The sequence below is a fragment of the Paraburkholderia sp. Ac-20342 genome (assembly GCF_017104985.1).
Classification (GTDB): Bacteria; Pseudomonadota; Gammaproteobacteria; order Burkholderiales; family Burkholderiaceae; genus Paraburkholderia.
In genome coordinates, this window is the sequence record NZ_JAAGPQ010000068.1 from 1 (window position 1) to 47,690 (window position 47,690).

At 65.5% G+C, this 47,690-nt stretch carries 46 protein-coding genes and 1 pseudogene; 31 read left to right on the top strand and 16 right to left on the bottom strand.

The features are described from left to right. Positions 1-451: 451 nt before the first annotated feature. Positions 452-637 (bottom strand): hypothetical protein, encoded by a 186-nt coding sequence (locus G3N58_RS23990; protein WP_206000383.1) that lies wholly within the window; start codon positions 635-637, stop codon positions 452-454. A gap of 48 nt (positions 638-685) precedes the next feature. On the opposite strand from G3N58_RS23990, the gene nadE reads away from it, so the two are divergent. Beyond that, positions 686-1,546 (top strand): ammonia-dependent NAD(+) synthetase, encoded by an 861-nt coding sequence (gene nadE, locus G3N58_RS23995; RefSeq protein ID WP_167049601.1) that lies wholly within the window; start codon positions 686-688, stop codon positions 1,544-1,546. Positions 1,547-1,681: 135 nt separating this feature from the next. On the opposite strand, the gene G3N58_RS24000 is transcribed toward nadE, so the two are convergent. The 6 genes from G3N58_RS24000 to G3N58_RS24025 all read right to left on the bottom strand — a co-directional run bounded on the left by G3N58_RS24000 (position 1,682) and on the right by G3N58_RS24025 (position 7,350). Further along, a complete protein-coding gene (locus G3N58_RS24000; protein WP_167049603.1) occupies positions 1,682-1,948 on the bottom strand; it encodes an RNA-binding protein in 267 nt (88 codons plus the stop codon). 5 nt (positions 1,949-1,953) lie between these two features. Beyond that, positions 1,954-2,112, bottom strand: a complete 159-nt coding sequence (locus tag G3N58_RS24005) for a hypothetical protein (protein ID WP_206000384.1) — start codon at positions 2,110-2,112, stop codon at positions 1,954-1,956. Between the two features lie 334 nt (positions 2,113-2,446). Then, positions 2,447-2,797: a hypothetical protein gene (locus G3N58_RS24010; protein ID WP_167049607.1), complete on the bottom strand. Its 351-nt coding sequence runs from the start codon at positions 2,795-2,797 to the stop codon at positions 2,447-2,449. A gap of 165 nt (positions 2,798-2,962) precedes the next feature. Beyond that, entirely contained in the window at positions 2,963-3,655 is a 693-nt protein-coding gene (locus G3N58_RS24015) for a hypothetical protein (protein WP_206000385.1), read from the bottom strand. 238 nt (positions 3,656-3,893) lie between these two features. Then, positions 3,894-5,561 carry a peptidase S1 gene (locus G3N58_RS24020; protein WP_167285083.1) on the bottom strand — a complete coding sequence of 556 codons (1,668 nt, stop codon included), beginning with the start codon at positions 5,559-5,561 and terminating at the stop codon, positions 3,894-3,896. 229 nt (positions 5,562-5,790) lie between these two features. Then, positions 5,791-7,350, bottom strand: a complete 1,560-nt coding sequence (locus G3N58_RS24025; protein WP_206000386.1) for a S53 family peptidase — start codon at positions 7,348-7,350, stop codon at positions 5,791-5,793. A gap of 322 nt (positions 7,351-7,672) precedes the next feature. Between G3N58_RS24025 and G3N58_RS24030 the strand changes: the two genes are divergently transcribed. After that, positions 7,673-8,182, top strand: a complete 510-nt coding sequence (locus tag G3N58_RS24030; protein ID WP_167049615.1) for a DUF1993 domain-containing protein — start codon at positions 7,673-7,675, stop codon at positions 8,180-8,182. Positions 8,183-8,298: 116 nt separating this feature from the next. Here the strand turns inward: G3N58_RS24030 and G3N58_RS24035 are convergent, their stop codons facing one another. After that, a complete protein-coding gene (locus G3N58_RS24035; protein WP_167049679.1) occupies positions 8,299-8,625 on the bottom strand; it encodes a YnfA family protein in 327 nt (108 codons plus the stop codon). Positions 8,626-8,798: 173 nt separating this feature from the next. Between G3N58_RS24035 and G3N58_RS24040 the strand changes: the two genes are divergently transcribed. After that, complete coding sequence (locus tag G3N58_RS24040) at positions 8,799-8,972, top strand: DUF1289 domain-containing protein (protein WP_167049616.1); 174 nt, start codon at positions 8,799-8,801, stop codon at positions 8,970-8,972. 70 nt (positions 8,973-9,042) lie between these two features. On the opposite strand, the gene G3N58_RS24045 is transcribed toward G3N58_RS24040, so the two are convergent. Continuing rightward, a complete protein-coding gene (locus G3N58_RS24045) occupies positions 9,043-9,687 on the bottom strand; it encodes a LysE family translocator (protein ID WP_167049617.1) in 645 nt (214 codons plus the stop codon). Between the two features lie 155 nt (positions 9,688-9,842). On the opposite strand from G3N58_RS24045, the gene G3N58_RS24050 reads away from it, so the two are divergent. Both G3N58_RS24050 and G3N58_RS24055 read left to right on the top strand, forming a co-directional pair. After that, on the top strand, positions 9,843-10,313 hold the full coding sequence (locus tag G3N58_RS24050; RefSeq protein ID WP_167049619.1) for an Lrp/AsnC family transcriptional regulator: 471 nt from the start codon (positions 9,843-9,845) through the stop codon (positions 10,311-10,313). A gap of 101 nt (positions 10,314-10,414) precedes the next feature. Next, the gene (locus G3N58_RS24055; protein ID WP_167049621.1) at positions 10,415-10,648 is read left to right on the top strand and encodes a hypothetical protein; all 234 of its coding nucleotides are present in this window, start codon (positions 10,415-10,417) and stop codon (positions 10,646-10,648) included. Positions 10,649-10,682: 34 nt separating this feature from the next. Here G3N58_RS24055 and G3N58_RS24060 read toward each other — a convergent pair whose 3' ends face one another. Then, positions 10,683-11,039 carry a hypothetical protein gene (locus tag G3N58_RS24060; protein ID WP_167049623.1) on the bottom strand — a complete coding sequence of 119 codons (357 nt, stop codon included), beginning with the start codon at positions 11,037-11,039 and terminating at the stop codon, positions 10,683-10,685. Between the two features lie 195 nt (positions 11,040-11,234). Between G3N58_RS24060 and G3N58_RS24065 the strand changes: the two genes are divergently transcribed. The 4 genes from G3N58_RS24065 (at position 11,235) to G3N58_RS24080 (ending at position 19,401) form a co-directional block, all read left to right on the top strand. Further along, a complete protein-coding gene (locus G3N58_RS24065; RefSeq protein ID WP_206000387.1) occupies positions 11,235-13,238 on the top strand; it encodes a bifunctional DedA family/phosphatase PAP2 family protein in 2,004 nt (667 codons plus the stop codon). Between the two features lie 603 nt (positions 13,239-13,841). After that, on the top strand, positions 13,842-15,185 hold the full coding sequence (locus tag G3N58_RS24070; RefSeq protein ID WP_346778292.1) for a phospholipase A: 1,344 nt from the start codon (positions 13,842-13,844) through the stop codon (positions 15,183-15,185). Positions 15,186-15,551: 366 nt separating this feature from the next. After that, on the top strand, positions 15,552-16,787 hold the full coding sequence (locus tag G3N58_RS24075; protein WP_205990524.1) for a hypothetical protein: 1,236 nt from the start codon (positions 15,552-15,554) through the stop codon (positions 16,785-16,787). 16 nt (positions 16,788-16,803) lie between these two features. After that, positions 16,804-19,401 (top strand): hybrid sensor histidine kinase/response regulator, encoded by a 2,598-nt coding sequence (locus G3N58_RS24080; RefSeq protein WP_167049629.1) that lies wholly within the window; start codon positions 16,804-16,806, stop codon positions 19,399-19,401. A gap of 114 nt (positions 19,402-19,515) precedes the next feature. On the opposite strand, the gene G3N58_RS24085 is transcribed toward G3N58_RS24080, so the two are convergent. Beyond that, complete coding sequence (locus G3N58_RS24085; protein WP_167049631.1) at positions 19,516-20,664, bottom strand: hybrid sensor histidine kinase/response regulator; 1,149 nt, start codon at positions 20,662-20,664, stop codon at positions 19,516-19,518. A 315-nt stretch (positions 20,665-20,979) separates the two neighbouring features. Here G3N58_RS24085 and G3N58_RS24090 point away from each other — a divergent pair, with 315 nt between their 5' ends. From G3N58_RS24090 to G3N58_RS24115, 6 genes are all read left to right on the top strand, one after another. Further along, positions 20,980-21,282 carry a helix-turn-helix transcriptional regulator gene (locus G3N58_RS24090; RefSeq protein ID WP_167049682.1) on the top strand — a complete coding sequence of 101 codons (303 nt, stop codon included), beginning with the start codon at positions 20,980-20,982 and terminating at the stop codon, positions 21,280-21,282. An 84-nt stretch (positions 21,283-21,366) separates the two neighbouring features. Then, positions 21,367-22,428, top strand: a complete 1,062-nt coding sequence (locus G3N58_RS24095; RefSeq protein WP_167049633.1) for an alkene reductase — start codon at positions 21,367-21,369, stop codon at positions 22,426-22,428. A gap of 202 nt (positions 22,429-22,630) precedes the next feature. Then, a complete protein-coding gene (locus G3N58_RS24100; RefSeq protein WP_167049635.1) occupies positions 22,631-23,278 on the top strand; it encodes a VTT domain-containing protein in 648 nt (215 codons plus the stop codon). A gap of 131 nt (positions 23,279-23,409) precedes the next feature. Beyond that, on the top strand, positions 23,410-23,862 hold the full coding sequence (locus tag G3N58_RS24105) for a MarR family transcriptional regulator (protein WP_205990526.1): 453 nt from the start codon (positions 23,410-23,412) through the stop codon (positions 23,860-23,862). A gap of 51 nt (positions 23,863-23,913) precedes the next feature. Beyond that, positions 23,914-24,477, top strand: a complete 564-nt coding sequence (locus tag G3N58_RS24110; RefSeq protein WP_206000388.1) for a cysteine hydrolase — start codon at positions 23,914-23,916, stop codon at positions 24,475-24,477. 183 nt (positions 24,478-24,660) lie between these two features. Beyond that, positions 24,661-26,007: an MFS transporter gene (locus tag G3N58_RS24115; RefSeq protein ID WP_206000389.1), complete on the top strand. Its 1,347-nt coding sequence runs from the start codon at positions 24,661-24,663 to the stop codon at positions 26,005-26,007. Positions 26,008-26,052: 45 nt separating this feature from the next. Here the strand turns inward: G3N58_RS24115 and G3N58_RS24120 are convergent, their stop codons facing one another. Continuing rightward, positions 26,053-27,009: a LysR family transcriptional regulator gene (locus G3N58_RS24120; protein ID WP_167285073.1), complete on the bottom strand. Its 957-nt coding sequence runs from the start codon at positions 27,007-27,009 to the stop codon at positions 26,053-26,055. 204 nt (positions 27,010-27,213) lie between these two features. Here G3N58_RS24120 and G3N58_RS24125 point away from each other — a divergent pair, with 204 nt between their 5' ends. The 3 genes from G3N58_RS24125 (at position 27,214) to aroQ (ending at position 30,280) form a co-directional block, all read left to right on the top strand. Continuing rightward, entirely contained in the window at positions 27,214-28,617 is a 1,404-nt protein-coding gene (locus tag G3N58_RS24125) for an MFS transporter (protein WP_167049643.1), read from the top strand. Between the two features lie 99 nt (positions 28,618-28,716). After that, positions 28,717-29,784: a Gfo/Idh/MocA family oxidoreductase gene (locus G3N58_RS24130; protein ID WP_167049645.1), complete on the top strand. Its 1,068-nt coding sequence runs from the start codon at positions 28,717-28,719 to the stop codon at positions 29,782-29,784. 55 nt (positions 29,785-29,839) lie between these two features. Beyond that, entirely contained in the window at positions 29,840-30,280 is a 441-nt protein-coding gene (gene aroQ / locus G3N58_RS24135) for a type II 3-dehydroquinate dehydratase (protein WP_206000390.1), read from the top strand. 78 nt (positions 30,281-30,358) lie between these two features. Here aroQ and G3N58_RS24140 read toward each other — a convergent pair whose 3' ends face one another. Next, positions 30,359-31,432 (bottom strand): hypothetical protein, encoded by a 1,074-nt coding sequence (locus G3N58_RS24140; protein WP_206000391.1) that lies wholly within the window; start codon positions 31,430-31,432, stop codon positions 30,359-30,361. Here G3N58_RS24140 and G3N58_RS24145 point away from each other — a divergent pair. Continuing rightward, the gene (locus tag G3N58_RS24145; protein WP_206000392.1) at positions 31,416-31,601 is read left to right on the top strand and encodes a hypothetical protein; all 186 of its coding nucleotides are present in this window, start codon (positions 31,416-31,418) and stop codon (positions 31,599-31,601) included. The two genes, G3N58_RS24140 and G3N58_RS24145, sit on opposite strands and share 17 nt — an antisense overlap. A gap of 53 nt (positions 31,602-31,654) precedes the next feature. Here G3N58_RS24145 and hpaR read toward each other — a convergent pair whose 3' ends face one another. Next, complete coding sequence (gene hpaR, locus G3N58_RS24150; RefSeq protein WP_206000393.1) at positions 31,655-32,062, bottom strand: homoprotocatechuate degradation operon regulator HpaR; 408 nt, start codon at positions 32,060-32,062, stop codon at positions 31,655-31,657. 211 nt (positions 32,063-32,273) lie between these two features. Between hpaR and G3N58_RS24155 the strand changes: the two genes are divergently transcribed. The 7 genes from G3N58_RS24155 (at position 32,274) to hpaI (ending at position 38,315) form a co-directional block, all read left to right on the top strand. Continuing rightward, positions 32,274-33,050 (top strand): fumarylacetoacetate hydrolase family protein, encoded by a 777-nt coding sequence (locus tag G3N58_RS24155; RefSeq protein WP_206000394.1) that lies wholly within the window; start codon positions 32,274-32,276, stop codon positions 33,048-33,050. Further along, the gene (locus G3N58_RS24160) at positions 33,047-33,805 is read left to right on the top strand and encodes a fumarylacetoacetate hydrolase family protein (RefSeq protein ID WP_206000395.1); all 759 of its coding nucleotides are present in this window, start codon (positions 33,047-33,049) and stop codon (positions 33,803-33,805) included. Before G3N58_RS24155 ends, G3N58_RS24160 begins: the two co-directional genes overlap by 4 nt. Positions 33,806-33,834: 29 nt before the next feature. Then, the gene (hpaE, locus tag G3N58_RS24165) at positions 33,835-35,292 is read left to right on the top strand and encodes a 5-carboxymethyl-2-hydroxymuconate semialdehyde dehydrogenase (protein WP_206000396.1); all 1,458 of its coding nucleotides are present in this window, start codon (positions 33,835-33,837) and stop codon (positions 35,290-35,292) included. 60 nt (positions 35,293-35,352) lie between these two features. Beyond that, positions 35,353-36,216: a 3,4-dihydroxyphenylacetate 2,3-dioxygenase gene (gene hpaD / locus G3N58_RS24170; protein WP_205990887.1), complete on the top strand. Its 864-nt coding sequence runs from the start codon at positions 35,353-35,355 to the stop codon at positions 36,214-36,216. Positions 36,217-36,235: 19 nt separating this feature from the next. Then, positions 36,236-36,634: a 5-carboxymethyl-2-hydroxymuconate Delta-isomerase gene (locus G3N58_RS24175; RefSeq protein WP_167285064.1), complete on the top strand. Its 399-nt coding sequence runs from the start codon at positions 36,236-36,238 to the stop codon at positions 36,632-36,634. Between the two features lie 63 nt (positions 36,635-36,697). Next, on the top strand, positions 36,698-37,501 hold the full coding sequence (hpaH, locus tag G3N58_RS24180) for a 2-oxo-hept-4-ene-1,7-dioate hydratase (protein ID WP_167049661.1): 804 nt from the start codon (positions 36,698-36,700) through the stop codon (positions 37,499-37,501). A 10-nt stretch (positions 37,502-37,511) separates the two neighbouring features. Then, positions 37,512-38,315: a 4-hydroxy-2-oxoheptanedioate aldolase gene (gene hpaI, locus G3N58_RS24185; RefSeq protein ID WP_206000397.1), complete on the top strand. Its 804-nt coding sequence runs from the start codon at positions 37,512-37,514 to the stop codon at positions 38,313-38,315. Between the two features lie 79 nt (positions 38,316-38,394). On the opposite strand, the pseudogene G3N58_RS24190 reads toward hpaI, so the two are convergent. Both G3N58_RS24190 and G3N58_RS24195 read right to left on the bottom strand, forming a co-directional pair. Continuing rightward, a pseudogene (locus tag G3N58_RS24190) lies at positions 38,395-40,779 on the bottom strand (bifunctional diguanylate cyclase/phosphodiesterase). A 163-nt stretch (positions 40,780-40,942) separates the two neighbouring features. Next, positions 40,943-42,088: a GGDEF domain-containing protein gene (locus tag G3N58_RS24195; protein WP_206000398.1), complete on the bottom strand. Its 1,146-nt coding sequence runs from the start codon at positions 42,086-42,088 to the stop codon at positions 40,943-40,945. 667 nt (positions 42,089-42,755) lie between these two features. Here G3N58_RS24195 and bcsD point away from each other — a divergent pair. From bcsD to G3N58_RS24220, 5 genes are all read left to right on the top strand, one after another. Beyond that, a complete protein-coding gene (gene bcsD, locus G3N58_RS24200) occupies positions 42,756-43,211 on the top strand; it encodes a cellulose biosynthesis protein BcsD (RefSeq protein WP_167049669.1) in 456 nt (151 codons plus the stop codon). A 115-nt stretch (positions 43,212-43,326) separates the two neighbouring features. Further along, positions 43,327-44,493 carry a cellulose biosynthesis protein BcsP gene (gene bcsP, locus G3N58_RS24205; RefSeq protein ID WP_206000399.1) on the top strand — a complete coding sequence of 389 codons (1,167 nt, stop codon included), beginning with the start codon at positions 43,327-43,329 and terminating at the stop codon, positions 44,491-44,493. Then, positions 44,490-45,275: a cellulose biosynthesis protein BcsQ gene (bcsQ, locus tag G3N58_RS24210; RefSeq protein ID WP_167285057.1), complete on the top strand. Its 786-nt coding sequence runs from the start codon at positions 44,490-44,492 to the stop codon at positions 45,273-45,275. Before bcsP ends, bcsQ begins: the two co-directional genes overlap by 4 nt. Next, positions 45,272-47,479, top strand: a complete 2,208-nt coding sequence (gene bcsA, locus G3N58_RS24215; RefSeq protein ID WP_167285056.1) for a UDP-forming cellulose synthase catalytic subunit — start codon at positions 45,272-45,274, stop codon at positions 47,477-47,479. Before bcsQ ends, bcsA begins: the two co-directional genes overlap by 4 nt. Before the next feature lie 3 nt (positions 47,480-47,482). Further along, the coding region (locus G3N58_RS24220) for a hypothetical protein (RefSeq protein WP_206000400.1) at positions 47,483-47,690 on the top strand (208 nt) is incomplete at its 3' end.

Genomic DNA, 47,690 nt, shown 5'->3' on the forward strand with positions numbered 1-47,690 from the left:
CGTTGATCGGCGTCGACGGCCGATTGGCGGGATGCGCCGCCGCGACTCGCGACGCCGGGGGTTGCGCCTTCGCGGCAGGCGTTGTCGCCTTCGCTACCGCAGGCGTTGCCGGCACGGCCGACACCGCATGCCCCGGCGCCGCACTTGCGGCACCCGGCGCACTCGCCGCCTGCGCCGGCAACGCGCACGTCCCAACACACGTCCCTGCGCACGCCAACACGCCAACGGCGCGCGCCAGGCTGCGACGAGCAGCATGCGCAACACGACTCGCACCTGGCGTGCGGTATGAAAACGGCATCTCGATCATCTCGCGTCGACGCACCACCGGGACGGAAGCCGTATGTTCCAGTTCAGGCTGGCCAGGCCAATCCCGGTCGTTTATCGCGTATCAGAGCAAACATGATTATTATTGATTGCCCGCCGCTTTAGCGCAGCGCGCGGAACGACGATATTACTCAGCGCATGGCTGCATGTCGATGAAATACAGCCGATTTTCGAATTCTGCGAAGCGGCTGACAAATTTCGGCAAGCGGTGTGTGAAGCGGAAAATCGCCATGACCTGATTTAAATCGAATCCCTGAAATAAAACCGTGGAACGATCGGCCGGTTCATCCGCTAAAAAACCTTTCCGGGCCACCGTGATGCGGCTCGATACTTAACCGTTGCGCGAGGAGTCAGAACAATCATGGTCCAACACGATCCAGCCGCCCGCCAGGCAAGCATTGCAGCCGAAATGCACATTGCCGCGGAATTCGACGCACAGCATGAAATCGAGCGCCGGATCGATTTTCTCGCGAACTATCTGCGTAGCAGCGGCCTGAAAACTTATGTGCTGGGAATTAGCGGCGGAGTCGATTCGACAACGGCCGGACGTCTCGCCCAACTCGCGGTCGAACGTTTGCGCGCGAATAATTACAATGCGCAATTCGTCGCAATACGTTTGCCTTACGGCATACAGCGCGACGAAGCCGATGCCCAGCAGGCATTACGCTTCATTCGCGCCGACGAAAATCTCACCATCGATATCCAACCCGCCGCCGATGCGCTGCTCGCATCGCTCGATAAAAGCGGCGTGTTATTCAAGGACGGCGCACAGCAGGATTTCGTGCACGGCAATATCAAGGCGCGCCAGCGCATGATCGCCCAATACGCGGTGGCCGGCGCGCGAGCCGGCGTCGTGATCGGCACGGACCACGCGGCCGAATCGCTGATGGGCTTCTTCACGAAATTCGGCGACGGCGGCGCCGACGTGCTGCCGCTCGCGGGCCTCAACAAGCGCCGCGTGCGCGCGGTGGCGCAAGCGCTCGGCGCGCCCGAGGCGCTCGCGCACAAGGTGCCGACCGCCGACCTTGAAATGCTGCGTCCGTTGCGCCCCGACGAAGACGCCTACGGCATCCCCTACGATGCGATCGACGACTTCCTCGAAGGCAAACCGGTCAGCGATGCGGCGCGCGCGGTGATTCTGCGGTTCTACGAAGCGACACATCACAAGCGGGCGCTGCCGTATACGCCGTTCGACTGGCCGACGCGGCACGACGAGAAATAACGTCCGGCGGCTGAGGCGCGGGGCGCTTGATGCGCGGCAATGAAAACGGCGGGGATGCGCGATTGGCCGCGCATCCCCGCCGTCGTCGACGCTATCCAGGAAGCCCGCCGGGAATCGGGGTACCGGGTGACGCCCTTAGCGCTCGGGCGGCGGTTCGTCGCTGAACAGATCGGCGCTCGCTTCGAGCGGCTGGCCACCCAGATGCTTGCCCTGAATCTGCCGCGCGATCACGTCGCCGACATACGGCACGTTGGCGTCCAGTTCGACCATTGCGTAGGCGCCGGGTTTACCGGCGTCCACGACCTCGACGTTTTTCGCGTAATGCCCGAGTTCGCGCTTCAGAAATTCCCGCACTTCCTGCTCGCTGCACGATTCGGCGATATTGCGCACGGTCAGGTTCATGTGGCCTACCCTCGACGCGCGTGGCGACCTGTCCGACGAACCGCGCTTTCGACGCGCACCGGCCGCAGCGCCGCGCGCTGTTTCGCCCGAGCGGCGGCGAGTTCGCGGATCAGGACCGCGCCCGCGACAGCCAAAGCGAGCAAGGACAAATAGAAGGCCATCATTCAAATCTCCTCTGCGAATTTCGTCCTGTTGTCAGGATTGCCATCTTCGACACCAGCGGCGCGGCGCAACCGTGCTGCGGGAAACGGTGAAACGTCGCCGTCAATGCACTGTACCTGAATCGGCCGCGCCAACAACAGAAAAACATCGGCGGATTCAGCACGGTGCATGCCCGGCCGGCGCGACTGCTACGGTTCAGCCCAAGATCGGCCGCTATCGACGGCTACTGGCTGCCACCGGCTGCTACTCGCTGCGGCAAACACGCACCGCCACGGCGCGGCGCAAAGCAAAGCGTGTCGCGGGGGACGTGCGCAAAAGGCGGGCTGATCGAGCCGATCAGTCCGCCGCTTGCACGTTGGTCGCGTTCACCCACCACGCATTCTTGCCTTTCGGCAGGCGGACCAGCACCGCGGACGGATCGTCGACACCGTCGTCGACGATCTGGCACACCGGCAGGCCATCGGGCAGATGCTTCACCTGGCCGGCCGCCTGGAACAACGCGATGCGCTGCGCGCTCAGCGGATGCAGTTGCCGGTACACGTCGAAGCTGATCGCCGCGGGCACGTCGCCGCGAATCACGAGCGAGTCGGCACGCGCGCAATGAGCGGGCTCGGCGGCGAGAGCAGCGGCGCTGCCGCACAGGCCGGCGATGCTGAGCGCCACGGCGGCGAGACGGGAATGGGTCATGGTGTTTCTCCGAAAAATTGGGGATAGCGAACCGCGAACTGTCGCTCGCACGGGCAACTCGCATGGACGTGCGCACAGCGGATTCTCGCGAAAGCGCGCGCAACCGGACGATGCAAACCGATCCGGCCTGTCGGCCACGCGCACGCGCGGCCTCGAACCCTGCGCTCAGGGCGCGCGTTCGTGCGCCTCGCCGCGCCGGTCGGCGCTGTCGTTTTCGCCTGCGTCGTCGTTGGCGTCGCCGGCCGCGACGTCAAGCCGGCTCATGTCGCACGAGGCCCGGCCGAAGCCCGAATAAAGCGCCGACCAGTTGCCGACGATCGCCGTCTGCGCCTGCGCGAGACTCAGTTGGCCCGAGCAAACGCAGTGCTTGAGCATGACCGCCGCGCGCGCCTTGCGACGCTCGCCCTGCGGACCGGCCCACGGCCGAAGATCGAGATTGGCCGGCGCGTCCGGCGAACCGCCGAGCACGACCGGCACACGCCGGTCGAGCGCGAACGCGACGCCGTCGTCTGCATCGATGCCGCGCGCGGCCAGCATGCGATCCTTGTGCGCCATCAGTTCGTCGAAAGGCGGCGCGACCGCATCCGCGTAACCGGCGCGGCAAATCGTTTCACCGATCGATTGCTGCGTGACGCGCTCATCGAGCATCGTGCCGCCCTGCGCGGCGGCGTCGCCGATATGCAGCGCGCAGAGCGCCACGATAAAGCTCGCGCCCAGCCGCGCTGCGCGCCGAGCCTTCGGAGCGGGGTGGGCAACACCGCTCGCGCGCGCGAGTAGCGGCGCGCGAGCGTCGTCGTTGCTGCGGGTCACGTCGCGGAAAAAACGGCTGCGACGCGTGTCTGCCATACCTGCATTCATTCGTCGGCGCGCCGGCGGAGGCGCGCGGTAGTTCAATTCGCAGGGCAATTAAAACATATTCAATATGCTTAGGTACAAAAGCCCGGCACACGCCTGCGACGCGAGCCGGGATCATGAGCCCATTAACGTGCGCGGCAACAGGCGGCCAGGCCGACTGGAAGCCCCTGTTTCATGGCAGTTCCTGCGCGAGGAGAGCAACGACGAAAATCGACACGCTCCACTGCGGCAGCCCCCGCCGCTACTTCGCGACCCGCGCCTGCAACGCGCGAATCCGGCCAAGCGCCGGTTCATTCGAGAGCGTCTGCTCGTACATCTGCGCGAGGTCGGCCTTCAGCGCGGTGCGCGAGCCGCCGTCGAGATAGACCATGTGCCCCGACGGATAGAACCGCGCCGACAGGTTCTGCCGCACCTGCTGGCTGAGCAGCGGCATCTGCTGGAGATCGAGCACGGTCTGATAGAACGGCGTCACGAAGTCGAAGAAGCCGTTCGCCGACAGCACCTTCAGGTCGGGATTGAGCGCCATCACCGCCGCGAGGTCGCCCGCCGTGTACAGGATGATGTTGCCCTTCGGGTCGACGCCCTTCTGCGCGCCGGTCGGATCGATATGGCTGAAATCCCAGTACTTGAACGCCTGGTCGTTGAGGTCGGTGAACGACGAATTCGACGTGTACTTCAACTGCTCGTTCAGGTACACGTTCCACATCGTCGTGTAGACGCCGGTCACGGCGGTCATGGTCGGATCGTTGCCGCCGGAGTTCGGATCGATCTTGCCGGCAATGCCGGTCTCGATCGCGGTCACGCGGCCGTCGTATTCGCCGAGCGCGAGACCTTGCGCCTTGAGCAGCGTGGTCAGGAACAGCGAATTGCCGCGGCTGTCGTAGCCCGCGATGTCGAGGCTCCACGCGAGCAGCGTCGTCTTGTCGATGCCGGTGTATTCGCTGAGCTTTTCGACGGTCGCGGAATCGGTGGTCGGAAACTTGCGCAACGCGGCCAGATAGTCGGTGCGCGAGAACTGCGCGACCTCTTCGGCAAACGCGCCGAGATCGGTCGGGCGCGGCGCGACGCCGAGCTTCCGGTGATACCAGGCGTCCGCTGCCGCGGTGGGCAACGCGCCGACCGGATTGCCGGCCTGCGTATAGTCGAGAATCGACGATTGCAGCGTGATGCCGTTCAGATCGACGCCGTCCTCGTGCAGGCGATACGCGAGCACGCAACTACGCGCCGTGCCATACGATTCGCCGAACAGATACTTCGGCGAATTCCAGCGGTTGTTCTTCGTCAGAAAGCGCTTGATGAACTGCTTGAGCGAATCCGCGTCCTGATCGACGCCCCAGAAGTCGCGATTCTTCTTCGGCGCGATGGCCGCCGAATAGCCGGTGCCGACCGGATTGATGAAAACGAGGTCGCTTTTGTCGAGCAGGCTGTCCGGATTGTCTTCCATCGCATACGGCGCGGGCGGCGTGAAGCTCGGCATCGACGTTTTGATGCGGCGCGGCGCGAACGAGCCGAGCAGCACGAACACCGACGACGACCCCGGTCCGCCGTTATAAAAGAACGTGACCGGCCGCGTTTCTTCCTTCTGGTTGTCCTGCGTGAACGCGACGTAGAACATCCGCGCTTCGGGCTGCGAGCTGCTCGGATCGACGATCACGAGATGCCCCGCCGTCGCCGTGTAGTTGATTTTCCTGCCGCCGATCGTCACCGCGTGATGCGTAACCGCGGCGGTCTCCGCCGTCTCGGTCACCGAATCGTCCGGCCCGTTCCCGTAGGCGACCGGATCGAAGAACGGCTGGTCGCCGGCCTTGGCCTTGTGCGGCTCGCTCGTGGTGACCGCAGCCGCCGTGGCCTCGGTGGATGCGTTGTGCGACGGATGCTGACTACCGGAAGCAGACTCTGTGTTCGTCATGATCGCTCCATGGGTTCGATTTAACGTGCCGCGTCTTCGCTTTACGTCCTCGCCATACGTCTTCGTTTCGCGTCCTTGTTTCGCGTATTCGCCTTGTATCCTCGGTGTACATCCGCGCTTCTTCACTTCCGCGCTTCATTTGCCGGCTTCACTTCCTCGCCTCACGTCCTCTACCGGCGGTCCGCCACGTATCGCGAACCGTTGCCGACTGTCGCCGCCAGCCTGTTGACTATAGTGCGGCCGCCACCTTCTGGCCAATCGGACTGCCCAGTCCCGTGCAAGCGTCCCAGCCCACCGATGCCGCGAAGCTGCCGTTGTTGCCCTGCGTGATGTCGTTGCAGACGCCCGGCGCCTTGTAGAGCTTCGCGTTGACAAAACCGACCGGCTGCCCGTTCGCCGCGTTGATCCGCGCGATCAGCGCCGCCCATAGCGGCGCGACCGCGCTCGTGCCGCCGATCACCGTCTGCGTGCCGTCGATCAGCACGCTGTAGCCGGTGACGGGCGACGCATCGCCCGCGACGTCCGGCACGCCGCGCCCGCCGAGCGCCACGCTGCCGCCGCCCGGCGACGTCACCGACAAGCCCTTCTGCCACACCGGCACCGCAAACGCCTGGCTCACTCCGCCGCCGCTCGCGCCGCCCTGTTCGCCGTCGTTCCACACCACCTCGCGCGTGATCGACGAGCCCGACGCGGTGAGCTGCGTGCCGCCGCACGCGAGCACGTACGGGCTCGATGCAGGGAAGTCGACCTGATCGCCGCCACCCGAGCCATCGCTCGAACCGCTGTCGCCCGACGCCGCGCAGATCGTCACGCCGAGCGCCGCCGCCGACTGCAGCACGCTGTTGAACGCCTGCATCGACTGGCTGGTCCAGACCGACTCGGGCGCGCCCCAACTGATCGAAATCACCGAGGGCTTATTGGCCGTGTCGTGCACCGCGCGGCTCACCGCGTCGATAAAACCGGCGTCGCTGTTCTGCGTGAAGTACACGGCGATGGTCGAGCGCGGCACGATCGCGCCGACGATCTCGATGTCGAGCGTGACCTCTCCGTCGGGCCCGTTCGGGTCGCCGCTCGGCCGATTGCCGCCTTGATCGACGCCGACCGCTGTCACGTTGGGCGAGGCCACGCCGAGGCTCGAAAAATACGCCGTGAGATCGGACGTGTTATAGCCGCCGCCGAGTTCGATGATGCCGACACACTGGCCGTCGCCATCGCCTTGTGGAAACTGGTAGAGCGAGGCGAGCTGCAGCGGCGTGAACGACGCCTGATGCGCGCGCGCCGGCACGAACGGCGGCCGGATGCGGAAGTGCGGCCGCGCCTGTGGCCGGTTGTCGAGCCCGAGCACCGCCTCGACGACGCCGTGCAGATCGTCCGGCACGCTGATCGTGCCGGTGCGGCCGCGAAACTGCCCGGCCGTGTGATGCTGATAATGCGCGAGTGCGACCTCGAACGCGCTCTGGAACTGCGCGATCGTGCCGCCCAGCAGGACGAGACGCGCCGCCGGGTCCTCACGCACAACCGTCAGACCATGCGCGGCCGCGAACGCCCCGACCTTCGCGATATCGTCCGGCGCGGCGCCGTAGTCTTGCGCGAGCGCTTCACGCGAAAGCGGTTTGACGCTCGGGTCGCCGGCCTCGATCCGGCTCATCAGCGCATCGAACTGCGCCTGCTGCCGGCGGCGCAGCATCACGAAAACCTCGATCCGCTCCGTCGGATCGCATTGCCCGACGACCTTTACGCCTTGCTCGACCGTGCGCTCGCTGCCCGGCAATGGGTGCCTGTTGACCATGGTGTCGACTCTCCTGTTAGCGTGGCGGGCCCGCACGGTGCGCGCACGGCCCGGTTGCACCTCAGCACGCCACGCGCCTGCGCGCGCGCCGCCTTGCCGCCTGGCCTCGTTTCACGCCGCGGCGGCAAGTTGCTGTTCGAGGACTTCGTTCAACCGTCCGACCCGGGCATTCGAGCACAGTTCCGGCGCGCGCGGCAGTTGGCCGAATGGCTAATGTGCATCGCACGTGCGGCGCGCTATGATGCTTCAGCGGCATTCCAGCCGCTTCATTGTTGCCTCGCGCGCCGGCCCGCGCGCACGATCGAGAAAATCAGAGGAACCCATGTCAATTTCGATGTATCAAGCATCATTGCCTGTGCTGATTCGCGGTCTCACGAACCTGCAAGCCATCCTCGGCAAAGCCGAGGCGCACGCGGCCGCGAAGCAGATCGAGCCCTCGGTGTTCACGAACGCCCGGCTCGCGCCGGACATGCTGCCGCTCGTGCGTCAGGTCTATATCGTGAGCGACACCGCGAAGGGTTGCGCCGCGCGGCTGGCCGGCGTCGAGCCGCCGAAATTCGAAGACGTGGAGCAGACGTTCGACGAATTGCAGGCCCGCCTTCAAAAGACGATCGATTATCTGAAGGAGTTCAACGCCGCGCAGATCGACGGTTCCGAAACGCGCGCCATCACGCTGAAAATGCGGGTGGGCCCGCTCGAATTCACGGGCATGTCGTATCTGTTCGGCTTCGTGCTGCCGAACTTCTATTTCCACGTGACGACCGCGTACGACATCTTGCGCCACAACGGCGTCGAACTCGGCAAGCTCGATTATCTGGGTACGATGCAATAAGGAGGCGGGCCGCCGGGTCCCCGCCTGAAGCCGGTCGGCATCGGAGCAGCAGCGGACCGGCGCGAGACCACCCCAGCCAAGCCGCGCCGCGCGCCGGCGGCCTATGCAGCGAGGCGCTATGCGTGGATGCGCGGCTGGAACGCAATCACCGCCATGCCGGCGAGCGTCAGCGCGACGCCCGCCGCATCCCAGAGCGTGGGCCGCACCTTGTCCACGCCCCACAGCCACGCAATCGCCACCGTCACGTAGACACCGCCGTAAGCCGCATACACACGGCCCGCGGCGGTGCCGTGCAGCGTCAGCAGCCATGCGAACAGCGCGAGGCTCAGCGCGCCGGGCAGCAACAGCCACGCGGAGCCGTCCTCCTTGAGCCAGCGCCACGGCAGATAGCAGCCGAGAATTTCGGCGACGGCGGTCACGACATACAGCAGGAAGGTTTTCATCGATGAAGGGAAGCAAGCCATTGTGTCGCCGCGCGCGGCGCGGCGGGGTATCCGTGAAGCGCGGGCAAGTAAGACGGCCCGCGCCGCTATCGGCTTTATTAACACAATCACTTGGCGCCGCGAACATGGCGCATGCGACAGTCGCGCTACCTCAACCCTGACGGCTATCGGTTATGAGCATCGAGTCACCCTGCATCGACATCTGCAAGTTCGACGACAAAACCGGCTTTTGCATCGGCTGCATGCGCACACGCGACGAATGCAAAACCTGGAAGAAGATGAAGGACAAGCATCGCAGGAAGATTATCGAGGACCAGCCGCGGCGCGAGCGCAAGCTGAAGAAGTGAGCGACAGTGAACGGCGCCGCGGGGCATCGGCGTCTTCGCTTCGCTGCCCCGCCGCCCTCGCGACACCGCCTCAATCGAGCGAAAGCCGCAGCGCAAATCCGATCAGCGCAGCCGAGAACGTCCAGCGCTGCAAGGTCTGCGCGAGCGGATGAGCGCGCATCCAGCTGGCGATGCGCGCGGCGCCGGTCGCATATAGCGCGTCGAAGCATGCGCCGGTCACGAGCAGCACGACGCCGAGTTCGATCATCTGCAGCGCGACCGGCCCCGCCTCCGGCCGTACGAATTGCGGCAGCAGGACCGAACAGAACAGCAGCGCCTTCGGGTTCAGCAGATTCGTCAGCAAGCCTTTGATGAACGCGGTCCGCAACGGACGCGCCGCAGCGGCATTGGACGCCACGGCAGCACGCCCCTCGTCGGGCAGAGCGAAGCCCGGCGAGCGGAAAATCTGAATCCCGACCCACGCAAGATAAACCGCGCCGACGTAGCGCACCGCGTCGTACAGCCACGGCGCGTTGCGCAACAGCGCGGCCATCCCGCATGCCGAGAGCGTCACGTGCGTGGCGCGCGAAAGTCCGAGCCCGGCCGCCGCCGCGAAGCCGCTGCGCACGCCGCGCGCGATGCTGGTTTGCAGAATCAGCGCCATGTCCGGCCCGGGCACCGCATAAACGACGAACAACGCCGCGATATACACGGCCAGCAGGTGAGCGGAAATCATGGAAGCCTCCTTGTTTTTAGAGGCTCTATCTTGCTATCGGCGGCAGAGTGTTTGCTGGCGAATTGCCAATCCCAAACCTTCATTTGAAGCGGAATGCGCTAATATTTGCTCACTTTACCGAGCTTTCCCCCACCCCTCGCCGATACTCCGAAACCATGCCCGCCGCCGATCTCGACAAAACCGACCGCGCCATCCTCGCCGCGCTGCAAAACGACGGCCGCATGCCGAATGCGCGGCTCGCCGAAACGGTCGGCCTCAGCGAAACGCCGTGCGCGCGGCGTCTGAAACGCCTCGAAAACGACGGCTATATCGATCATTACCGCGCGATGCTGTCGCGCGCCGCGCTCGGCCTTGGCGTGGTCGCGTTCGTCTACGTGCGCTTCGCGGTGCACGACCGCGCGACCGCGACGCGCTTCGAGCGCGAGGTGCAGGCGATCCCGCGCATCCTGTCGTGCCACAACGTGTCGGGCAGCGCCGATTACATCCTGCAGGTCGTCGCGCGCGATCTCGACGACTACGGCGCGTTCATGCGCGACGAGTTGCGCAGTCTGCCGGGCGTGACCTCGGTGGAGTCGTCGTTATCGTTGCGCGAGGTGAAGCCGTATGGCGGCCTGCCGCTTTCCTGATGCCGCTTTCATCAACGCGAACGTGGCATAGTCACGCCTTTGAAGCCCTCTTGCGAAGCGGCGCGAGCCGCTCCGATGCAACCCGACGAACCGGAGTTTTCATGGATCACGACAAGGCGCGAGCCGAAGAAACCGCCGCGATGGAACGCGTGCTGACCGCGACAAAGCGGGTGCAGACGGCGTTTGCGTCGCTGCAGACACAATTCCCGCCGGCCGGCGCCGGCAAACCCTCGCAGTTTGCCCTGCAAACGTTCGACGCCGCCTTGCAGGAACTCGAAGACGCGCAAGCCGCCTTCGACGAAATGCTCGGCGATCTGCTCGACGGCAATCGTTGAGCCGGAGCCAGCCGGCCCGGCGCCCCGCGCGACGCTATCTGAGCGGCGCCGCCCTGCCGCTCACGTTCGGCGCGCGTGGATCGGGGTTCATATAGAGGGCCGTGCCGTTGGCGCGCATGTCGTTGAGCACGGGGCCGGCGCCGGCTGAACCCGTGCCGTACGCCGTGCCCGGCGACGTTCCCACGCCCGGCGCCGGGCCGCCGCCGACACCCGTGCCGAGGCCCATGCCGGCCGCGCCGTGCCCCGTGCCGCTGCTCCCGCCCGATTCGCCGGATTGCGCGCCGCCGCCCGGGTTGCCCAACTGCTGGGCCCACCCCACCTCCGCGGTTCCCGCCATCAGCACCACCGCAACCATCACCGCTCGCGCGATCCCACCTGTTCCGCTTCTCATGAGTCACCCCTGGCTTCGATTTCATCGACCCCACGGCACGACGCCGATAGCGCCGCGCGCTCCCCTCCTATTCTGAGCCCGCCGCCCAACGCGTGCAGCGGCGCTGCACCCGCACGGAGCGTGCCCGCGCGCGTTATGATCGGTCGTAACAGCAGACCGGCCGAGCGCGCACGCGCGGGAGCACGACGCAGCACGATGGAGCACGCCTACATCCACCTTTTGCATCTGCTTGCCGGCCACTCGGCGTGGATGCTCGCGGTCGTGTTCCTGGCGGCTTTTCTCGAAGCGATCGCCGTGATCGGCACGTTCGTCCCCGGCAGCACCGCGATGTTCCTCGCCGGCGCGCTAACGGGCACCGGCGCGCTGAGCCTCGCCTGGGTGTTCGTCTGGGCGATCCTCGGCGCGGTCGCCGGCGACGGCATGAGCTTCTGGCTCGGCAGCCGCTACAAGGAGCACATCGCCCAGATGTGGCCGCTGAGCCGGCACCCCGAGCTGCTTGTCGCGGGCCAGCGCTTCTTTCTCAAACAGGGCTCGAAAAGCGTCGTGCTCGCGCGCTTCATCGGCCCGTTGCGCGCGATCGTGCCGGTCGTCGCCGGCATGATGGACATGAGCCCGCTGCGCTTCTACGCGATCAACGTGCTCTCGGCGCTGCTGTGGGCGCCGGCGCATATCCTGCCGGGCGTCGTGTTCGGCGCGTCGGTGCTGCTCGCCGGCGCGGTGTCGTTCCGGCTCGTCGTCATCATCGCGATGCTCGTATGCATCGTCTGGCTCAGCTTTCGCGGCGCGAGCTTTCTCGTCTCGCACGCGAACGCGTGGTCGAGCGCGGCGGGCCGCCATCTCGGCAACTGGGCCTGCCGCCATCCCGGGCCGCTCGGCCGCGCCGCGCGCCGCATGCTCGATCCCGATGCGCCGGACGCGACCAGCATCGTCGTGACCTCGCTGCTCGTGCTCGTGGCCGGCGTGCTTTTCTTCGGTGTCCTTGGCGATGTCGTCAGCGGCGATCCGCTGACCACCGTCGATCTGTCGGTCTATCGCTTCCTGCAATCGGTGCGCACGCCCTGGGGCGACACGGTGCTGGCCCATCTCGCGACGCTCGGCAGCGGCATCACGCTGAGCGCGCTGATCGTCACGGTCACGCTGTGGATGCTATGGGAGCGGCGCTGGCGCACGATCGGCTACTGGCTCGCGGCGGTCGCGTTTTCGCAACTGCTGATTCTCGGCCTGCAACTGGCGATGCGCCGCGCGCCGCCCAACGAACTGATGACGAGCCACTACGTGTTTCCGAGCAATCACGTCGCGGCGACGGTGATCGTCTACGGCTTTCTCGCGTTTCTGCTCGCGCGCCGGGTCGGCAAGATCGAGGGCGTGCTGGTCGCGGGCGCGAGCACGCTCGCCGTGATCGTCGTCGCGTTCGCGGGCGTGTACTTCGGCCGCTACTGGGTGTCGGATGCGATCGGCGGCGCGGCGCTCGCCTGCGGCTGGGTCGCGATCGTCGCGCTGACGGCGATCTGGCGGCATCCGCAGCCGCCGCCGCAACGCCGCTTGATGCCGCTCGTCATGCTCGCGGTCGTGGCGTTCAGTGTGGCCGCGCAACTCGGCGTCGAGGCGCCCACGCCGCCCGACAGCACGCCGCGGCCGCCGCCCGTGCGGCTCACCGAGGCGGCATGGCGGATGTCCGAATGGAAGCGGCTACCCTGTTTTCGCTCCGACATGGGTGGCGACCGCAAGGAGCCGTTCACGCTGCAATGGGTGTCGGAGCCCGCCACGATACGCGACCGGCTGCGCGCGCAGGGCTGGATCGAGGGCACCGACATATCGGCGCGCAGCCTGCTCTCGCTTGCCTCGCCCGACGTCGCGGCGGTGGCGCTGCCGGTCTTGCCGAAGCTCGACAACGGCGTGCCGTCGTCGCTGGTGTTCATGCGGCCGGGCGAGTCGCGCGAGGAACGCTACGTGCTGCGCTTCTGGCCGAGCGGCTATGCGGTCGACAACGGCACCTCGGCCGCGCCGCTGTGGGTCGGCGCTTTGGCGCACGAACGGCTGTCGCGGCCATCGTGGCCGATCAACATTCTGCGCATCGACAAGGAAACGACCGCGCTCGCGGCAAGCGCGAAATCGGGCGCGGCACTCGGTGCGACGGTTCTCGCGGAAGTGGCATGTCACGGCGTGCCGGTGTCGCTGCTCGTTTCGCCGGGAAATTGAGTTCACGGACAAAGCGGCTGTTGCGTCATATGCGGCGCATAGACGATATGCCGTGCGTAGACGAACGGAAAAACATGTCGGCGCCCGAGCGCCATTGGAAATTCGCGTATTGCAATCGGTGACCTCAGCACGGGCTTTTCCGATCGATCACGATCGGCACGATTTGCCACAAGTCATTAACCGCAAGTCATTTGCCGCAATTGATCGCGCAATGAATGACCGCGAAAAAACCAGAAAGCGAATTACGCGGTAATTGCCATACGGGGAATGACTCGTGCCGCGATTCGCGCGTACCGATTGCAAACCGGCAACCGCATGCGACATATGTCACGCGAATCTCCGTTGCACAAATGCAACGAAAAGACGCAATGAAAAGCAGTGAGAAACCATTACCGCTGCTGTCCCGCGCTTTCTCCCATTCCATCGTTTCCACCCGGCTCTTTCCACCGCATGGCCCATTCTTATTCACTCGCGCAATTCACAATATAGTGAGAAAAAATCAAACTGATTCCACAGATACCCACCCTATTTTTTTGCCCAATTGCACACTTTGACGTTATCGTCTCGAAGCGACCTGAATTCGTAGATCAATAGGAGTCCCGTGTGCGGAATCGATTGACGTCCAGCATGAAGAAAGACCGCAAATCCGCAGTACTCGGCAGCCACCGCTCGCGTATTTCCAGACTCACTCCCAGGCTATCTCTTTGCATCAGCCTGCTGATGTTCGGCGCCGGCTACTCCGCTTATAGCGTTGCCGGCGTTTCGGTATTGCGTCCGCCGCGAGAAGCGCTCGCGAATAGTCCGCTCGAAGTCACGATCGTCTATTCCGGCGACGCACCCAACGGCACCGAGGTCGACGTTCCGGCACAACTGAATATCTCGCTCAGCAATCCGGACGTGATCCCGAGGCCGCTGGCGCTCGCGCGCGAAAGCGGCGTGCCCGATCATCTGAAGCTCGCCGCGGGAGAACTCAAGGCGGTCCGCTATGTCGGCGCGTGGCCCGAATGGGCGCGCGGCGCGATGAAGATCGACGTGCCCGATCTCGACGTGTCGCCCTCGTTCGTCCTGCTCACGCGAGCGCCACGCGGCAGGGGCACGGCGCTCGCGTCGGCTGACGGTACGCCGGACGCTGCGGCAAGCGTTTCGAAGAGCGAACCATCCCAAACCAGCCTGATCGCATCGTCGCCGGCACCGGCGCGCCCCGCCGCGCCGGTGCCCGAAATCAACAGCTTCCTCAGCCGCTTCTCCGCCTACGAGCCCATGTATTTCGCCGACGGCTCGAATGGCGAGAACCTCGCGAAATTCCAGCTGAGCTTCAAGTTCCGCCTCGTCACGCCGGACGATCCGCGCTCGCGAGGCTTCGCCGACAATCTTTATTTCGGCTATACGCAAACTTCGCTGTGGGATCTCGGCGCGTACTCCGCGCCATTCCGCGACACGAGCTATATGCCGGCGCTGTTCTATTACCTCGAAGACACGGGCTGGAAGAGCAAGTGGTGGAGCAAGATGGGGCTGATGGCCGGCTACGAACACGAGTCGAATGGACGCGACGGTCCCGAATCGCGCGGCATCGACATCTTCTTCGTCAAGCCGATCTGGGATTTCGGCGACCTCAACGGCAACCATCTGACCGTGGCGCCGAAGGTCTACTACTACGCCCATATTGCCGGCGAGAACCACGACATCACCGACTATCGCGGCTATATGGACCTGCTGCTCAAATACGGCAGCACCGACAGCTGGCAAATCGCGACGACGCTTCGCAAAGGCATGAAGGGCGGCAAAGGCAGTATCGATACGCAGTTCACCTATCCATTGGCGAAGCTCATCAATAACCGCTGGGGTGGCTTCCTGTGGGTCGGGTTCTTCACAGGATACGGAGAAGACATTCTCGACTACAATCAGCACCGCTGGATTGCGCGCATCGGCTATAGCATTACGCGCTAAGCCGACGTTGTTCAGCCATGCAGACGAAGGGCCGCACGCGGCCCTTTTCTTTCGTCGATAACGGCGCCACCTCGTGCCGGAAGCTGATCGAAAGTTCTCCCGGGTTCTTCCCCGATCCCAACTCAAGCCCGACCGGAAGCTCACCAGAAGCTCACTTGAAGCTCATTCAGCCCGACCGAAGTTCGCCCAAAGCGAATTGCAATCTTCCGGGGCACGTCAATAATTAAGTAGCTTGTGAATCCTGTGTGCACGAACAGACGGGCACACTGCCGCGGATTTCTCTAGAGTTGAAGGGTCGCCGGTCAATCCGGGCTGGCCACGCCGCGCTGATTCGCCAGCGTACATTCAAACTCCAAGGAAAAACCAATGAAAACTGCTCTCCTTAAAGACGTGTCGACCATTTCCAACGGGCAAGCCGGGTTAGTCGTGCATCGAAATAGTGCACCGCTGATCCTCAAGAACGAAATTCACCCGGAACAGATCCGGGACAATCTGCCGGGCCGCCAAGGCGGCGTCGGCTTTCTGTTTCACGCCACCGACTGGGAAACGCTTTCATTTTCTTTTCACAACGTTCGTCCCCGGAGCGAATCGTTCGAAGAGGAACTCTGGAATACCAAGCCCTTTATCGCCTCGCCGATCTATTCGGGCTCACAGGTGATCGGCGCCAATATCGCGTGCCCGGTGCCGCTCGAAATGTGGCTGGGCAGTCCGCGCGGCATCAAGCGTTTCCGCGAAACGCAATTTTTTCCGGCACTCGAACTCGCCCGGGAAGCGGGACTCGGCATGATCGCGATGGGCGCCTCGACGCCGTACGCGTGCAATTACGGCGCGCTGCCGCGCCCGATCAAGCCGCCTCACATCACGACCGGCCACGCGGCCACCGCCGCGATGCTCAAGGACTGGGCGATGCACTGCTGCGACCAGCTCGACCTCGAATTCGGCAAGACGAAGCTCGCGCTGTTCGGCGCGGCCGGCCGGCTCGGTACGACGGTCGCCAAGTACCTGCTCTACAAGGACGCGCCGCGCGAACTGATCCTGATCGACCTGCCGGACAAGATGAACCTGCTGATCGACCAGGCGAGAGAACTGCTCGCGTCGGACCTGCTCGGCAAGTCGAAGGTCTCGGTGCATACGTTCAGCCCCGATACGCAACTGCCCGCCTTCGATGGCGCGATTCTCGCGAGCAGCACGAGCGTCCCCTACCTCACCGCCGCCGATCTCAAGCGCGCGCAGTTCTGGATCGACGACTCGCATCCGCGCGCGGCGAGCGTCGAGGCCGAACTCGCTTCGCGCGGCCATACGCTCTATATCGAATGCTTCGCCCGCGGCCCGGCCGGACTCGATACCGCATTCCCGTTCCGGCTGCCGTCCACGCGCGACTGCTACACCTGCTTCGCCGAAGGCTATTCGGCCTGGCAGGAAGGTATCGCCTCCGATTTCATCATTGGCAGCCCGCCCGTGTGGTCCGTCTCTTATACTCACAGTCTCCTCAAGAAAAACGGCTTTTCGGTCGGTCCGTTCCACGGCAAGAACGGCGCGCCGGTCAGCCTCGAGGGACTGGATGCGCATCGATTCAATACGCATGAGTTGATGGGGTCGTAACGTGAACGGAGGCCTGATGGCGATATCACGCGAAACGATGCGGGATATGCTCGAAAGAAGCAGGTTTGCGATCCGGTGGGGAGGCGCACTCGGCCTCCTGTGCCACCCCATCTATTACGTCGTCTGGACCTACATCCTTCCGCAGCCCTACGACAACCTGATGCTGCGGCTCAGCGCGGCGGCCGTGTGCATTCCGCTGCTGTTCCAGTCGCGCTGGCCGAAGCGCGACAACCACTATCTGCTGATCTACTGGCATTGCTGCCTGATCTACGTGCTGCCGTTCGTCTGCACGTTTCTGACGGTCAGAAACGATTTCTCCACGATGTGGATGATGACCGAGGTCATGATGATCTTCATTCTGGCCTTGTGCATCGACAATCCGCTGCTGCTGATGGCCTGCATCGGCATCGGCGTGTTCTCCGGCGGCTTCGCCGCGGTGCTCAGCGCGCCGCACCCGGTCGTGCTCAGCGCCGAAGACAAATCGAATATCGCACTGCTGCCGGTGGTCGTGCTGTGCAGCATGGCGTTCAGCCACGCCATCAGCAAGGGGCGCATCTTCGTCGAAAAGAATCGCGCGCTGCAGGCGCTCGCGGGCTCCATCGCGCATGAAATGCGCAATCCGCTGAGCCAGCTGCGCCATGTGCTCGACCGCGTCCAGGAAGCGCTGCCCGCCGTGACCGAGCCCGGCGAAGCGACGACCCTCACGCACGGCCGGGCGTCCGTGCTGTACAACCATCTCGCCCAGGGGCAGCTGTCGATCGAGCGCGGCCTGCGCATCATCGCGATGACGCTCGACGAAGTCAGCGCGAAATCGATCCGCTCCGACAGCCTGAGCTACCTGCACGCGGCGGCCACCACGCGCAAGGCGCTCGAGGAATACGGCTTCGACAACGACAACGAGCGCGCGAAAATCAGCATCGCCGTCAGGAAGGACTTCATCTTCAAGGTCGACGAAACGGTCTATCTGTTCACGCTGTTCAACCTGATCAAGAACTCGCTCTATCACATTGCCCCGTATCCGCAGGCCACGCTCACGCTGATCGTCGAGCGCAATAAGGTGATCGTGCGCGACACTGGCGCGGGCATCGCCGCCGAGCTTATTCCGCATCTGTTCGAGCCGTTTCGCACGGCCGGCAATTCGGGCGGCACGGGGCTCGGGCTCGCCTACTGCCAGCGCGCGATGCGCGCGTTCGGCGGCAACATCGAATGCCAGTCGGAAGTCGGCAAGTTCACCGAGTTCACGCTGAGCTTTCCGGCCGTGTCGGCCGAGGAAGTCGCGGACCACGAGCGGCGGATCTTCGAGCGCGCGATGCCGGTGTTCCGCGGCAAGCGCGTGCTCGTCGTCGACGACGACAACACGCTGCGTGCCCGCACCCGCCGCGTGCTGACCAAGGCCGGTGCCTACGTGAGCGAGGCGCAAAGCGGCGAAGTCGCGCTCGCCACGCTGCGCCGCGCGTCGCCCTACGACCTCGTGCTGATGGACATCAGCATGCCGGGCCTGGACGGCTATGCGACGACCGAGCGGATTCGCGCCGAGCGCGAATGTCCGAACCGCAACGTGCTGATCGCGGCCTATACCGCCGAGCCCGGCAACGCGGTGCGCCTGCGCTCGCGCCGCGCCGGCATGGACGAGATCATCAGCAAGACGTCGAGCGTGCAGGAACTGATCACCGCGCTGCAGGCGCTGTTCGAGAACGGCACGCGGCACGATGCGGGGCTGCGGCCCGACGGCCTGATCGGCCGCTCGATCCTCGTCGCCGACGACGACACCTACAGCCGGCTCGTCGCGAAGGCCTATCTGGAGCGCTGCGGCGCGAGCGTGGTCGAGGCCGAACACGGCCAGGCCGTGCTGACGCGCCTGCAGGAAGACGGCTTTATCGACGCGATCCTGATGGACATGAACATGCCGGGCATGAGCGGCATCGACACGACGAAGGCGATCCGCGCGCGTACCGACGCCTACGCCACGGTGCCGGTCATCGCGCTCACGAGCCATTCCGACTCCGAATCGATCCAGGCCTGTCTCGCAGCCGGCATGAACGAAGTGATGATCAAACCGGTGCAGGCCGGCGCGCTCTATGCATGTCTCGCGCGCCAGTTCGGCACGCATGGTCAAGGCGCCGCGCAAGCGGCGGCGAGCCTCGCCGCAGCCACGCAGACGGAACCCGCGGACGCGCCGCTCGCGCCGACGATGCCAGATGCATCAATCACTCCCGCGAGCCCGCTTGCGGCCGTGCCCGAAGACAACCTGCTCGACGAGGAACATCTCGAAGAACTGGCCGCGCTCGATCTGCTCGACGAATCGTTCATCAACGGTATCGAGCAGATCCGCACGCTCGTGACACAGCTCGTGGCGAGCACCGCGGCCGTCGACCTCAAGGCGACGCACGTGGCCTTGCATGCGCTGCTCGGCGTCAGCGGCAACATCGGCGCAAAGGCGCTGCATGGTTATGCGCGGCAGATCTATCCGCGCGTAATCGCGGGCGAGTGGCCGCTCGAAACCGACTGGCTCGCGCAAATCCGCGTGCTGAGCACGCGTTCGGCCGATGCGCTGCAGCGCCACCATGCAGCGGCGAACGCGCGGCACGATCATCGCGATGCGATGAGCGATTGAGCGTGCCCGAGGGTGAGCGGCGCGTGATGGTGCGCGATGGTGCGTGACGGCGCGTAGCGTTGCCGGGTTCAGCCCGGCTCAACCAGACGCAACCCGGCACACCCCCCGCTCATTTCAATCGCCCGCGCCCTCGGCACGGCTCGTCAGGCTGGCAAAGCCGAGGTTCGGAAAGCCCATCGTGACCGTGGTGCCCTCTCCGACCGTCGATTCGACGCCGAGCCGCCCGCCGAACGACTGCATGATGCGATTGCAGAAGATCATCCCCATGCCATGCCCGCCGGCTCCAGCATAGGTCGTCACCGGGTCCTGCAGCAGCCGCGCCTTGACCTCGGGCGCGATCCCGGGGCCGTTGTCGCGCAGGCGGATCTCGGGCTCCGGATTCTCGACCACTTCGAGCCACAGCGACGGTGCGGCCGTGTCGCCGAGCGCGCGCAACGCATTCGACATCAGCGACGACAGCACGAGCGCGACGCAATTGGGCATCGCGCGCACGACGAAATCGCCCTGCACGTCGACCCGAATCCAGTCGCGCTGCGTACCGACGAACGGGTAGGTGTCGAGCAGCGACGCGATCAGCCGGGTCGCCTTGATCTCGCGCCCGCCCGTCTCCGAGGCCGACGGCTGGCCGCCGCTCTTGTGCACGGTCGCCCAGAACGACGAGATCAGCGTGAGGCAATACTGCGCGTTGTCGAGCATCGAGCGCGCCGCGTCGCCGATCTCCTTCTGCCGGTCGGGATCGTACTGCTCGGCGACGTCGTTCTCGACCGAGCGCGCGAACAGCGAAATCGCCGCGAGCGGCGTGTTCAGTTCATGGGCGAGGAAGGCCAGCGTTTCGTCCATCGCGAGCAGACGCTGTTGCCGCGTTTCGCGTTCCGCGTAGCGCGCGATCGCCAGTTGCAGCACCTCGCGCACCTTCTCCGTGCGCAGCGGCTTTTCGAGAATGCGGAAGACGTCGCCGGTATTGACCGTTTGCAGCAGCATGTCCTTGTCCGCATAGGCGGTCACGAGGATGCGGATGATCTGCGGATACTCCTGCGCGACCTGGCGCAGCAGGTCGTCGCCGTCGCGGCCCGGCATCCGGTAGTCGGTCACGAGTACGGCGATCTCGGCGCCGTGCGTGCCGAGCAGCTCGATCGCCTCGTCCGCGCTCTGCGCGACGTGCACGCAGTAATCGGCACGAATCGCACGGGAGAAATGGTTGCGCGACATCTCCTCGTCGTCGACGAACAGAACGGAAAACGGTGGCTGCGTCGTGTCACTCATTGCTTTCCCAACGAATAGCGGTTGTTGCCGCCGATTATTGAACAGGTGTCCCCGCGAGGATCATATACAAAGCGGCGGCGCGGCGTGAACCCATGCGTGCCGTGCGAATCGTCCCTCTATGCGAGGCGCATCGATGCCTGGTGCAATGGCACCAGGGGCCGCCGCCCGTTGGCCCTTGGGCATCCCCATTGGCAGTAGTGGCTTCATGCATATCGTCGAATTACGATATATAATTCGTCCAGTAGCGATGCAATCGCGCGGGCGCCCTTCGGCGTTCCGTGTGCCGGTTGTCGAATCAGCTTGAAAACGATCCAGATGACACCCGATTTCGACGCGATCCACAAAGCGCTGGCCAATCCGGTCCGCCGGGAGATTCTCGGCTGGCTGCGCGAGCCGGGCGTGCATTTCGCCGATCAGGAGTTCCCGCTCGAGCACGGCGTGTGCGCGGGCATGATCGACGAACGTTGCGGACTGTCGCAGTCCACCGTGTCGGCGCACCTCGCCGCGCTGCAGCGCGCGGGGCTCGTCACGTCGAAACGGGTCGGCCAATGGGTGTTTTTCAAGCGCAACGAGCCCGTCATTCAGGCGTTCCTCGAACACATGAACGCGCAGCTCTGAGCAGCGTATTCGCATCGCCGCGCTTCCTTTTTCACGCAGTCTTTCAAGGCGCCGGGCCCGGCCCGCCGCCAAAGGTGAACTCTCATGCCGACTCTTTTCGATCCGCTGCAAATTGGCGACCTTACGCTGTCGAACCGCATCATCATGGCGCCGCTCACGCGTCAGCGCGCCGAGGAAATCCGCGTGCCGAACGCGCTGATGGCGCGCCACTACGCCGAGCGCGCGAGCGCCGGCCTGATCCTCAGCGAAGCGACCTCGGTGACGCCGCAGGGCGTCGGCTACGCGGAAACGCCGGGCATCTGGTCGCAGGAACAGGTCGAAGGCTGGAAGCTCGTCACGCAGGCCGTGCACGATGCGGGCGGCAAGATCTTCCTGCAGCTGTGGCACGTCGGCCGCATTTCGGACCCGGTGTTCCTGAACGGCGAACTGCCGGTCGCGCCGAGCGCGATCGCGGCCGGCGGCCACGTGAGCCTCGTGCGCCCCGAGCGTCCGTTCGTGACGCCGCGCGCGCTCGAACTCGACGAAATCGCCGGCGTGGTCGAAGCGTTCCGCAAGGGCGCTGAAAACGCCAAGGCCGCCGGCTTCGACGGCGTCGAAATACATGGCGCGAACGGCTATCTGCTCGACCAGTTCCTGCAGGACAGCACCAACAAGCGCACCGACGCTTACGGCGGCCCGATCGAAAACCGCGCGCGTCTGCTGCTCGAAATCACCGACGCGTGCATCGGCGTGTGGGGCGCAAACCGCGTCGGCGTGCATCTGGCACCGCGCCGCGATTCGCACACGATGGGCGATTCGGACCCGGCCGCGACGTTCGGCTATGTCGCACGCGAACTCGGCAAGCGCAAGATCGCGTTCATCGCCGCGCGCGAAGCGCTCGGCGAGGACCGCCTCGGCCCGCAATTGAAGAAGGCATTCGGCGGCCCGTACATCGCGAACGAAAAGTTCACGAAAGAAACCGCGCAGCAGGTGCTCGACGCCGGTGAAGCGGATGCGGTGGCGTGGGGTCAGCTGTTTATCGCGAACCCGGACCTCGTGCGCCGCTTCGAGACCGACGCGCCGCTGAACAAGCCGAATCCGGCCACGTTCTACGCGCGCGGCGAAGTCGGCTATACCGACTATCCGACGCTGGAAGAAGTGCAGTAAGCAGCGGGTGGCATCAGCGGCAGCGCGGGCCGACCGCCGCTGCCGTCAAACCCGTATGGCGGGCGTGACCGGAGATCGCTTCGGTCACGCCCGCCGTTTTTTTGCACCGGCAACACGCGCCCCCCCAACGCGCCCGCCCCAACATGGCCGCGCGCGAGGCTACACTCGTGGCATCCCGCCACCTACCTCGCCGCTGCCGCCGATGAACCTGATGAACGCCTTGCAGATCGCGCTGCACCTCGACCAGCACCTGAGCACGCTGATCCTGCAATTCGGCTCCGCGGTCTATGCGCTGCTGTTCGTCGTCGTATTCGTCGAGTACGGTTTTCTGCCGCTGTTCTTCCTGCCCGGCGATCCGCTGATTTTCATCTGCGGCGCGCTGGCGGCCACCGGCGCGCTCAACGTCTGGATCGTCGCGCCCGTGCTGTTCGTCGCGACGGTGGGCGGCAGCATCGTCGGCTATGGATTGGGCCGCGCGGTCGGCGAGAGGGTCTATACCTCGAACTACGCATGGCTGAACCGCGCCGCGCTGCAACGCGCGCACGCGTTCAGCGAAGCGCGCGGCCGCCTGACCTTCCTGCTGTCGCCGTACATCGCCGTGGTGCGCACGTTCGCGCCGTTCGCCGCCGGCGTCTCGCACATGACCTTCGCGCGCTTCGCGACCTATGTCACCGCCGGCGCCGCGCTATGGGTCGTCTCGCTGATCGCGGCCGGCTATCTGTTCGGCAACGTGCCGGTGGTCCACGAGCATCTGAGCACGCTGGTGCTGCTCGGCATCGTGCTCGGCGCCGCCATGCTGGCCGGCGGCGCGCTCTGGCGTTTTCTCGGCCGCCGCGCGCGTGCCCGCTGATGTTGCTTGCTGAAGTCTCCCGCTCGCGTCGCCATGAGACTCGCCGGCCGGGTCATGCTCATCGCCGCTGGCTTGACCCGAACAAGATGTGAAGGTAACCTTCATAGTTAACCTTCACCTCATCTCGCCGCATGAGCACTCCCCTCTCGCCGGTAACACCGGAAGCGCTGCATGCGCTGGCCGAAGACCTGCGCGTGCTGAACAGCAAGCTGCGCCGGCGTCTGCGCGAAGAAGCCCACGTGGGCGACTTCACGCCGTCGCAGGTACAGGTGCTGACGCAGCTCGAACGCGAAGGCCCGGCGACCGTCAGCGCGCTCGCGCGTGCGCACGGCATGCGTCCGCAGTCGATGGGGGAAACGCTCGCGGCACTGAAAGCCGCCGGGCTCGTGAGCGGCACGCCCGATCCCAACGACGGGCGGCAAACGGTTCTCTCGCTCACGCCGAGTTTTCGCAGGAAGGTCAAGGCAAGCCGCGCGGCGCGCGAAGACTGGCTGTATCGCACGATACAGACGCACTTCTCGCCGGCCGAGCAGCAACAACTCGCGACGGGCGTCGATCTGCTCAAACGCCTCGTCGATTCATAACGCGCGACTCGCATTCGCGCTCACCCTATTCGCCACTCGCAGGAGCACTCCATGGCACTCACCACTCTCGACGCCAGAATCGCACTGGTCGTCGTCGATCTGCAGCGCGGCGTCGTCGCGCTGCCCACCGCGCATCCGGCTGGCGAAATCGTCGAGCGTTCGGTCACGCTGCTCGACGCGTTCCGCCGCCACGGCCTGCCCGTCGTGCTCGTGAACGTCACGGCCGGCGCCCCGGGGCGCACCGAACAGGGCCGTCCCCCCGGCGATTTCCCGGCCGGTTTCGCGGACCTGCTGCCCGAGCTGAAGCAGCAGCCGTCGGACCACGTCGTGACCAAGCGCACCTGGGGCGCGTTCACGAACACGGACCTCGCCGCGTATCTGGACGGCCAGGGCGTCACGCAGGTGGTGCTCACCGGCATCGCGACCAGCATCGGCGTCGAATCGACCGCGCGCTTCGCGAGCGAACTCGGCCTGAACGTGACGCTCGTCGTCGACGCAATGACCGACCTCAACGCCGACGCGCACGTCAACAGCATCACGCGCATCTTCCCCCGCCTCGGCGAAACCGGCACGACGCAGGAAGTGCTCGCCCTGCTCGAAAGCTCACGCGCCTGAGCGGGCTTCATCGAGCGGGTCATCGAGCGTGTCTCCGGGCAGGTCATCGAGCAGGTGCCGTAAGCAGGAGTCGTAAGCGGGCGCCATGAGCCCGTGCCATGAACAGCCGTCAGCGGCGGCCGTTCATGGCTCACATGTATGCACGCATGCGCGCCCACCATCCGGCGCCAAGGAAACCTCGCCGTGAGCTCCACGTTCCGTTCGCTGCGCAATTTCAACTACCGCGTCTGGGCGAGCGGCGCCATCGTCTCGAACATCGGCACATGGATGCAGCGCACGGCGCAGGACTGGCTCGTGCTCACCGAACTCACGCATCACAACGCGACGGCGGTCGGCATCGTCATGTCGCTGCAGTTCGGCCCGCAGATGCTGTTGCTGCCGCTCACCGGCTATGCGGCCGATCACTTCGACCGCCGCAAGCTGCTGTTCGCGACCCAGGCGGCGATGGGCACGCTGGCGCTCGTGCTCGGTCTGCTCACCGTGACCGGGCTCGCGCAGTTGTGGCAGGTCTATCTGTTCGCGGGACTGCTCGGCTGCGTGACCGCCTTCGATTCCCCCGCGCGTCAAACCTTCGTCTCCGACCTGGTCGGCGAGGCCGATCTCGCCAATGCGGTCGGGCTCAACTCGACCTCGTTCAACGCCGCGCGCATGATCGGGCCGGCCGTCGCGGGCCTGCTGATCGCCTCGGTCGGCACCGGCTGGGTGTTCCTGATCAACGCGCTGTCGTTCGTCGCCGTGCTCGGCGCGCTGCGCATGCTGCGCCTGCACGAACTGCACAGCAAGCCGCTCGCGGTGCGCACGCGCGGCAGCTTCGTCGAAGGCTTCAAATACGTCTGGAAGCGCCCCGATCTGAAGGCGGCGCTGCTGATGCTGTTCCTGATCGGCACCTTCGGCCTGAACTTCCCGATCTTCATCTCGACGATGGCGGTCACCGCGTTTCATGCGGGCGCGGGCGAGTACGGCGTGCTCAGCTCGACGATGGCGATCGGCTCGGTCACGGGCGCGCTGCTCGCGGCGCGCCGCGCGCGGCCGCGCATGGCGCTGCTGCTCGGCGCCGCCTCGGTGTTCGGCGCCGGCTGCACGGCGGCTGCGCTGATGCCGAACTACGTGCTGTTCGGCCTCGTGCTCATCATCATCGGCGTCTCGACGCAAACCTTCACGACCTCGACCAACAGCCTCGTACAACTGACCACCGAGCCCGCGATGCGCGGCCGCGTGATCGCGATCCTGCTGGCGCTTTCGCTCGGCGGCACGCCGCTCGGCGCGCCGGTGGTCGGCTGGGTCGCCGATCATTTCGGGCCGCGCTGGGCGCTCGGCGTGGGCGCGGCCTCGGGCTTCAGCGCGGCGCTGGTCGGCCTCGCCTATCTGATGCGGCATCGCGGGCTGCGCTTTTACCTGGCAGGCGGGCGCCTGCGTTACAGCATCGACGACCCGCGCCCGGTCGCCGCCGCGGTCATGACGGATGCCGTGGCGACGGTGCAGCGCGGCACGCTCGACGCAGCCGAAGAGGATGCGGCTTCGAGCGTGTAAAACGCGCCGCGCCATGCAGTGGCCGAACCTCGGCGCTTCGACGCCTCAGAACCCGCCCACGCCGCGCGTGACGAGCGCATAAGGTCCGCTCGTCAACTGCTCCCTGAGAAACTCGATGCACACCTGAATCCGCGCCGACGACGACAACCGCTCGGCCGTCACGGCCCACACGTCGGCCGGCTGCAGATACGCCGGCAGAATCCGCACGAGTTCGCCCGAGCGCAGGCTTTCGGCGACGTCCCAGATCGACACCATCACGATCCCGTAACCGTCCCGCGCCCATTGCACGACGATGTCGCTCAGATTCGACGCGACCGTGCCCGTCACCTTCACGCTCTTCTCGCCATGCGGCCCGGCGAGACGCCACACGCCGAAGCGGTCGTCGCGGCCGCGAAACAACAGGCAGTCGTGCTGCGCGAGGTCGGCGGGTTCGAGCGGCACGCCGCGCCGCTCCAGATAAGCCGGCGAGGCGCACAGAATGCGCGCGCTCTCCACCATCTTGTGCGCGATCAGATGCGGCTCCTGCACTTCGCCGACGCGCACGTCGATGTCGAAGTTCTCGCCGACCACATCGGCGCGCCGGTCCAGCAGTTCGAGCCAGATTTCGAGGTTCGGGTGGCGCTCGCGCAGCATCGTGAGAATCGGCGAGACATGCTTGCGGCCGAGCCGCAAGCTCGTGCTGATGCGCAGCACGCCGCGCAGCTCCGTGCGGCGATCGGCGAACGCGTCGGTCATGCCCTGCACGTCGTCGAGAATTTTCTGCGCCCACTGCAAAGCGGTTTCGCCATCGCTCGTCACGCTCACGCTGCGCGTGGTGCGCTGAAACAGCTTCACGCCGAGACCGGCCTCGAGCATCGCGATGCGCTTGCTCACATGCGACGGCGACAGGCCCATTTCCGTCGACGCCGCGACGAAGCTGCCGCGCCGCGCGATATGGCAAAACAGCTGCAGATCGCGCAGGAAGGATTCATTCGTGGCTGTGAGCGCATTCTGATTTGACATCTGGTCGCATTGTGTCGGGACGGAACTCTATTACCCTAGTCGTAACGGCTGAGTTGAGCAAGCGCCGGTCGGCAAGCCCAGGCGATTCATGCCGCACTGCGGCAACGCCCACCAGGAAAGTCCTGGCTTGCGAAGTCCTGCATTACAGGCGCCAATGATCCAGCCATAGAAGCTGACAAAAACACACTCTGATCAGGAGACGATATGGAAACGAACGCATCGGCAAGCGGCGGGCACGGCTCGCAGGCTCGCAAGGCAACCGCCAGCGGCTGGATCGGCTCGGCGCTCGAGTACTACGACTTCTTCATCTACGCTCAGGCCGCGGCCCTGATCTTCCCTCAGTTGTTCTTCCCTTCCGGCAATCCGAAGATCGCGATCGTCGCCTCGCTCGCCACCTACGGCGTCGGCTACGTGGCGCGGCCGATCGGCGCGCTCTTTCTCGGGCACTGGGGCGACACGCACGGCCGCAAGAACGTGCTGCTCCTCTGCATGTTCCTGATGGGGCTCTCGACGATGGCGGTCGGCCTGCTGCCGACCTATCACCAGATCGGCTTCCTCGCGCCGGTGCTGCTCGTCGTGCTGCGCCTGATCCAGGGCTTCGCGGTCGCCGGGGAAATCTCGGGCGCCAGTTCGATGATTCTCGAACACGCGCCATTCGGGCGGCGCGGCTACTACGCAAGCTTCACGCTGCAAGGCGTGCAGGCCGGGCAGATTCTCGCCGCCGCGGTGTTCCTGCCGCTCGCCTATTACATGGACGACAGCTCGTTCAACTCGTGGGGCTGGCGCATCCCGTTCCTGCTCAGCTCGGTCGTGCTGATCGCCGGCTACATCATCCGCCGCGAAGTCGAGGAAACCCCGGCGTTCGAGAAGGAAGACGCGAGCGGCGGCGTGCCGCGCTCGCCGATCGTCGAGGCATTCAAGTACAACTGGGCCGATATGCTGCGCGTGGTGCTGTGCTCGCTGATGAACGTGATCCCGGTGGTCGCGACGATTTTCGGCGCGGCCTATGCGGTGCAGGCGTCGTACGGGATCGGCTTTTCGAAGAGCGTGTACCTGTGGATTCCGGTGGTCGGCAACATCGTCGCGGTGCTCGTGATTCCGTACGTCGGCAATCTGTCCGACCGTATCGGGCGGCGTCTGCCGATCATCGTCGGCGCGCTCGGCTCCGGGCTGCTCGCCTTCGGCTATCTCTACGCGATCAGCATCCGCAACGTGCCGCTCGCGATGGTGATGTCGATCCTGATGTGGGGCGTCATCTACCAGGGCTACAACGCGATCTTCCCGAGCTTCTATCCGGAACTGTTCCCGACCCGCTCGCGCGTCTCGGCGATGGCGATCGGCCAGAACGTCGGCACGACGATCACCGCGCTGCTGCCCGCGCTGTTCGCCTACGTCGCGCCGCCGGGATCGAACAACGTGCCGCTCACGATCGGCGCGATCACGTTCGGCATCACGATCGTCTGCGCGATCACCGCGTGGAACACCCGCGAAAACTTCCGCGTGAAGCTCAGCGACCTCGGCGAGAAGGACGCGGTGCCGATCGACAAGCAGAGCTACGAGACGATGCGCGCACAAAGCATGGCCGACGCGAAAAAGGCCGTTGCCTGAGCCCCGGCTTGAATCTGAACTCGAGCCCGAGCCTGAACCTGGGCTCGAGCGGATTTTTTTAAACCCACTTCATTGCACCGACTTCAGAGGAACCGCTTCATGAACAGCACCCGGATCGCCGTGGCCGGCGCGGGCTACATCGGCCGCGCGCATATGGCCGTCGCGCAACGCAGCGCCACCGGCATGCTCTCGGCGATCGTCGACCCCTCACCCGCCGCCGCCGCGATCGCGGCCGAGGCCGGCGTGCCGCTCTACCGCACGCTCGACGAACTGCTCGAACGCGACCGTCCCGACGGCGTGATTCTGGCGACGCCGAACCAGTTGCACGTCGAGCACGCCTCGCGCTGTCTCGCGGCCCGGGTGCCGACGCTGCTCGAAAAGCCGATTGCGCCGAGCGTCGAGGAAGCCGAGGCGCTCGTGGCCGAAGCGGACGCGAGCGGCGTGCCGCTGCTGATCGGCCATCATCGCGCGCACAGCCCGATCATGGCGCGCGCGCGGCAGCTGATCGACGAAGGCCGGCTCGGCCAGCTCGTCGCGGTCATGGGCAGCGCGGTGTTCTTCAAGCCCGACGAGTATTTCGCCGACGCCGAATGGCGGCGCCAGCCGGGCGGCGGCCCGATTCTGCTGAACATGATTCACGAGGTGCACAACCTGCGCATGCTGTGCGGCGATATCGTCGCGGTGCAGGCTTTCTCGTCGCATGCGACGCGCGGCTTTCCGGTCGAAGACACGGTGGCGATCAACCTGCGCTTCGCCAACGGCGCGCTCGGCAGCTTCATGCTGTCCGACACGGCCGCGAGCGCGCGCAGCTGGGAGCAGACCTCGCAGGAAAACAAGGCGTACCCGTCGTATGCCGATGAAGACTGCTACGTGATCGCCGGCACGTTCGGCTCGCTCTCGGTGCCGACGATGCGCCTGAAAACCTACGGCAAGGCCGAGGACCGTTCGTGGTGGAAGCCGTTCGACGTCAGCGTTGCCGAAATGACGCGCGACGATCCGCTCAAGCTGCAACTCGAACACTTCGTGCGCGTGATTCGTCGCGAGGAACCGCCGCTCGTCAGCGCGCGCGACGGCTTGCAGAATCTGCGCATTACCGAGGCGATCGTCGAGGCGGCCAGAACGGGCTCGGTCGTCGAAACGGTGTCCACGGCGGCGGCCGCGCATTAAAATGCGCAGGCAGGCTGCAACCCTTCAATTCACCATTCAGATACGCTAAAGCTAAATGAAAACCTTCGTGATGTTGCACGGTATCAACCACAACATGTTCGGCAAGCGCGACCCCGCGCAATACGGCACGATCACGCTCGCCGAAATCGACGAGCGTCTGCGCGTCCTCGGCGACGAACTCGGCGTGCGCGTCGAGAGCTTTCAGACCAATAGCGAAGCCGAGATGTGCGAGCGCATCCACAAGGCGTTCCTCGACAACGCCGACGGCGTGATGATCAATGCGGGCGCGTGGACCCATTACAGCTACGGCATTCGCGACGCGCTCGCGATCCTGACGGTGCCAGTGGTCGAGATCCACATGTCGAACATTCATGCGCGCGAGCCGTTCCGCCATCTGTCGGTGTTCGCAGAGATCGCCAAGGGACAGATTTGCGGGTTCGGCGTGGACAGCTATCTGCTCGGGCTGCGCGCGGCGGTGTCGGCGGCGGCGGCCTGACGTTGCACGGTCGCGCGGTTGCCCCGAGCAAGTTGCACTGAGCGGCCGCACAAGCCTACGGACGGGTTGACTCCACGCTTAACGCCACGCTTCGGTCAGCTCGTTCGCCAGCACCATTTTTTCGCGGACCGCTTCCACGAAGCTCGCGTCGATACCACCCTGCGCCTTCAGGAATTTCAGCGCGGCCGAATGCACGACCCGCATCGCCCCACCGTCGATGCCTTTCATCCGCGCCGCGCCGCGCCGCGTTTCTTCGACCAGATCGCGCGCCCCCGTGAAATCGGGCGCCAAACCGCATTGCGCGTCGAAGCTGGCGCGTAAGCTCGCCGCGTATTCGCGCGACTGGCCGAGCCGGTCCATGTCGATCAGCAGATCGACACCGTCCCCCATGCGCAACGCGCAAAGCATCCACAACGCGACGAAGGCGCGATACGCGTTCTCGCCTTCCACCGTGCGCGCGTATTGCTCGCAGGCCATCGCATAGGCGTCGTCCGGCATCGACGCCATGAGCGGCGGCAGACTCGCGCCGCAGAGCCCGAGCACCTCTTTCACGAGCGGGTCCGACTGATTCAGTCCGAGCACGCGAAACGGCGCCGCGACGAAAAACGGATTGCTCCACTGCTGCCTGAGCAGCCAACCCGACGCGAATTGCGATGCGGGATTGCGCAGCACGCCCACGTGCATGGCGTCGGCAAACGCCTGCCTGAACCACGGCAGGCGTCCGCCCGAGCGACAAAACTTGAAGACCGGCACGCGCCGCTGTTCGGCGGTGCGCTCGCACAGATTGCGCAGATACGTGTGCAGGGCCGGAAATTGCGCATCGGGCGCACGGCCGAAACGGTCGAGACTGAAGCGCCGGTCGTAGCCGGCCACGCCGCGCGCGTTCTCACGCAGAAACGGGCGGTATTCGTCGAAGTACGGCGTCGAGAGCGGCGGATGTCCCGAGGTCAGCGTGGGGCGCGACGCCGCGACGTCGGCGAGACTCAGTTCGGCCAGCACGTTGCTGAGCGGTTCGTAGAAGCCGGTCGCGCGCTCGAGTTCGCGCAAGCGCGACCAGACCCACGTTCCCGCGCTGCGCCAGCCCGTGTGCAGAAATACCGCCTGTTTCAGCCGGTTTTGTTGCGGCGTGGCGTCGTTGATCGATGAGTTCATCGTCGAATTCGTCGATGACGTAGCGGGCAATTCAGAAGGCAACTCGGGAGGCAACGACATGGGACTTCTCTTCCGGAAATCGAATGAAAGCGGCGGCGCATCGGCGCAGATGCAGAACCAACGCGGCAGAAGCCGCCACTTTACCTCGTACGGCAGTAGCGTCGATTAGAAACGCGATGACGACCGGTGCCGCGTGGGCAGCGACTCAACCGTACAGTACCGTCACTCATCCTCTTCCGACAAACCGGCGAGCAGGTCGTCCACCGCGCGATACACGCGCTCGACGATCTCCGGCCCCACCTTGCGTTCGAGTTCGCGATAGTGCGCCTCGAGGTCCTTCGAAATCACGCGCACGAGTTCGACGCTCGTATCGGTCAGCGACACGAGCACGCGGCGCTGATCTTCGGCAAAACGCTCCTTGGTAATGAGCTCCATGCTCTCCATGCGCGCGAGCACGCCGGCCATGCTCGGGCTCGAAATCGTGCAGATATCGGAGATATGGCGCGGCTCCATCGGACCATGCTCGTTGAGTGCGCGTATCACCCGCCATTGCTGTTCGGTCAGCCCATGCGCGGTGATCAGCGGACGAAAGCACTGCATCATTTTTTCGCGGGCGCGTAGCAGCAGCATGGGCAGATTGCGGTGCAAAACTCGGGTGGACGCAGCGGACATATTGACGAGGAATTGAGAGCGGTTCTCGAAGCTTAAGGGAAAACCCGCGATCAACCAACAGCCTATTGACCGTGCATCATATCAAGCACGATACTGCTAACATATTAGTGTTTTCGACGAACGGCCACCAGAACGTTCGTCGGGATTTCTTCCACGAGGCCGCGCATTCATGTTTGCCCTTGCCGATCATCTGCTGCATCCCGAAGGCGACGCGCTGCCTCGCGAGATGGACGCCCACGCCGCAGCCGCGCTGCTCGCGCGTGGTATCGCATGCCGCGCGCCGGTGGGCGGCGCCGTCTATGGCACGCTGCTGAACGACCGCGCCGCGCTCGCGGCGCTCGGCGATGCGGTGAACGCCGCGCCTTACAAGGCGCCGCCCAAAGCGCCGGTGCTCTATCTGAAGCCGCGCAACACGTTCGCCTGCCATCGCGCGCGCGTCGTCGTGCCGGACGATGCGCCCGGCGTCGAAGTCGGCGCGTCGCTCGGCATCGTGATCGGCCGCACCGCGACGCGCGTGAGCGTCGCACACGCGGCGGACTATATCGCCGGCTACACATTGATCGGCGATCTGAGCGTGCCGCATACCAACGTGTACCGCCCGAACGTGCGCCTGCGCGCCCGCGACGGCTTCTGCGTGATCGGCCCAGCGCTCGTTGCCGCGCGCCACGTCGCAACGCCCGATGCGCTCGAGATCAGCGTGTCGCTCAACGATGCGAAGCCGCGGTTCACCGCGAACACTGCGTCGTCGCTACGCAACGTCGCGCAACTGCTCGCCGACATCACCGACTTCATGACGCTCGATGCGGGCGACGTCATCACGCTCGGCGTGCCCCACGGCTCGCCGGTCGCGCGCAGCGGCGACACGGCCACCTTGTCGATCGGCACGCTGCCGCCGCTCGTCGTCTCGTTCGTCGGCGCGCATCGTCACAACGGAGAACCGTCATGATGCGCGGCCGGGTTGCCTACGCGGGAGCGATTCACGAAGCCTATCCGCATGAACATGGCGTGCGTCTCGCCGACGGCCGCGTGCGCCGCGAAGACGAAGTGGTCTGGCTCGCGCCGATCGAAGTCGGCACGATCTTCGCGCTCGGCCTCAACTACGCCGAGCACGCGAAGGAATTGCAGTTCGGCAAGCAGGAAGAGCCACTCGTGTTTCTGAAGGGACCGGGCACGGTGCTCGGCCATCGCGGCGTCACGCGCCGTCCCGCCGACGTCGCGTTCATGCACTACGAGTGCGAACTCGCGGTCGTGATCGGCCAAACCGTGCGCAACGTCGAGCGTGAAAACGCCATGCAGCACGTGGCCGGCTACATGATCGCGAACGACTACGCGATTCGCGATTACCTCGAAAACTACTATCGCCCGAACCTGCGCGTGAAGAATCGCGACGGCGGCACCGTGCTCGGCCCCTGGTTCGTCGACGCGGCCGACATCGCCGACGTCAACCAGCTGGAACTGCGCACCTTCGTGAACGGCACGCGCCAGCAATGCGGCAACACGCGCGATCTCGTCACCGGCATCCCCGCACTGATCGAATATCTGAGCGGCTTCATGACGCTCGCGCCCGGCGACGTGATCCTGACCGGCACGCCCGAAGGCATCGTCAACGTCGACGTGGGCGATGAAGTCGTCTGCGAAATCGACGGCCTCGGCCGTCTCGTGAATACGATCGCATCCGACGCGGACTTCGGCCGCGCGTGATCCGCAGCGAACAGGAAAAGGACAACGCAATGACGATCGACCATCTGATCAACGGCGAAGCGTGCGCCTCGAACGAGTACTTCGAAACCGTCAATCCGGCCACCCAGGATGTGCTCGCCGAAGTCGCACGCGGCGGTGCGAAGGAAGTCGACGCGGCCGTGAGCGCCGCGAAGAACGCGTTCCCCGCGTGGGCCGCGAAGCCCGCCGCCGAGCGCGCGAAGCTGATCCGCAAGCTCGGCGAACTGATTACGCAGCACGTACCGGAAATTTCGGAAACCGAAACGAAGGACACCGGCCAGACGATCTCGCAAACGCGCAAGCAGCTCGTGCCGCGCGCCGCCGACAACTTCAGCTATTTCGCCGAGATGTGCACGCGCGTCGACGGCCATACGTACCCGACCGATTCGCATCTGAATTACACGCTGTTCCATCCGGTCGGCGTGTGCGCGCTGATCTCGCCGTGGAACGTGCCGTTCATGACGGCCACGTGGAAAGTCGCGCCCTGCCTCGCATTCGGCAACACGGCCGTGCTGAAGATGAGCGAACTGTCGCCGCTCACCGCGTCGATGCTCGGCCAGCTCGCGCTCGAAGCGGGCATTCCGAAAGGCGTGCTTAACGTCGTGCACGGCTTCGGCAAGGAAACGGGCGAACCGCTCGTCGCGCATCGCGACGTGCATGCGGTGTCGTTCACGGGTTCGACGGCAACGGGCAATCGCATCGTGCAAACCGCGGGCCTCAAGAAGTTCTCGATGGAACTCGGCGGCAAATCGCCGTTCGTGATCTTCGACGACGCCGACTTCGAGCGCGCGCTCGACGCCGCTGTATTCATGATCTTCTCGAACAATGGCGAGCGCTGCACGGCGGGCTCGCGCATTCTGGTGCAGCGCTCCATTTACGCGCGCTTTGCCGGGCGCTTCATCGAGCGTGCGAAGCGTCTGAGCGTGGGCGATCCGCTTGCCGACAGCACGATCGTCGGCCCGATGATCAGCCAGGGGCATCTCGCAAAAGTGCACAGCTATATCGAACTCGGCCCGAAGGAAGGCGCAACGCTCGCCTGCGGCGGGCTCGATACGCCCGCTCTGCCCGCCACACTGCGTCAAGGCAATTTCGTCATGCCAACCGTATTCGTCGACGTCGACAATCGCATGCGCATCGCGCAGGAAGAAATCTTCGGACCGGTCGCCTGCCTGATTCCGTTCGACGACGAAGCCGAGGCGATCCGTCTCGCCAACGATATTTCGTATGGCCTGTCGAGCTACATCTGGACCGAGAACACGGGCCGCGCGCTGCGCGTGGCCGCCGCCGTCGAAGCCGGCATGTGCTTCGTCAACAGTCAGAACGTGCGCGATCTGCGCCAGCCGTTCGGCGGCACGAAAGCCTCGGGCGTGGGCCGCGAAGGCGGTACCTGGAGCTACGAAGTGTTTCTCGAACCGAAGAACGTCTGCGTGTCGCTCGGCTCGCATCACATTCCGCGCTGGGGCGTTTGACCACGGCGGCATCCGCGCAGGCACACGCCGCGCGACGCCAGGCCGACAAAGGAGATCGCGATGGGCAAACTCGCGTTGGCAGCAAAAGTCACTCACGTACCGTCGTTGTATCTGTCCGAACTCGACGGTCCGCACAAGGGCTGCCGCCAGGCCGCCATCGACGGTCATCATGAGATCGGCCGGCGCTGCCGCGAACTCGGCGTCGATACGATCGTCGTCTTCGACGTGCACTGGCTCGTGAATAGCGAATACCACATCAATTGCGCGCCGCAATTCGAAGGGGTGTACACGAGCAACGAACTGCCGCACTTCATCAGAAACATGCCGTACGCCTACCCCGGCAATGCCGGGCTCGGCCATCTGATCGCGGACGTCGCCAACGAAATGGGCGTGAAAAGCCGCGCGCACAGCGAGACCACGCTCGAACTCGAATACGGCACGCTGGTGCCGATGCGCTATATGAATAGCGACCAGCACTTCAAGACCGTGTCGATAGCAGGCTGGTGCATGTGGCACGACCTCGCAACGAGCGCGCGTTTCGGTCTCGCGGTGCGCCGCGCGATCGAGGAGCGTTACGACGGCACGGTCGCGATTCTCGCGAGCGGTTCGCTCTCCCACCACTTCGCGAACAACGGCACGGCCGAACAATTCATGCACAAGGTATGGAGCCCGTTTCTCGAACAGATGGACCGCAGCGTCGTGCGTCTGTGGGAAACCGGCGACTGGAAGACGTTCTGCGACATGCTGCCGCTCTATAACGAAAAATGCTGGGGCGAAGGCGGCATGCACGACACCGCAATGCTGCTCGGCGCGCTCGGCTGGGATCGCTACGACGGCAAGGCCGAGGTCGTCACGCCGTATTTCGGCAGTTCGGGCACGGGGCAGATCAACGCGATCTTCCCGGTTACGCCGCTACCCGTCTGACACTCGCAAAGGAATCGCCATGCCCCATCTGACACTCGAATACAGCGCCAATCTCGCCGACGCACAACGCATCGGCCGGTTATGCAAAGACCTCGCGCAGTGCCTCGATGCGCAGCGCGAGAACGGCGAGCGCGTGTTTCCGCTCGGCGGCATTCGCGTGCGCGCGTTGCGCTGCGAGCAGTACTGCATCGCCGATGGCCGGCCCGACGCCGCGTTCCTGCACGCGAACCTGAAGATTGCCGCGGGCCGTTCGGAAGCGGTCAGGAAGGCGAGCGGCGATGCGCTCTTCGCGCGGATCAAGCAGCACTTCGCCACGGAGTTCGAACAGCACGGGCTCGCGTTGTCGCTCGAAATCAGCGAGTTCAGCGAAGCGGGCACCTGGAAGCATAACAATCTGCACGCGCGGTTGAAGGGTTAGGAGCGGAGTTAAAAGCGCGGGGTTAAACGCAAGAGCTAAAAGCAAAGAGCCGAGAATCTCACCATGCTAGACGAACAGACCATCCGCGATCTCGCGGCGCAACTCGATCGCGCGGAGAAGACCCGCACGCAATTGCGCCATTTTTCCGCGCAATATCCGCAGATGACCGTGCAGGACGGTTATGCGATCCAGCGCGAATGGGTCAGGCTCAAGCTCGCCGAGGGCCGCGTAATCAAGGGCAGAAAAATCGGCCTGACCTCGCGCGCGATGCAGCGCTCGTCGCAGATCGACGAACCCGACTATGCACCGCTGCTCGACAGCATGTTTATCGAAAACGGCCAGGACATTCGCGCGGACCGCTTCATCGCGCCGCGCGTCGAAGTGGAACTCGCGTTCGTGCTGAGCAAGCCGCTGAAAGGCCCCGGCGTCACACTATTCGACGTGCTCGACGCGACCGCTTACGTGAGCCCGGCCGTCGAGATCATCGACGCGCGCATCGAGCAGTTCGATCGCGAGACGCACGCACCGCGCAAGGTCTACGACACGATCTCCGACTTCGCCGCGAACGCGGGCATCGTGCTCGGCGGCCGGCCCGTGCGTCCGCTCGACGTCGATCTGCGCTGGGTCGGCGCGCTGCTTTATAAAAACGGTGCGGTCGAGGAAAGCGGACTCGCGGCAGCCGTGCTCAACCATCCGGCCACCGGCGTCGCCTGGCTCGCGAACAAGATTGCTCCGTATGACGAATCATTGAACGCGCACGACGTGATCCTGAGCGGCTCGTTCACGAGCCCGATTCCGGCGCGCGCCGGCGACACGTTTCACGTCGACTATGGCCCGCTCGGCGGCATCGGTTTGAATTTCATCTGAGAGCATCGACATGGTCCTGCCGAACAACCCCTTCAAACGCGCGCTCGCCGAAGGCAAGCCGCAATTCGGCCTGTGGGCCGCGCTCGCCGACGCGTACGTGACCGAATTGCTCGCCACCGCCGGCTTCGACTGGCTGCTAATCGACAACGAGCACGCGCCGAACGACGTGCGCAGCACACTGTCGCAATTGCAGGCGGTGGCCGCGTACCCGTCGCATCCGGTCGTGCGACCGGTGCGCAGCGACGCCGCGCTGATCAAGCAACTGCTCGACATCGGCGCGCAAACGCTGCTGCTGCCGATGATCGACACGACCGCGCAGGCACTCGACGCGGTCGCGGCCACGCGTTATCCGCCGCAGGGCATTCGCGGCGTCGGCAGCGCGCTCGCGCGAGCGTCGCGCTGGAATCGCGTGCCCGATTATCTGCACACCGCGGGCGAGGAATTGTGCGTGATCGTGCAGGCGGAAACCGTGCATAGCCTCGACAATCTAGCGGAAATCGCGCGTGTGGAGGGTGTCGACGGCGTCTTTTTCGGGCCATCGGATCTGAGCGCGTCGATGGGTCTACTCGGCAAGCCGGGCGACGCGCGCGTGCGCGACGCGATTCGCCACGGCATCGATACCGTGCGCGGCGCGGGCAAGGCAGCAGGCGTGCTCGCGCCCGACCCGGCGCTTGCCGCCGAATATCTCGCGGCCGGCGCGAGCTTCGTCGCAGTCGGCACCGATACGGGTCTGCTGAGCCGCGCGGCCGCGGATCTCGCGGCGTCGTATAGAAATGCGCCGGCTGTGGCGGCGGCGGTTAAGGGTGGGTATTGAACGGGATATTGCGCAGATACAGAGCGGCTACGGGTAGGCACCCAACGTGGACTTGAGCATGCATCGGGTATCCAAGGCGTTAATCCCGCCCCGGCCACGGCAACCCGCGCGCCGACCAGTCGAGCTCGACACCGATCACACACCGCCCGGCAGCAAGATGCTCGGCCAGCGTCACCGCGATACAGGGCCGTCCCCCGCACGCGAGCGATAGATACGGACTGCTCGTGATCTCCTCGCCCGGCATCAGCACCGCATTGCGGAAGTAGGGCCGATGGTCCCAGCGCGCATCGTACGGATTCGCGACCGGCTGCAGCGACGCCATGGCCTCGCTCCATGCCGGCCCGCGCACTTCGTGGCCGATCTGCCGGCCGGTCTCGTCGAGCACGAAGCAACTGATGCTGTGTTCGAGGCGCACGAGCGCCTCGAACGCGTCAGCCATCGCGGCGCCGGCGAGCAACGCATCGGCGGCGCGCCGCAGTTCGCGCCGGTACGGCTCCACCTCGGATTCGAACAACGCATGCTGATGCGCGCGCCCCTGCGCGATCACGTCGAATGCATCGTCGATCTGCCGGCGCACCGACTCGGGCGACGCAATCTCGCTCGCGGGCCGGCCAAGCAGATAGCCCTGCGCGAAATCGACGTTCGACTCGACCGCGAGAATCAGCTCGTCGGCGGTCTCGACGCCCTCCACGACGACGAGCATGCCCGCCTGATGCAGCAGCGACACGAGCGTCGGCAGGATCGGCTGCTGCGTATGCTGCATGGTCGCGCGGATCAGTTCGCCGTCGAGCTTGACGAGGTCAGGGCGAATCCTCAGCAGCCGGTCGAGATTCGATTGCCCCGCGCCGAAATCGTCGACGGCGATCAGAAAGCCGTGCCGCCGGTACAGCGCGGCCGCGCGCGACATATCGTCGACGCTGCCGCCGTGCGATTCGAGAATTTCGAGGATCACGCGCTCGGGTTCGAGCCCCGCGCCGCGCACGATCTTCGTCAACTGATCGGCGTAGCCGTCGGCGATGAAAGTGGCCGGCAGGATGTTCAGGAACAGCCATGCGCCGCCGGGCAACTGGCGGCATGCGTTGCCGAGGTGTACCGCATGGCTCGCGCGATCGAGCGCGCCTTCGTCGCTCGACGGTTTCGGCGCGAACATCACGACCGGCGGCACGAGCGTGCCGTCGTCCCGCTCGCCGCGCAACAGCGCCTCGAAGCCGACCTGCTTCTGATGCGAGAGGCTGTAGAGCGGCTGGAAGTGCGAGATCAGATGGAAGCCGTCCCAGCGATAGCGCGGCGCCTCGCCACTGCCTTGTTCGCTGCCCTGACTATCTTACGCACCATCCCGCGCGCCGTCCTGCGCCGAAAGCCCGCCGAACGTCGGCTGCCGTGCGTCGAGCGGCAGGGCACGTTCCGCGCAAACGCGGTTCCTGCCCGAATGCTTCGCACGCAGCAGCGCTTCGTCCGCGCGATCGAGCAGCACCATGAAGCTTTCGCCGCGCCGATATTCGGCAACGCCGAAGCTCGCGGTCAGAAGACCGTCCGGCCGCTCGATCGCGCCAATCGCGCCGCGCAGCCGCTCGGCCAGTTGCAGCGCGCCGGCGAGATCGGCGTCGAGCAGCACCGCGAACTCCTCGCCGCCGACGCGGCTCGCGCCGTCGCACGGCGTCACCTGCCCCATCAGCACCTGCCCGACCTCGTGCAGCGCCCGGTCGCCGACCGCATGGCCGAAGCGGTCGTTGAGCGACTTGAAGCTGTCGAGGTCGAGAAAGATCGCGCTGATGCGCGCGTCCGGCGCGAGCATCGCAAGCCGCTCCTCAGCGCGCTTGACGAACGCGCGGCGGTTTTGCAGGCCGGTCAGCGGATCGGTTGCGGCGAGCTGCGCCAGTTGGCTCTCGAGCAGAAAGTGATTGCGCCGGAACCGGTAGAAGCCGAAATGAAACACCGCCGCGGTCGGTGCGCCGACCGCGACGACCCATGCCCACACGGCCGCGTCGATGTCGCGCGGATGGCTCTTACCGAGCAGCAGTAGCGCGACGGCCACCGCATAGAACAATGCGCTGCCGGTGAAAAAATGCACGGGCGTCAGCCACAGCGGCGCCGCGCAGATCGGGATCACGACGAGCGCGGGCAACAGCCACATCAACGGATGCGCGACGCCACTGGCATTGAGCACGAGTCCGCCGATCAGCACCTGCATGTATACGACGCCGATCGCGCCGAATAGCCACGTCGACTTCGTGCCCGGGATCGCCAGCACCAGCAACGCGAGCACGAGCGCGCAAAGCAGCCGATAGCCGAGCGGCGCGACGGTGCCGCCCGCGAGATCGCGCGCCGCCACCATGCACAGGAACGCGATCACCGTGAAAGCCATCGTCACGGTGGACAGCGGCCGCTGATGTTCGAGCGAGCGCCGATGAAAGCGCTCGCGCAAACCGGGCTCAGGCTGGTGCTGCGTCGGGATGGCAGACATAGAACGGTATCGGACTGGGGTTCGGGTGACTCCGCCAACGGTTAACGGCAAACATCTTACAAATATTTATGGCTCACTTCACGGCGGCGCGCAGCGAGGTGACGATGCGGGCTCGTCCCGCGAGCGGCCGCTCCGCCTGCACTGCCTACATCTCCTACCCCACCTACGCCGCCATCACGCGGTTGCGCCCCGCCGCCTTCGCCGCATAGAACGCACGATCGGCGCGGCTCATCAGTTGCTCGAGCGATTCGCCGCGCCGGTGCTGGTCCACGCCGACGCTGAACGTATAGCGCAGGCCGCGCGGCAGCACACCCGGTGCGCTCGCCGCGAGCCGCGCGCGCAGCCGTTCGAGCAGCACGACCGCCTCGGCGACCGAAGTCGCCGGACACAGCACGCCGAACTCCTCGCCGCCGAGCCGCCCGAACACGTCGCCGACACGCAGCTCGCGCGCGACGAACGCCGAGAAATGACCGAGCACCTCGTCGCCGGCCGCATGACCGTGCGTATCGTTGACCGACTTGAACGAATCGATGTCGACGATCGCGAGCGCGACCGGCGAGCCGCTGCGCAGCGACGCGTTCAGCAGCGCGCCGCCGATCTGCAGGAACGCGCGGCGCGATAGCGCGCCGGTCAGGTCGTCGACGTTGGCGAGCCGTTCGAGCCGCTCGGCGAGGCGGTCGTGCGCGAGCATCACGACGCCGATCGACAGGAACGGCGGCGCGAGAACGCCGACCGCGAGAAACACGATATTGGACGGCGTGACCTGCATCAGATCGGTCTGCGCAATCAGGCCGAAGCCGTAGAGGATGCCGCGCGAGGCGTGCCCGGCGCCCAGCAGCAGCGCCACGGTCGCGATGAAGTAATAGCTGTAGCGCGGCCGGTGCTCGGGACGCCCGCCCATCATCAGCACGAACAGTTCCGCATAGAGCACCGCGTGATACACCGACACGACCGTCACGCGCGCGTTGAAATTCGGCGCGACGAAGGTCCAGTAGCCGATGGCGGCGAGCAGCGCCACGAGGCCCGCATAGGCGCACCACGGCCGCGTGTTCCGCCCCAGAAAACGCAACGCGCCTTCGAGCACGAGCAGCAGGGCGAGGGCAAGCAGTCCGTTGGCCGCGACGAAGGTCAGCCAGCGCGACGCGTGCCCCTGCGAGGCAAAGGCGAGCAGCGCGACGATCGCGCACACGTTTGCCACAATCCAGCAACCGACGCCCGGAATCGCCGCGCGCCATAACGAGCCGAGCACTGCCATTGCCATCGCGCCCGACAAGACCGTGACCAGCAGAATCGTAAGTGGATTGAGCATTGCAATCTGTTTGAATCGAACAACGTCGCAAAGCATTCGGCGTGCTTTGCGCTGGCCTCTTTGATCGGCTCGCGCCGATTATTTCCTGCAACTCGTACGGACGATTCATACATCGAGCCTCGAGGCGGCTGTTGGTCCGCGCCTGTCCGCTTTCATGTCGCCCCGCTCGCCCGACGAGCCTGCGGAAAAAAATTCCGCTACTGGCGCATCCCCATGCGCGTGGCCCTATTGTGCCTCATGCCTGTGACAGCGATCGTCGCGCGGCCTGCGCCGGCGCGGCAGACGTTGTTCCGGCGCGACCCCGATACCGCATCCGGCGCGCAATGCGAAGACGCGAAACAGGCCGTCATGGTCGGCCGATATGCCGAAGGCGAATCAGGCACCATGCGGCGTCCAGCGGGAGAAAACGTTTCAATAGAACGTCACAGGCAAAAATTACGCTGTTGCGTCGCCGCCAATCCAGGTCAATCAATGTACAAGCTGACGATTGGAAAGTAGCTAAAAGTCAGTGCCTTCAGTAAACTTCGTCCGAAGTGTGCCGGACAGACTAGACAGCGCGGTAAAAGAGACGTAAGGCACGCAATGCGCGAATTTCCGAAATGCCTTTCAACCTGCCCGACCGTTGTATCCGCTCATGCGGATTGAACGACGATCGCTTCCGGAAAACATGGTCCCAATTCTCGACTACCTGCTGCAACGCCAAATCTCGCCGCAGTGGCGCGGCATGCTGAGCGCGCTCGCCAGCGAGTTCGAAGCACAGATCGGGCACGACGAACTGCGCCAGTTGATGCATCGCGTCGGCAGCCGCTTCGCCGCCGCGCATCCGCTGCCCGAATGCGCGTCGACGGTCGAGCTGGAGCAGGCGCTGAATCTCTACTGGCACGAGATGGATTGGGGCTACGTCGAACTCGCCGACGAAGCCGAGGCGCTGCGCATCGTGCACTACTGCGCGCCGCTCCAGGCATTCGGCGACGCGGCGCTCGCCTGGACGCCGGCGTTTCTCGAAGGCGTCTACCAGACGTGGATGTGCGCGTTGGGCGCACAGGGCCTGTCGGTCGCGCAGACGAGCGCGTTCGGCGCGGACAGCGCGCTCGAGTTTCGCCTGGGCCGTCATCCGGCCTGATACGAACGTACGTGCTCGCAGCATCGGTGCTGAGGGGCGCCGGCGAGTACGGGAACACCGCCGCCGAGGCCGTGAGGCCGCGCATGCTAAAACTGCTATTACAAACAACGGCATCATGAGTTCATCGAGCGATATCGAAAAACTGTTCGAGCAGTTTGGCGGCGACGCCAACGCGTATCAGGAAATCAGCCGCGAGAACGATGCGCGCATCGCGCGCACACGCTGGCCGCTGCTCGTGACGCTGGATCTGACGCAACCGGCGATTCCGGAAATCGGACAGCCTCGCGAAGCGGCACCGCAGCAGCCCGTGGCCGCGCAGCGTCGCGATGCCACCCTGAAGGACGACACGGCGGTGACGCGCGCGAATGCGCCGCTCTTCGCCCGGCCGCATCGGCGCGACATTCCACCGGTGGCCGCGGCCGCCGGGAAGCCCGTCATGCCGAGCGACGCGTCGTGGCGCTTCGGCACGCAGGACGAGGCGCTGGCGCGGGCGGAAGCGGAAGGTGCGGGTGCTGGCGCGAGTGGTGCTGGTGCGGCGGGTGCGTCTGCGGCGGCTTCGGTTGCTGTGCCGGCCACGACCCCGGCGCCTGGGTTCGCTGCGGTTACGGCGGCCGCTGTTGCACCGGCTGGTGCTTCGGGAATCGCTTCATCAACCGCGCCGGTTTTCGCCGCCGCTCCGACGGCCGCCCAACCCACGGCGCCCATCCCGCCGGCCGCCACCGTAACACCGCCCCAACCCACTGCCGCGCCGATCCCGCCAGCACCAACGACACCCGCCTGGTACGCATCGGGAACCACCACCGCGTCGGCAGCACCGAGCGCACCGATCCCGCCCGCGATGCCAGCCATAACGCCAACTGCGATGCCGCACGCAAGCGCGTCGTCCGCGCCGCAGTTCCGGGCGCCAACTGCGCCGCAACCGATTCCGCCGGCACAATCCGCGCAATCCGTGCAATACCCGGCACAACCCGCACAGCCGGCCGCCCCCGCATGGGCGCACGCCACCGCACCGGCCCAAGCAACACAACCCACGCAACCCGCCCAACCCGCCTCGATCCTCGGCAAACTCTTCACCGCCCCGCAACAACCGGCGGTGGCCGCTCACGCGCCCCCGCCGCTGCAATCGGTATTCGACCGTCTGCGCGGCACGCCCGCGCAAGCCGCCGCGATACCGACACCAACGCCGGCACAAGCGCAAACACCGGCACAGACCCACGCAGCCAGCCCCGCCGCGCCCGGCGCCCGCCCCTCGTGGCTCAACAACGGTCCGCGTCGCTCATGAAAGTCATTGCGGTGGTGTCCGCCAAAGGCGGGGTCGGCAAGACCACCCTCGCCGCCAATCTCGCCTCGGTGCTCGCGAGCAGCGGCCGGCGCGTGATCGCGCTCGACCTCGACCCGCAGAACGCGCTGCGTCTGCACTTCGGCGTGCCGCTCGACAGCATCGACGGCCTCTCGCGCGCGACGCTCGCCGGCGACCCGTGGCAAACGGTAATGTTCGACGGCGTCGACGGCGTGACCGTGCTGCCCTACGGCGCCGTGCTCGAGGACGACCGCCGCCGCTTCGAGGCCTACATCGACCAGCATCCGCAGTGGCTTGCGCAGTCGCTGCAGAACCTGCGGCTCGACGCGTCCGACATCGTCATCGTCGACACGCCGCCCGGTTCGTCGGCCTACGTGCGCACCGCGCTCACCGCCGCCACCTTCGCGCTGAACACCGTGCTCGCCGATGCGGCCTCGTACGCGGCGATCCCGCAGATGGAACGGCTCATCGAAGCCTACGCGGCGCCGCGCGCGGAATTCGGCGGCGTCGGCTACGTGGTCAACCAGATCGACCAGTCGCGCCAGCTGACCAAGGACGTGCTCAAGGTGCTGCGCCAGATGCTCGGACCGCGCGTCTTCCCGGGCGTGATCCATCTCGACGAAGGCGTGGGCGAAGCGCTCGCGTGCGACACCACGCTGATTCACTACGACCCACTGAGCCAGGCCGCCGCGGACTTCCGTTCGTGCGGCACATGGCTCGCGGCGGCGGTCGACGCGATCGCCGCGCCAAGGAGCGTCGCATGAGCCGTCCCGCTGCCTCGCGGGAGCCCGAGGGCAGCGAGCCCTCGCGCTTCGCCCGCTTTATCGACGCGCGCTTCTGGAACAGCCGCATCGTCACGGGGCTCGTCACGCTGTTCGCGCTGTACATGCTGTACTTCGTGTTCACGGTGCCGCTCGGCTTCGCCCAGCAGCTCACCTTCGCGACCTGCTGCTTCCTGCTCGCGCTGCTGTTTCGCCGCCTGCCCGGCCGTTACGCGACGATGGTGATGATCATGCTGTCGCTGGTGGCCTCGGGCCGCTATATGTACTGGCGCCTCACCGAGACCACCTACTGGGAGCATCCGCTCGACGCCGCCTGGGGTCTGCTGCTCGTCACCGCCGAGGTCTATTCGACGCTCGTGCTGATGCTCGGCTATTTCCAGACCGCATGGCCGCTGCAGCGCAAGCCGCTGCCGCTGCCCGCCAACCGCGACGAATGGCCGAGCGTCGACGTCTTCATCCCGACCTACAACGAGCCGCTCGGCGTCGTGAAGCCGACCATCTACGCCGCGCTCGCGCTCGACTATCCGGTCGAGAAGCTGTCGATCCACGTGCTCGACGACGGCCGCCGCCCCGAGTTCAAGGCGTTCTGCGAGGAAGTCGGCGTGAACTGGACGATCCGCACGCACAACCGCCACGCGAAGGCCGGCAACATCAACGAGGCGCTCAAGATCACGAACGGCGAATACCTCGCGATCTTCGACTGCGATCACATTCCGACCCGCTCGTTCCTGCAGATCGGCCTCGGCTGGTTCCTGCGCGACAAGCTGATGTCGATGCTGCAGACGCCGCACCACTTCTTCTCCGCCGACCCGTTCGAGCGCAACCTCGGCACCTTCCGCAAGGTGCCGAACGAGGGCGAGCTGTTCTACGGCCTCGTGCAGGACGGCAACGATCTGTGGAACGCGACGTTCTTCTGCGGCTCGTGCGCGCTGCTGCGCCGCAGCATGGTCGAGGAGATCGGCGGCATCGCGGTCGAAACCGTCACCGAAGACGCGCACACGGCCTTGAAGCTGCACCGGCTCGGCTACACCACCGCCTATCTGGCGATTCCGCAGGCCGCCGGTCTCGCGACCGAAAGCCTGTCCGGCCACATCGGCCAGCGCATCCGCTGGGCGCGCGGCATGACGCAGATTTTCCGCATCGACAATCCGCTCACCGGCCGCGGGCTGAAGCTCGGCCAGCGGCTCTGCTATCTGAACGGCATGCTGCACTTCTTCTACGGCGTGCCGCGCCTCGTGTTCCTGACCGCGCCGCTGTCGTACCTGTTCTTCGGCGCGCACGTGATCGAGGCCGCCGCCAGCACGATCGCGATCTACGCGATGCCGCACATGATGCACGCGAGCATTACGAACTCGCGCATGCAGCGCCTGTTCCGCCATTCGTTCTGGGCCGAGGTGTACGAGTCGGTGCTCGCCTCGTACATCACCGCGCCGACGCTGCTCGCGCTCATCAACCCGAAGCTCGGCAAGTTCAACGTGACGGCCAAGGGCGGGCAGATCGAGAAGAACTACTTCGACTGGTCGATCTCGCGGCCGTATCTGTTCCTGCTGCTGCTGAACCTGCTCGGCTTCATCGCGGGCCTCGTGCATATCTATCTGAACTGGCACGTGCGCAGCATCGTCGAGACGACGCTGCTCAACCTCGCGTGGACCGGCTACAACATGCTGATTCTCGGCGCGAGCGTGGCCGCCGCGAGCGAGCGCCGGCAGATCCGCGCGGTGCACCGCGTCGCGATGAAGATGCCGGTCATGCTGAAGTTTTCGACCGGCCGCACGCTCGCCTGCGAAACGATCGACTACTCAGAAGGCGGCGTCGGCGTGGCGCTGCCCAACCGCATCGAGGTGCCGATGCACGAGCGCGTGACCGTGTCGCTCTTTCGCGGCGACGAGGAATACGCGTTTCCCGCCACCGTCAGCTTCAGCGAGGCGGGCCGCGTGGGGCTGCGCTTCTCGTCGCTGTCGCGCGAGCAGGAGTACGAGTTCGTCAAGACCACGTTCGCGCGCGCGGACGCGTGGACCGGCTGGGCCGAGGGCCGCGAGCAGGACACGCCGCTGCGCGGCCTGTCGCACGTGCTGCGCGTCGGCGCGCGCGGCATCGCGGGCCTGTTCGAGCATATCTACGACGACCTGCGCAGTTCGCTCAAAAGCCGTCCGGCGGACGTCAAAAAGCTAAAAACCAAAGACTGATCTATGGGCTACAGGATGGCGAAGGACAATCTCGAACGCCCGGCTCACGGGCGCGGCACCACTGGATCATCGCCCTCGCGCTGTTTCGCGCGCCGCGGCACGCGGCGGCTGGGATCGCGCTTCGCGTCGCCGCTGATGCGCGGCCTCGCCTGCTGGCTCGCCTTGCAGACCGCGCTCGCCGCGCCGCTCGCGGGATTCGCGCCGCTGGCCG

What these genes read in the sequence shown, in the direction of transcription:
- G3N58_RS24140 (WP_206000391.1), bottom strand. Translation starts at nt 31,432, where the DNA reads ATGAACTCATCGATCAACGACGCCACGCCGCAACAAAACCGGCTGAAA.
- G3N58_RS24085 (WP_167049631.1), bottom strand. Translation starts at nt 20,664, where the DNA reads ATGAGTGACACGACGCAGCCACCGTTTTCCGTTCTGTTCGTCGACGAC.
- G3N58_RS24020 (WP_167285083.1), bottom strand. Translation starts at nt 5,561, where the DNA reads ATGACGAACACAGAGTCTGCTTCCGGTAGTCAGCATCCGTCGCACAAC.
- G3N58_RS24160 (WP_206000395.1), top strand. Translation starts at nt 33,047, where the DNA reads ATGATGCGCGGCCGGGTTGCCTACGCGGGAGCGATTCACGAAGCCTAT.
- G3N58_RS24025 (WP_206000386.1), bottom strand. Translation starts at nt 7,350, where the DNA reads ATGGTCAACAGGCACCCATTGCCGGGCAGCGAGCGCACGGTCGAGCAA.
- G3N58_RS24030 (WP_167049615.1), top strand. Translation starts at nt 7,673, where the DNA reads ATGTCAATTTCGATGTATCAAGCATCATTGCCTGTGCTGATTCGCGGT.
- G3N58_RS24110 (WP_206000388.1), top strand. Translation starts at nt 23,914, where the DNA reads ATGGCACTCACCACTCTCGACGCCAGAATCGCACTGGTCGTCGTCGAT.
- hpaH (WP_167049661.1), top strand. Translation starts at nt 36,698, where the DNA reads ATGCTAGACGAACAGACCATCCGCGATCTCGCGGCGCAACTCGATCGC.
- aroQ (WP_206000390.1), top strand. Translation starts at nt 29,840, where the DNA reads ATGAAAACCTTCGTGATGTTGCACGGTATCAACCACAACATGTTCGGC.
- bcsD (WP_167049669.1), top strand. Translation starts at nt 42,756, where the DNA reads ATGGTCCCAATTCTCGACTACCTGCTGCAACGCCAAATCTCGCCGCAG.
- G3N58_RS24045 (WP_167049617.1), bottom strand. Translation starts at nt 9,687, where the DNA reads ATGATTTCCGCTCACCTGCTGGCCGTGTATATCGCGGCGTTGTTCGTC.
- hpaR (WP_206000393.1), bottom strand. Translation starts at nt 32,062, where the DNA reads ATGCTGCTGCTACGCGCCCGCGAAAAAATGATGCAGTGCTTTCGTCCG.
- G3N58_RS24100 (WP_167049635.1), top strand. Translation starts at nt 22,631, where the DNA reads ATGAACCTGATGAACGCCTTGCAGATCGCGCTGCACCTCGACCAGCAC.
- G3N58_RS24065 (WP_206000387.1), top strand. Translation starts at nt 11,235, where the DNA reads ATGGAGCACGCCTACATCCACCTTTTGCATCTGCTTGCCGGCCACTCG.
- G3N58_RS24010 (WP_167049607.1), bottom strand. Translation starts at nt 2,797, where the DNA reads ATGACCCATTCCCGTCTCGCCGCCGTGGCGCTCAGCATCGCCGGCCTG.
- nadE (WP_167049601.1), top strand. Translation starts at nt 686, where the DNA reads ATGGTCCAACACGATCCAGCCGCCCGCCAGGCAAGCATTGCAGCCGAA.
- G3N58_RS24015 (WP_206000385.1), bottom strand. Translation starts at nt 3,655, where the DNA reads ATGAATGCAGGTATGGCAGACACGCGTCGCAGCCGTTTTTTCCGCGAC.
- G3N58_RS24060 (WP_167049623.1), bottom strand. Translation starts at nt 11,039, where the DNA reads ATGAGAAGCGGAACAGGTGGGATCGCGCGAGCGGTGATGGTTGCGGTG.
- bcsA (WP_167285056.1), top strand. Translation starts at nt 45,272, where the DNA reads ATGAGCCGTCCCGCTGCCTCGCGGGAGCCCGAGGGCAGCGAGCCCTCG.
- G3N58_RS24050 (WP_167049619.1), top strand. Translation starts at nt 9,843, where the DNA reads ATGCCCGCCGCCGATCTCGACAAAACCGACCGCGCCATCCTCGCCGCG.
- G3N58_RS24035 (WP_167049679.1), bottom strand. Translation starts at nt 8,625, where the DNA reads ATGAAAACCTTCCTGCTGTATGTCGTGACCGCCGTCGCCGAAATTCTC.
- G3N58_RS24125 (WP_167049643.1), top strand. Translation starts at nt 27,214, where the DNA reads ATGGAAACGAACGCATCGGCAAGCGGCGGGCACGGCTCGCAGGCTCGC.
- G3N58_RS24120 (WP_167285073.1), bottom strand. Translation starts at nt 27,009, where the DNA reads ATGTCAAATCAGAATGCGCTCACAGCCACGAATGAATCCTTCCTGCGC.
- G3N58_RS24130 (WP_167049645.1), top strand. Translation starts at nt 28,717, where the DNA reads ATGAACAGCACCCGGATCGCCGTGGCCGGCGCGGGCTACATCGGCCGC.
- bcsP (WP_206000399.1), top strand. Translation starts at nt 43,327, where the DNA reads ATGAGTTCATCGAGCGATATCGAAAAACTGTTCGAGCAGTTTGGCGGC.
- G3N58_RS24090 (WP_167049682.1), top strand. Translation starts at nt 20,980, where the DNA reads ATGACACCCGATTTCGACGCGATCCACAAAGCGCTGGCCAATCCGGTC.
- hpaD (WP_205990887.1), top strand. Translation starts at nt 35,353, where the DNA reads ATGGGCAAACTCGCGTTGGCAGCAAAAGTCACTCACGTACCGTCGTTG.
- G3N58_RS24055 (WP_167049621.1), top strand. Translation starts at nt 10,415, where the DNA reads ATGGATCACGACAAGGCGCGAGCCGAAGAAACCGCCGCGATGGAACGC.
- G3N58_RS24040 (WP_167049616.1), top strand. Translation starts at nt 8,799, where the DNA reads ATGAGCATCGAGTCACCCTGCATCGACATCTGCAAGTTCGACGACAAA.
- G3N58_RS24155 (WP_206000394.1), top strand. Translation starts at nt 32,274, where the DNA reads ATGTTTGCCCTTGCCGATCATCTGCTGCATCCCGAAGGCGACGCGCTG.
- hpaI (WP_206000397.1), top strand. Translation starts at nt 37,512, where the DNA reads ATGGTCCTGCCGAACAACCCCTTCAAACGCGCGCTCGCCGAAGGCAAG.
- G3N58_RS24195 (WP_206000398.1), bottom strand. Translation starts at nt 42,088, where the DNA reads ATGCTCAATCCACTTACGATTCTGCTGGTCACGGTCTTGTCGGGCGCG.
- hpaE (WP_206000396.1), top strand. Translation starts at nt 33,835, where the DNA reads ATGACGATCGACCATCTGATCAACGGCGAAGCGTGCGCCTCGAACGAG.
- G3N58_RS24175 (WP_167285064.1), top strand. Translation starts at nt 36,236, where the DNA reads ATGCCCCATCTGACACTCGAATACAGCGCCAATCTCGCCGACGCACAA.
- G3N58_RS24095 (WP_167049633.1), top strand. Translation starts at nt 21,367, where the DNA reads ATGCCGACTCTTTTCGATCCGCTGCAAATTGGCGACCTTACGCTGTCG.
- G3N58_RS24080 (WP_167049629.1), top strand. Translation starts at nt 16,804, where the DNA reads ATGGCGATATCACGCGAAACGATGCGGGATATGCTCGAAAGAAGCAGG.
- bcsQ (WP_167285057.1), top strand. Translation starts at nt 44,490, where the DNA reads ATGAAAGTCATTGCGGTGGTGTCCGCCAAAGGCGGGGTCGGCAAGACC.
- G3N58_RS24105 (WP_205990526.1), top strand. Translation starts at nt 23,410, where the DNA reads ATGAGCACTCCCCTCTCGCCGGTAACACCGGAAGCGCTGCATGCGCTG.
- G3N58_RS24075 (WP_205990524.1), top strand. Translation starts at nt 15,552, where the DNA reads ATGAAAACTGCTCTCCTTAAAGACGTGTCGACCATTTCCAACGGGCAA.
- G3N58_RS24000 (WP_167049603.1), bottom strand. Translation starts at nt 1,948, where the DNA reads ATGAACCTGACCGTGCGCAATATCGCCGAATCGTGCAGCGAGCAGGAA.
- G3N58_RS24005 (WP_206000384.1), bottom strand. Translation starts at nt 2,112, where the DNA reads ATGATGGCCTTCTATTTGTCCTTGCTCGCTTTGGCTGTCGCGGGCGCG.